Here is a 57,671-nt window from a genome sequence, read left to right as displayed (position 1 = left end):
TACGGTGGTTATATTACGAGAGGGATAATTAATAGACATAAAGATCGTATTGGTGGAGCCGCACTGATTTGTCCATTAATTATTCCTGAACACAAAAGAAGAATACTTCCCGAGCATTTTGTTGTTCATAGTGATCGCGAGTTTATGGACACCTTAAGTGAAGAGCAAATAAGTGATTTTAGCGCCAATCAAGTCGTTCTCGATGAATATAATTGGAAAAGGTATTCTGAAGAGATCGTGGCAGGTTGTAAGATCGCTGACTACGATTTTCTTAGCAAGATTCAAAGGAACTATGGATTTTCCACCAATATAGATGAATTAGTTTTCGATAAACCAACAGTATTTACTCTTGGGCGACAAGATGCAGTCGTTGGCTACATAGACGCTTTCAGAATTTTAGACAATTATCCTAGAGCAACCTTTGCCATTCTAGATCGAGCAGGTCATAATCTTCAGATTGAACAGGCTTTATTATTTGAGTCACTTATGCGTGAGTGGCTTGAAAGAGTAACAGAGTTTGGATTTTAGTTGAATATTAATCCATTGAACTAACGGACAGTGGAAATATCGTAAGCTCTGGCCTTGATACGATCACGGACGGACAGAAAGAGGTTAATCTATAGGAGGAATGAAAAATGAAATTTAACAAGGTTGTTCTGTGGATAAATGAATTCGAAGATATGAAGGTATTTTACTCCAAATTGAATTATTTAATTGCCGATGACAAAGATGATAATGAATTTACGGTTTATGTGGGCTACACGCAAGTAGTCTTCAAAAAGGCGGATGATCGATTCTTAGTGCAGTATGGTAAGCCTTATTATCATATAGCCATCAATATTCCAGAAAATAAATTTGCAGAGGCGAAAAAAAAGGTATCTTCTCAAATCAGTCTTATTGAAGAGAATCAAGAAGATGAAGTGTTTTTTGATTTCTGGAATTCTCATTCGTTCTATTTTGAGGACCCGTCAGGAAATATCGTAGAATTCATTGCGAGGCATAATCTGAAAAACCAAACGGATTATCCATTTTCGATGAAGGACTTGATCGGGGTGAGTGAGATCGGTATCGTTTCGAAAAACGTTCCAAATGCAGTGAAAAAGTTAAATGAACTGGGGATACCGAACTTTGGAGAGTCATCTGAAAACTTCGCTCCCATAGGGGATGAGCATGGTCTATTCATCATTGTGCATAAAGGAAGAGAGTGGTTTTTTTCAAACGGAAAAGAGGCCGTATCTTATCCAGTAGAGGTATGGATCGAAAACATCGGACACATCACTTTCACATCAGGCGAAGATTTCGTTATTCATGATTGATTTTTCGAATAGTCCATCCGAATTAGATTTGATTAGAGCGTGAGGACGATAATGAGAGATGAGACCATGTTCTATTCCTTGGGGAAGATAATGGTGATGTGATAGGCTTGTATATAAGAGGCATGAATCCATTAATCTCAGCAAATAGTATTTACGATTTGGATGGTTTTAATTTATTTGCAAGTTATGAAGGATTGGTTGAATCTAAGGAAAACATTAAACTCAGAATAGAGTATATAGGTTTGTTTTTTAGTACTCAATACAACGAATTATTGGGTTTCTACTTGGCGAATAACGATGCATCTAGTTCTGTATTTATATTATTTTTACAAGATGAAATTTTTGTGGAAAAGGATTGTAGTAAATATGAGGCTAGTAGGGTACTTGAAAAAAGGTTTTCGACTGAAGGTTTTATAACATACGAAAAAAAAGGTAAGACTGACTGGGAAAAAATAAACTTCTAACCAGAAAAAAATTAAGTATATGAGCCTAAGCTTCGCTCTACTCAAAAATAATATTTTAAAGTTCTACACAATTGTCAGCTAACATAGAGTTACTTCCAAGTATGAAAGACACGCTTATTAATTCAAAGGTGTTGTCATCAAAGGAAGTAAGTATTTTAGAAGAGCTAGATAGATTAATCCATATGTAAGACTGTCGACAAAGTCTCTCGACACGCTGAGCACCGGAGAAATCTCCGGTGCTTTTTATTATCCAGTAGCGGTAATAGTACTCCTTTCTACATAGCCCAGCATTCCTCTACTTACCATAAGGCTGGGATAAAGCAGCAGTTGTATGTTGACTACAAGAGGAATATAATTTAGATATATAATATTTAGATGGCTAAATAAATTATCTAAATATTTAGGATTTGAGCAGATTGATAATGATTAAAAGGTAAAAGGAGATATCAACATGAATAGACTGGCAGGTAAAGTTGCTATTATCACAGGCGGAGGATCAGGGATAGGAGAACGGATGGTTGACCTCTTTATTGAGGAGGGAGCTGTAGTTATTGCTGCAGACATCAATGATCAAGCTCTTGAACGGGCTAGTAAGAAAACGAATGTGTATGGAATGAAACTGGATGTTTCTTCTGACGAGGATTGGAAGGTTCTTTCCGCAGAAGTGAACATTAAATTCGGTAAAATTGACATTCTGGTTAACAATGCAGGAATAACTTCTGAAAAAGGATATCAGGATATCGACCTAAATGATTGGCATAAATTGATGACGATTAACGGGTATGGTCCGTTTGCAGGTATTAAGCATATAGCTCCGTATATGGCTGCCCAAAAGAGCGGCAGTATTATTAATATTTCTTCTTACACCGCTCAAATCGGTCAGGGATTTAACCATTATTCCGCTTCAAAAGGTGCTGTACGTGCTTTGTCGAAGGCTGCGGCAACAACGTTCGGCCGGGCTGGAGTCCGTGTTAATACGCTTTTTCCTGGCATTATTGAGACACCAATGACTGAAGCGCTCAGCACATCCAAAGAAATGCTTACCCACTTAATTCAAGCGACTCCATTGCAGCGACTTGGTAGACCTGAAGATGTAGCCAACGCTGCTCTATTTTTGGCTTCGGACGAGTCTTCATATATTACGGGATCGGAGCTTGTAATTGACGGTGGTTTTTCTGCCCAATAACATTAGGCTTCACTTTACTGGAAATGGATATCTGACCTTCTTTCAGTAAAGAATGACTTTTATACAAGCCCCCTATACAATATAGGGGGCTATGATTTCATTTGAGAAAGCAGGTTAAAGAGTATTAATGAAAGAACAAGATATATTTACGTTGATTCATGCTATGGACCAGGTTACCAACAATCTATTAATTAAATGGAATAAAATGTTTAATGAGAATCTAGGGATATCACATATCCTTGTTCTTTCGTATTTAAATAGTCACGGAAAGTGCCGCCCTTCTGATCTGGCCAGGTTATTGGGGCTAACTCCTCCGACATTAACCCACCTATCTGGAAAGCTTGTAAAAAAAGAATTGGCTGTACGAGTAGCGGATGAGGAGGACCGACGGATTGTGTACCTGCAAATAACTGACGCTGGAGCCGAAATGCTAAATAAAGCGCAGGAAGAAGGACGACAGCTTAGAAGAGAACTATTTGAAAACCTAACCGAAGAAGAAAGAGAGTCTTTATTGTCTGTTTATGAAAAATTAAATAAGGTAATGAGTGAGGATTGATACAGGTAATCATAAAGAAGCCGCCATGTTGGCGGCTTCTTTTATTGATAATTGGAATTGCTCCGATTTTAAGAAGCAGAGACCGTACTGCGCTTATTCTTAGCGTTGGCGCGGTCGCGGCGACTCAGCAGAAATCCCACCAGGGATGCTGTGGATTGCTGGAAAATCATTCCGAGCACCACAGGCAGCGCTACGGGAGCCGGGAAGTAGGTGATGGCAAGCACAGCCCCTGCGCTAATATTGCGCATGCCGCCGTTGAAGACAAGCGCCGTACGGTCTGCATTATTCCAGCGCATCAGCCCTGATATAAGATAACCAATCGCATATCCAGTAGAGGCAAGGATAATGATGGAGAGGCATACGCCGACAAGCTTGAGATTAAAATCGACCAGATAAGGTGCGATGACAGATCCGTTAATCATGACGACAAGAGCCATAGCCAGCTTAGAGAACGGGCCCAGCCGAGGTCCCCACACCTGCGTAATTTTCCCTTTAGTCCATTCGTTCAACACCATGCCGATTAATGAAGGAACGACAATCATCCAGAACAGACTCTGCATCATCGCCCAGGTGTCGAGCTGCACATTCGCTCCGATCAGCAGAGACATGATGCCAGGTACGGCGAATGGGGCCAAAATGGTATCAATCAGAATGATCGCCAAGGTCAGCGCTGTATTGCCTTTGTAGATATTGACCCACACAAAGCTGGAAATGCCGGTAGGGATAGCTGCACCAAGAATCAGCCCAGTAATCGTATGAAGATCATTACTGAAAGCCAGATGTCCGAGCATCATGGCGAGAAGCGGCATGGCGAGGTGAAGAATAAACAGACAGGCGATCAGCGGGCCAGGATGCTTGATCACATGGATAAAATCCTTGAACCCCATGCCGATGCTGCCCGCGAAGGTCATGAAGGCAAACAGCCAGGGAGAAAGCTCAGTATATTGGGACAACGGAGTACCGATCAGGACGCCGATGAGGATGCTGATGGGGGTGATTAACGGCATAGCTGCATTTAATCTTCGATTCAACGTTACGAGCATACAAAACTTCCTTTTTTGAACTTAAGTATAGACCTTGCCTTTTGATCCGTAAATGATCGATGTAGGGGAGCTCATCTATGGATCAACCCTTCAAATTATTTCGGTACTCCTTAGGAGAGCAACCCATTATTTTTTTGAATAGTCTGGAGAAGTAATAAGGGTCCCTAAAACCGAGTTGTATGCTGATTTCTTTAATAGAAGCATTCGTTAAATCTAAAAGCTGACTGGCTCTCTGTATTTTCATTCTTAGATAGTAATCGACAGGAGAGTAGCCGGTGGATTGCTTGAATATCAGGTTTAAATGCTGCTTGGATACTTGAACATGCCGGCTAAGCTCATCAAGCGACACGGTGGATTCCAAGTGTTCACCCATATAACGTGTAGCCTTATCGACATGGCACTGGTACGTGCTGTCTTCCTTGCGAAATGCAACGGATACAACAAAACTCAGCCGATAACAGATAGTCTGCGATACTTGTACCAAATGTATCATGGAGTAGGATTTGTTCAGTAAAAGATCGTAACACTGATGAAATAGCTCCAGCAGTTTGGTTTCATCCCTGGCAGCCATCGAAATGTACATTTTAAACGGCTCAAACAATGCCATAAAATCATCCATTTGATCCCCTTTAAGATGAAACCAGTAAATTGTCCATGGATCTTCATCGTCAGCCCCATAAGCATGCGGCATGTCCCTGGGAATGTAAGCAAAGCTTCGCTCTTTCAGGACAATGGTTAGGTTATCCTTGGTTCGTATCCAGCCTTTTCCGCTCGCACAGTAAATAAATATATGAGAGTCACAGCCGTCTGTTCTTTCGCGAAAATGATGGCGGGCATGGCTGAAGCAGCCTATATGCGTAAGATATACATTTTTTGTAAGCGGATTCGCTTTTAATTTATTCAGCATATAGGGGGGAAGGACATATACCTTTTTGCGCTCAAAATCATCAGCTTTCTTATTCATAATCTATATATCTCCCAGCCGTAAGCGGCTCAAATGATGAAATACGTATATAGTCCATCATAAACAGTGGATTGTCAATTGTCTGTAATATCGATTACTTGTAAGATTTTGTATAAGAGTGCTATGAGGGAGTGACGAATGGAGCATGAAGGGAACTGGACAGATTGAACAGGCTGTAGAAGCGTTGCGTAAGGCTTGTGGATTATGGAACGTAGAACCCTGTGGACTGGGGCTGAGAGGAGAGACCACATGAGTAATCTGATGAGAAATGTACCGCGTAAATTGACGATCACGATGTGGGACTTCTCTTGGTATACCATGACCCAGGAGGGTGAGCCCTACAGCGATCTGGAAGCTCGATTTCAAGAAGCGGTCGAAAGAGGCTACAATACGATCCGAATATGCGCTATGCCCTTTATGTTGTTTACGGCGGATGGCAAACGCAACGGGCCCTTGGAGTTTGCGAGCCTTGGGAAAGTGGGCCAGCGTACGCGCTGGTATAACTGTCGCGGTGGCGCAGTGCTGGACGGGCATGCTCATTTGCTTGAGCTGTTTAGACAAGCCAAGGCTCATAACTGTTACATTATATTATCCTCTTGGGAATATCAGCAGAGTCCGAGCTTCCTGGCTCATGCTGAGCTTAGAGATGAATTAGCTGCGATCCCTCCTAAGGAAAGATTCATGGCTATTGCCAAATCAATGGATCAGTTGATTCGTTTTGTTACAGCAGAAGGCTATAAGGACCAGATTATCTATACAGAGCTGCATAACGAAGTGGAATTTGGGCAGTTAACTGCTGTCGGAACGTCTGAGGGCATAGCGGAAACGAACGTACCGGCACTTATTGAAGCGATGCAGCCCTACGTGGAAGAAGCGATTGAATATCTTCGCCAAAGCCATCCAGATATGATGATGACAGCCAGCTATACGTTAAATGAAGCCTACCCCAAAGTTTATGTGGCGCGCAATTTGCAGGTGGCCCATTTTCATCTTTATATAAAAGGGGTGCTGAATGAGCTTATGGAAGCAGCAGGGCTTGATGATGAGCTGGTGCCGTTTCCCAATCCATTCGTCCAATCTCTATTGAGGGAAGATGCCCCTGCATTTGCGGAATGGGTTCTGCCTCCAGAGCAGAATTGGCGGATGGAAGGCAACCCCGTTGGCATGAGGCTTATTTATTTGCACGACTGGGTAGATCCGGATCAATGGGATTTATTTTTGTACGATCGGTATGGAGATCATAAAATGGCTATGTTGCAGAAGGCCGACTCTCGATTGGAAGAGATTCATGAATGGAACCGCCATTCCGGTATTCCAATTGTCATAGGAGAAGGTTATGTGGGCTATACGCCGCTGTATGCCCAATTTGAAGAAGGTCCTGTCGGTAAATATATAGCTGAATATGTGTTGCGAAAAGGAATGGCACTGGGGTTCTGGGGAATGACCCTCTGCTCCAACTGTGCTCCGCATCACCCGTTTTGGAATGATATAGCCTGGCAGCGCAAGTGGAACCAATTTATCCTAAATTCAGATTAGAGTTTCCTTCTTAGACAACCTGTTGCCTTTGAGATAGCTGATATCATTCAATATGAACGAGTGAGGGGAGTGAACTTTATGAGAAATTATCGCATTGCAGTCCAAGATGATCACAAGCAAATTGTGAAAGGACATCTCAAACTTGGCGGCACCAATCCAAAGGGAGAACAAATCGGATTCACCAACTATTTTATGGAAAAGGATGGAGAGCCTTTTTTCGGGATTTGTGGTGAATTTCATTATGCACGCTATGATCAACGCTATTGGGAAGACGAAATTATTAAAATAAAAATGGGTGGCGTCAATATTATTGCTACTTATGTTTTTTGGAATCTACATGAAGAAGTTGAAGGTATTTTTAATTGGAGTGGGAACAAAAACCTTCGCCATTTCATTGAGTTGTGCGGCAAACATCAGCTATATATCATTATTCGGATTGGGCCCTTCAATCATGGCGAAATCCGTAACGGCGGTATACCGGATTGGTTATTCGGCCGTCCATTTGAGATTCGTTCTAATGATGAGGGCTATCTGTTTTATACAAGAAGAATATATAACGAAATCGGTATTCAGGTTAAAGGGCTGTTATATAAGGATGGAGGACCAATCATCGGCACCCAAATCGAAAACGAGCATCATCATTCCTCTGCTCAATGGGGATTGACTGTAGGAATTAATGATATGTGGTTAAACTCGGGGAGTGACGGTAATTCACATATGTTAAAGCTTAAAGAAATAGCTCTGGAGGCAGGGATTGATACTCCTATCTATACATGCACAGGCTGGGGAGGAGCGACAACGCCTGTTCCTGATATGCTGCCATTATGGGGCGCATATGCCTATTGGCCATGGATCTATTACGAAGAGGGACGTTTGGAGGGAAAGGACGAGCATCCTGCGACACCGGAATACATTTTCCGAGACAAGCATAATAACCAGATTCCGAAGAGCTACAATTTTGAGCCCTTATACGCCCCGGAGGACTATCCGTACGCTTGTTGTGAAATGGGTGGCGGTATGGTGCAGTTTTATAAATATCGGTTTGCATTTCCTTATCGTAGTGTTCCAGCGATGACTATCATGAAGGTTGCAGAAGGCTGTAACCTGATCGGATACTACATGTATCATGGGGGCTCCAATCCTCGGGGAAAGGTTAACCTGTTCACAAACGATCTGGCTACGCCTAAAATATCCTATGATTTCAATGCCCTGATCGGAGAATTCGGTCAGATCAGGGAGTCATACCGAAGAACGAAGCTGCAGCATTATTTTCTTTCAACGTTCCAACAGCAGTTCTCTCTGACGAAGACTATTTTACCAGAGGACACGTCCCAAATGGACTCTTATGATGTGGATACCCTACGATATGCGGTTCGCTCCCGTGCGGGGTCCGGGTACCTGTTTCTAAATAATTTCCAGGACCATGTTGAAAATCATGACCTGTGCGATTTTAATGTAAGCATTGAGCTGCCTGAGGAAACGATTGTAATCCCTAGTCAAGGTGAACTGACGTTAGGACGTGACAGCTTCGCTATCTTGCCATTTAACCTCAATTTGGATGGAATAAAGCTCAAATATGCAACAGCACAGCTGATAACAAGGATAGAAGAGGATGGAGAAGTATATTATTTTTTCTGTGTACCGGACGGGATGAAAGGAACGTATGCATTGGAGTCAAAAGATATCCTCAGTGCCACGATCGACAAAGGTTCGATAGAACAATGGGATGGGAATACGATCATTCAGGCTGCTGAAGAGGAAGAGAGTCTCATCCGCTTGATATCGGAAAGTGGACTAGAAGTCGCCATCTACACGATGACTGATGAACAGAGCTTGGAGTTTTGGAAGGTCAACCTGCAAGGTCGGGACAGAGTTATCTTGACGAGTGCTAATTTACTTGTATCTGGAGATGAGATCAGACTGGAATCAACAGATCAGGAGACTGTAACACTGAGTGTATTCCCGGATTTTGACCACTCCCTTACATCCATATCGGGGGGAGAGTTGCTTGAGACCGCAGCAAGTGAGTTATTTACAACATATTGTTTAAGGGTCCCCAAGAAAGAAATACAATTCAATCTGAAAAGGGTAAACCATGATAAACTCGTTCTTGATTTCGAAATAAATGCCTTTGACGGGATTAAAGAGGCTCTGTTGCGTATCGATTATACAGGGGACATCGGCTATGCATTTATTGATGGTAAACTGATTCACGATAATTTCTGCAACCATACAACCTGGGAAATAGGTTTAAAGTCATTTGAACATCGGCTTATCGAGCGAGGGATGTACGTATACGTTGCTCCAATTCGAAAGGGCAAGGTTCTAAACAGCAATACAACCATGGCTGGCTGGAAAGAGACTACGGAGGAACGAATCGTGGATATTGGTGCAGTCAGTATCGTGCCTGTGTATGAAATTAAAATCACCCTGTAAATTAGGGAGTACAAGAGCAGAGGCGCTCAGCGAATACTTTAGTACAAAGTATTAAAAATGAATAGCTCATGGTTTGATTCTCTCTTCTAAAATGGCGCAAGAATGCACCCTTTTGTACGAATCAATCCATGAGCCTTTTTATATTCTTATTGTCTTTTTAGAAGATACCCGCTTTTCTCGATGTTTCTTTGATCCCGTTGGCTCCCTCTACCACGGTGCGGCCCCAATCGGTCAGATTGCCGTTAGGTCCTGTCACAAGATCAAGGTAGGAAAGGTTGGAGCTATTGCCATACCAGGACCAGGCTAACCAGCCTACGCCTTTAGATTGGCCGTATCTCATGATTTCTGTCTCGTCGACGTCTGCTCCCTGATGGTAACCGCCAAATTCACCAATAATCAATGGAAGTCCTTGGTTCAGAACGTTATCAATATTGGTTCGAACCGTTTGAACATCTTTACCAGCGAACTCATACATATGGATGGAGAATACCGTATTCTTCAAAGCATCAGCTGCAAATACAGATTTACCGAAGTCATTGATAGATTGAGGATATTGTCCCCAGCCCGCACAATCGACGATGAGCGTATTTTTGATACCTGCGTTTCTCAGCTTGGGAATCGCTTGCTTATACCCATCTGCCCAACCTCCTCCATTCCAAGAGCCATACCATTCATTCGCAATGTTCACGATAACCCGATCTTCCTTGCCGATCAGGGCATCTTTTATACTAATCCAGTAATTCACAGCCGCATCCAAAGATGCATAGTCGTCTTTACCTGTAGCGTCATGAACCTCAAGTACAGGAATCATTTTATAACTTGTGACTAGGGAGATAATATTTTTTACGGAATTTATGTCATCTTTGGTGTATTGGGTTCCGTTGGAAAGGACAATTCGGACTGTATTAGCACCTGTCTTGGCAATAGCCGGGATGGCAGTATTAAGATCGTTCTTATACCAAGTGTGAGCATGATTAACGCCTCTCATAACAAACGGTTTGCCTGTAGAATCGTACAATTTGGTACCGCTTACATAAAATCCTGAAGCAGCTTGCGCCTTGGAGATGAATCCCCCCAAACCAATCATGATAAGCAGACCAGCGAGTCCAGACAATAAAGCTTTTCTTAACAATGCCTTCACTTTTATTCCTCCCTAAAATATATTATTCAACTTTCTGCTAGATAGAGGTGGAGTAGGTATGCAAGTATGTAAATAGCAGTAAGCTAAACACATTATGAAGCGCTTTCATTTTTGTTAATAGTTATTTTTCGTTATTCTATCATTTGCGATTATGTTATTCAATTGATTTTTTTAATTTATTTTTGTTTTTTGGAGTGCATCTGTATGAACTTCTTGTTTGAGTGGGATTTTTAAAGGTTTTATTATGATTATACTGTCTGTTATGATCTGTTTATTTGGTTTATTTGTTAGCGTATTAGTTATGTAACATAAAATAAAGAATAACTAGTTTTTTTATATTATATTTTTTCATATAAAAAACTAACAATATGTTTGGTTGGTTATCAGGAGTCATGTGAGGTATCGATGGTATAGCCCATGTCCAGCTTCACCCCAGTATTAAATTGTTGTATGATATTCTCGTAATATTTTTAATAGAATGGATAGGGGCAGATGATGAGAAAACCAATCATAGCAGTCGATATGGACGATACGATCTGTCATCTCGTCAAACGGGCTATATACCATAACAATAGTGAATTTCCCACTCATCCGCTTCGATATGAAGACATGTTAGATTGGAATACCGATCATCTACGTCATCCCAAAAGCACACATGATGTATTTTATGGACGACCGGGTTTGTTTGAGGAACTTGAACTGTATGACGAGTATGTCGTAGAAGAAATGGAGAAGCTTTGCAATGCTTTTGATGTCATTATTGTGACAGCGGCAGAACCGAAAACCGTCGTGGAGAAATGGAATTGGCTTCAAAGGCATATGCCATTCATTCCGATCGAGAACTTTTTCCCATGTAAACGAAAGAATCTGATTAACTATGATCTCCTGATTGATGATGGTCCCCATAATTTAGTGCCTGCACTGGAGGAGGGGAAGAAAGTGCTTTGCATTCCTCATCCATGGAATTTGAGAGCAAGAGAGCAATATGAGTTCCCAGTCATGGCATCTTGGCAAGGAGCAAAAGAACGAATTGATTCCCTTTTGGGAGTTCTGAAATAAAAAAATAGATGCATTCGTAAAACAGCTAGTTCTCTTGGAACTGGCTGTTTTTGATAGAAATAATAAATCCCATAATAGAATAAAATGGTACAATGGACACATATTTTTTATGGGGAGGGATACGTGTATGACCATGACTATGGGGCAGATGGTGATTCATCTGACAAAGGGAATAGACACACCCAATACAAGCGTAGATTTGCTTGACCCAGAGCTTAGAGATATTGAGATTCAAGGGATTGTAACCGCTTTCTGTGCGTCGCAATATGTGATAGAGCAAGCTATTTCTCTTGGCGCGAATTTTATCATTACGCATGAAGGTATTTATTATAGCCATCACGAAATGCGGGAATGTTTACTTCATGACCCCGTCTATTTGCACAAATCTCGCCTGGTCGCTAACTCTGGCGTAGGGATTTATCGTTTTCATGACACCATACATCGTTATCAACCGGATGGAGTGATGGTTGGACTTCTTCAGGCGCTTGATTGGCACCCTTACGTTGTGAAGCATCAGCCTTCTTCTGCCATTTTGACTATTCCGGCTATGCAAGTGAAAGAAATCGCTGAATATATAAAGGCCAAACTTCATATTCGTTATGTACGAGTAGCTGGCGAGGTATCCATGCCATGTGAGCGAGTGGGAATCTTAGTCGGATATCGGGGAGGTGGTGAACTGGCCATACCCTTATTTCTACATGAACATGTGGACCTGATTATTGCTGGTGAAGGGCCCGAATGGGAAACACCAGAATATGTGAAAGACGCTGTTTATCAGGGGAGAAATAAAGCGCTGATCATGCTGGGACATGCTGAAAGCGAAGCGCCTGGTATGAAGTATCTTGCGGATACACTTTCCACCCAATTTCCAATGCTCCCCGTCTACTTTGTTGAGGACCGCCCCGTGTTTCAAATATTGTAAGCAAAAACATATCTATAACATGCCTATGATGATGATCATCCCGCACTGTTGTTTATATCCGTTCATTTACATTATGAAATGGAGGCAAGATAATGGGAAGCAGAGTGATTATGCCATTCAGAACAGATTGGAAATTCATAGAGGGAAACTACACAGGTGCTGAGAAGACAGATTATAACGATGAGCATTGGCGGAACCTTCATCTTCCTCATGATTGGAGTATTGAAAAATCCTTTGATCCAGATATGCCGTATGGCGGCAATCAAGCTTATTTGCCGAGGTGGTCTGTCGGATGGTACAGAAAGCATTTTAATGTGAAGCCCTCCTCTCCAAAACAGCGTGTATACATACAATTCGACGGTGTTCACAGTAACAGCGAAGTTTGGCTCAATGGGCATTTTGTGGGGAAACGTCCCTATGGATATGTTAGCTTTCAGTATGATTTGACTCCATATATTCGGTGGGATGAGGAAAACGTGATCGCTGTCAAAGTGGATAATACGCTTCTTCCACCTGACAGATGGTATTCAGGTGCCGGGATTTATCGTAATGTCTGGCTGATTTATACGGATTATCTTCATATCACCGAATGGGGGACTACTATTACCACGCCTGCAATTTCGCCAGATGAAGCCAAGGTGAGTGCCAGAATTCAGGTCAGCAACCATCATGAGCATGCCGTAGAGTGTACGATTATGACTGAAATACTGGATTCACAGGGAAAAGTAAAAGGAAAAATTGAAAAAAGATTAACTCTTGCAGGCTTAGCATCAGAAGAAATGGAGCAGGAAATACGAGTTTTACAGCCGGAATTATGGTCACCGGACCATCCAGTGCTTTATGAAGCCCAAACGACGATCTATTGCGACCATACAGAGGTGGATCGTTATCGTACCCCTTTTGGCATAAGAGAAGTGATCCTTGATTCTCAAATGGGATTATTGCTGAATGGAAGCAGCTTGAAGCTAAAGGGAGTGTGCATTCACCATGATTTAGGCTGTCTGGGGGCGGCTTACCATGATACAGCCATGAAGAGAAGGCTGGAGAAGCTGAAGGAAATGGGCTGTAACTCGATCCGTTTTGCTCACAACCCTATGGCGCCCGAATTATTAGATTTATGTGATCAGATGGGCTTCCTGGTAGTTGATGAGGCTTTTGATAAATGGAAGTCTCTTTCCTATGAGCATGTATTTGATGAATGGTGGGCCAAGGATCTGGAGGCTCTGCTTGTTAGAGACAGGAATCATCCTAGTGTTTTTATGTGGAGCGTTGGGAATGAAGTGGAGAACCAAGGGCAACCGTCCATGCTACACATGTTGGAGCAGCTCGTTGCCTTTTGCCATGAAAAAGACCCCACCCGGCCTGTTACCTGCGCGCTTGAACCGCACAATACACCGATTAGCTTGCGTGATGGACCGATTGAGGCCAAGGTGGAGCATACCAAGCTGCTGGCCCAACGAGTGGATGTACTGGGACTGAACTATCAGGAGCAGTGGTATGAGCACTATAGGGCGGCCATGCCGGATACGCTTATCCTTGGAACAGAGACGTTCCCATACTATCGAGGTCAAGGTAACCGTGTTAAAGGTTATTTGCCCCTTAATCCCTGGTTTGATGTCGCTAATCATGATTATGTGATCGGTCAATTTGTTTGGAGTGGAATAGATTATTTGGGAGAAACGAGCTACCCCTCTAAAGGGTGGTCCTCCGGATTGATCGACACGTGTGGGTTCCGCAAACCCGTATCTTATCTCCACCAAAGTCTATGGTCTGATCAGCCAGTTGTGCACATAGCCGTATTTCACGATCATATGAAATCGGAATATAATCCGACATGGACAATGCACTGGAAATCACCGGCTATGGAAGATCACTGGACATTTCCCGAATACGTAGGGAAACTAATACGGTTGGTTACCTTCACCAATTGTGAGCGCGTAGAATTAATCGTGAACGAGGAATCATACGGTGAGAGGAAGTTGTCCGATTACCCTAATCATTTAATTCTATGGGAGTTGCCCTATACACCAGGCAAAATCCGGGCGATAGGTCGCAACGGGAGTCAGCAGGTTTGTGAGCATGAACTGATCACCGCTGGGCTTCCTCATGCACTAAAATTGGAGGCTGATCAGACGATTCTACCTGCTGACGGGCATGAGATCTCCCATGTGGAAGTAACCGTTATAGATCAACAGGGAATTGTTGTACCCAACCAGGATGTTGATTTGAGCTTTGAGCTGCATGGTGATGGCCGTATCCTTGGAATAGACAATGGCGATCTCACCAGTGATGAACCCTACCAGGGGAAAGGGAGACGAACACACAGAGGAAGGTGTCTTGTGATTGTACAATCCAGGGATGGGGCTGGTGAGCTGTTACTGCAAGCATCAGCAGGTGGTGCGTTACAGGGAGAAATTAGATTAAAAATGGAAGAAGAAGACTGACATGTCAGGTTGAATCGATGGGGTATAAGTTAGACATACGTATTATTGTTACCTTGACCAGCTTCTTTGGCTGGTCTTTTTGTTTTTAAATCAGATGGTAAAATAGGCGACCGCCGTGTTGAATTAGTCAACCCTCCCATAAGCTGGTGTCATACTTGGAAATATGCGACCAAAGTACGGCCATTTCTAAAGCGTTTAAAAAATTCATTTATTAGTATGGGGGAGTGATCGATGGACTTTCACCGGAATATACGAATGTTGAATGCTGCAAATCGGCGACTACAGAGGGCAAGACGCTTTTTAAAACTGGAAAGATTGGAACATGCAGAGTATGACATTTTAGCTGCTAAGGTTATTCTCAGTGGTACGTTAAATTGCTTAAATAGCTGTAAGAAAACCAAAAATCCTCGGAAATTACCGGGGAAGAGAAAAAATGAGTAAGCGAAGAAGAACGCAGAAAAGTTGCATAAGAAAAGTGAATTTAGCTTTGAGGGAACTGAAAGAAGCTAAACGCAACATGAAACGGAGAAAGATAATACTTGCCAAGAAAGAAGTTGCAAGATCCTTACTTCAACTTGGTAAATCATTAAGATGCATCGATAGGCTTGAAACCTTAAAAATAATGGACTCATTGAAATTCGGACATTTAGCTGGTTATGCTGGTGACGTTTGGTATCCACAACCTGCCGCTGCTGATCATCCTTGGAGAACAATGCCCAAACAAGCAATGACAATCCATTACACTGGTATGACTTTGGAAGCTTAACACCGTATTGAGATTGGAACAAAAGCTATTTTAGATAATTTCTTTGAAGGAAAAGCATAAAAACAAGAGGATTTAATTGTAGAGGGTGGAGAAATCGTCAGTCCAAGCTACAAACTCAAGTAAGCTGCAACAATCAAACTGCCATTTACGGCAGGCCGGCTTCCCGATCGATGAGCAGGAAAAGTAAGTCAGGGGAAGAATGGCAAACTGGCTCATGCTACTCACGCCGATAATAAAGGTGGGGCTATTTTACGTATAGCCTAAGAAATGGGCTTGGTCAAAAAAAAAGGAGCGCCTCGGTATGATGGGTTTGTCGACGGGTAAATCCCTAACATCATCAAGGAGGCGCTTTTACTATGAAGTTTAAATAAACGGATGGACAATACGAACTCCTGAAGGATGGGGAATTCAGTTCGCAACCAATCATTTGTGACACTTTGTTCTTACCACCGGATTTCATGAGGTTTAGCTGCGGCAGACGGTGTCCGTGTGGTCTCAATTCTGAGGGGCATCTCCACTCGCCGGTATGTTCGAGGATATTAACTTCCTGCGTCGTTCTTACGCCCTATTTCTTGCCTAGGGACAATCCAAAACAGCTGATATGCCCCTCACTGTTAAAGCTTCAACACGCTGGGTCAACGAGGGCGTATCTTTAGCCGGTTATTTGCTCCCAAAAGGGGGATAAATTGACCGATATAACCTCAATGACTTCTTCAAACATCGTTTCTACTGAGCGATCCTGAGGGTTCCGACTCCACTGCAAAGCCGATCCGAATATACCCCAACTGATAACGAGCGCCATAGCTTCCAATTTTTCTTGAGAAAAGCCCTGTGTGTCCACTTCATTTATCCGTTTAAGCAGGAGTCGATGAAGACCCTGATGCATGGTATTTTCAAACATCGCTTCAAACTGCTTGTCTCCCGGCGTACTACACTGTTGAAACCGCAAAAGAAAATTGAATATGGTTTGAATAAGGATTCGCAAATTGTCCGCATTGCATCTTGTTTCTTCCGGCAGTCTATTCCTTATAGTCATTTGGAACTTTTCCATCATCCAATATTCAAGAAAATCATATTTATCCTGAAAATGCGCATAAAACGTTGTTCGATTTACGGTTGCTTGATTCGTGATCTCGTGCACAGAAATGGAATAGATGTTTCTCTTTTTCTCAACCAAATCGTTAAAAGCCTGCACGAACAACTGACGAGTTCTTTTAACACGCGGATCCTCGGGATTTACCGACATTTTACCCCCCTCTTTCTTCTAAACTCAAATAACAGACAAAAGGACAAGAATGTTGGGAACACAACAAAAACAGCTTTTTGCAGGTTGTTTGGACAACCCAATCCTTTTATCTTTTAAAATAAACACCTTGATCTGTTTGTGTGTGCTTCCCGATTTTTTTGAACATGCATTTATACGATTATGATTGCACAAACAAAATCGTATAACAAGAAAATCTCTATCTGATTTGCAAACGAAAGGATGAGTGTAGAAATGATTGTTGTTACAGGAGCGAATGGAAAATTAGGTCGGAATGTTGTAGATGAACTTCTCAAGCGTGTTCCTGCCGGTGGTATTGGTGTAAGTGTCCGTGATGTGAACACGGCACAGGATCTAAAAGAACGGGGAGTTCGTGTTCGGCAAGGAAATTTTGATGATTCCGAAAGTCTTCTTCATGCCTTTGAGGGAGCATCACAAGTTCTTATTATCTCGTCCCACTCCTTGGGGGAAGTTGCTATTCGTCAGCACCATACCGCAATCGACTCTGCAAAGAAAGCTGGTGTTAGTCGACTGCTGTATACTAGCCAAATGTTTTCATCTGCAACATCGCATTTCCCCCCCTATGAACGTTCATGCTGCTACAGAAGGGATGCTAAAATCTTCAGGAATGGCTTTCACGTCGCTGCGAAATGGCTTTTATGCCTCATCAGCGATAATGTGGATGGGTGATGCCTTGAAAACAGGGGAATTGATTGCTCCGGAAGATGGTCCTGTTGCCTGGACCGCCCATTCCGACCTGGCTGAAGCAACAGCGGTAATCCTAACAGAGCAGAGATATGATGGTATAACTCCTCACCTTACGGCTTCTGAAGCGATTGACATGGATAAAATCGCATCTATTGCTTCCAAGGTCTTGGATCGACCGATTCGGCGAATTGTCGTGTCGGATGACGAATATCGGAACCACTTGATGTCCCGAGGACTGCCGGAAGCGATGGTTGGCATACTTACGGGTATGTTTCAGGCAAGTCGACAGGGAGATTTCTCGCAAACCAATCCTGCTTTGGAAAACCTGATTGGTAGATCCCCAGTGAGTTTTACGGATTTTCTTAAAGACACGATTTCTCAATAACGCTTTACACTGACTGTTTTGGAACATCGGAAGAGTGGTGCCACTATGAATGACCCGAGGGGTTGTTTGACGTTTACTTTATAAACACCTCGCTGCTATACCGTTACCAGTTCAATCCTCCTTCAAATCGCTTTCTGTTTTGGAAAAACCCGGGGCTAATAAAGACTATGGTTACGCCTTCCCGAGAGGGGATTCGTCCAGATACATGTATTATAACAATGTTGGTACTACGATAGTGGAAATTAAAGATGGAGTAGCTAAGGCAGTTTGGCAATTTACATCAGGGAATGGTGTGGATGATATTGTATCCAGTGCTATAGATATTATCCAACCTATTCCTAATGAGACGAGAAAACAATAGCTACTACTGATTCAGTTTATTAAGGACGTCCTTAGCAAGGGACGTTCTTTATTTATGTTTGCCTAACTATGGAACGGATTAGGGCGACATGGGAGAAAGAGAAAGAGCTTCTAATAATGAAGCTCTAAAAACGGAAGCTACCTCCCACAGCTTAGCATACCGCCAAGTTTTTTTGATATTAATGCTGGATACGAATAGAATAACTTGTTATAATGCTACTTATTAAAAGATTTATAAAAAGTATCGATAAGGAGCTAATCGATGATAGGAGAACCCTCCATGAATCCTAGGGTAGTTCGTAATATTTTATTTGTTTTATTCGCCTTACCGGGTGTAGCTTTTGCTTCCTGGGTGTCCCGCACGCCTGTCATACGAGATATTTTGCATGCCTCGACTGCCGAAATGGGGATCATTATTTTTGGATTAGCCGCGGGTTCTTTATTGGGCCTCCTTAGTGCGGGCAATGTTATTTCTCGTATAGGTGGACGGTCAGTCATTCTGGGAAGTGCGCTTTTGATTGTGATTGGTTTTCTTATTGTAGGATTGGGAGCTGCGTTGTCGTTTACGAGCATTGTATTTGTTGGCTTGATCATCTTTGGCAGCGGCTATGGCACAGCTGAAGTAGCTCTTAATGTCGAAGGTTCTGCGGTAGAAAATCAGTTGAATAAAACGCTTTTGCCCGCCTTTCACGGTTCGTTTAGTATGGGGACACTTGCAGGAGCTATTATCGGTTCTGGAGCAGCGGCGGTACACGTACCTGTAGTGGTTCATTTTGGGGCTATAGCCGCCATGATTGCCGCAGTAACGTTCTATTTGTACCGTTATTTGCCCCGTGATACAGGTAAAGAACAGGATGTTTCTTCCCAAAAGAGTGGATCTAACATCAAGGCTCAGCTTGCTGTCTGGAAAGAACGACGAATCCTGCTGATTGGCATCATTGTGCTCGGGATGGCCTTTGCCGAAGGGGCTGCGAATGACTGGCTGCCGCTAACGATGGTAGATGGTTATGGCGTAGACTCCTTAACAAGCTCCTATATGTACGGGCTATTCGTGGCAGCGATGACCATTGGACGCTTCACAGGTGGATTTATACTGGATAAATTCGGCCGCGTTCCTGTGCTGAAAGGAAGTGCTGTTCTGGCTGCTGTGGGTATTATTTTAGTGATTTGGGGACAGCATTATCTCTTGGCTGGATTGGGTATCTTGTTATGGGGACTTGGAGCTTCACTTGGCTTTCCTGTAGGCTTATCAGCTGCTGGAGATGATCCTCGCGGTGCAGCTATCCGGGTAGGGGCCGTAGCCACTATCGGTTATCTTGCCTTTTTAGTGGGGCCTCCGGGATTAGGGCTCTTAGGTGAACATGTGGGCCTCCTGCATGCCTTAATTGTTGTGCTCATTGGCGTTATTATTGCTGGTTTGATATCGGGTGCTGCCCGGCCCGTGGGGATGAGAAAAAAGAAATGAAATTAAAATATAAAGGAGATTGTCGCATGTCTATGAAAACGGAAAAACAAAAGATGCTGGATGGGGAGCTGTATGTAGCAGCTGATCCTCAATTAACGAGTGAAAGAGAGTATGCGAGAAGATGTGTACGTCTCTTTAATCAGACGACTGAGGCGGATAGTGAGTACCGTGAAAAGTTACTTAAGGAGCTTTTCGGTTCCACTGGTGAAAATATAAGCATGGAACCCAACATACGCTGTGACTACGGATATAACATCCATGTTGGGGAAAATTTCTATGCCAACTTTGACTGTACTATTTTGGATGTTTGCGAGGTGCGCATTGGAGATAATTGCTTTTTAGCTCCGGGAGTCCATATCTACACAGCGACTCACCCCATTGATCCATTTGAACGAATTGCGGGTCCAGAGTATGGAAGGCCTGTAACGATTGGCAACAATGTATGGATTGGCGGCAGGGCGATTATTAATCCCGGTGTTACGATAGGGAATAACGTCGTAGTGGCATCAGGAGCGGTAGTAACCAAGGATGTGCCAGATAATATGATCGTAGCTGGGAATCCGGCACGGATAATTAAGCAAATTGCCGTTTCCTAAATAACATACAAGCTAACTGATTTATACCGAAGATCCTATTAAAAGAGTCCTTGTTTAATAGGATCTTTTAAATTTAAGGACTTTCACAGGTATGCTCTTCAAGGATTTGAACTATACAGAGTAATAAATGATCATATTCATCCTTACCAGTGTTTCTCCTAAATTATAGTATATGTGTGGACGGTCTGCCTTAAAGCGGATCGAATCCCCAGCTTTCACTGTGTACGTTTCTTCGCTGACTTTTACCACCATTTCACCCTCAAAGACGGTAATAAATTCTTCAGTACCCTCACGGTGTGGGGCAGAACTCAGTTCCCCGCCTGTTTCAATCTCTACGGTATAGACCTCAAAATTTCGGTTTCCTTCATAGGGGAAAAACGGATACAAACGATAGTGATTGCTTTCTTCAAGCACTTGTACTTTGCTTTTAGGAACGACTACGGCATCGGCAGGCGGTTCGCTTATCAGGGCAGTGAATGATATTTTCAAGCCGTTCGCAATTTTCCACACCGTTGTAATCGAGGGATTCGATTCTCCCCGTTCAATCTGGCCGAGCATCGTTTTACTGATCCCAGTGAGTTCAGCTAATTTGTCTAAGCTTAATTTTCTTTCATTCCTTAAATGCTTTAAATTTTTACTTAAAATCAAATTAATATGCTCCATCATTTTTTCGCTCCCTATTGTGCTATATAAAGAACATAATGTACAATCATGAAGTACAAATGTGCGCTTTAACGTACATTTTATTCAATTATAACACACTGGAGTTGATTATTGCATGCCGTTTATTCCATTTTTGTCGTATGCACTTGTTACCAGCTTTACGCCAGGGCCCAACAATATTATGTCATTAGACAGTGCCAGGCGGTTAGGTTTGAAGAGAGCATTTCCATTCTTACTGGGGGTAACAGCAGGATGCTTTGGTATTATGCTGTTAGCCTGCTATTTTAATCTTGCGTTGTATCATTTCTTGCCTCGGGTCAAGGTCTGGATGAATGTTCTCGGTAGTCTATACATGCTTTATCTGGCAGTAAAAATAGCGAAAAGCAAATCTACTACGAAGGACAATGACCCCAATGAAGGGTATTCCTTCAAATCAGGATTGCTGCTGCAATTTATCAATTTAAAAATCATTTTGTACGGTATTACGGTCATTTCAACGTTTGTAATGCCTTATGATGTGTCATATATGACACTGTTTATGATATCGTTACTCCTGACCTGCATTGGTTTTGCAGCGGTTATGTGCTGGGCGGTTTTCGGCGCCATGTTTCAACGTTTCTTGAATAAGTATGAGCGCTCCTTCAATATCATAATGGCCTTATTGCTCCTGTATAGTGCGCTATCCATCTGGATATAAATGAATACCGTATTTCTCATAGAAAAAGAGAGGTTCCTGACTTATAGGCAGGAGCCTTTTTCGTGTGAGCTGAGTTCATTCAAAGGGACATGAAATACAACCGGAAAATATGGGTAAGTTTTCTGATCACCCCGTTCTAAAACGGGTATTACCTTAATAAATAAAGTATATTGACAACTTGTATATACATGATTTAATCTTGTATATACAAGAAGTTGAAAGCGTTATACTAAAATCTTTTACGCTACTTCATTTCGCAAGAAAGGAATGAGCATGGATGGAAGCAATGAACAAGGCTTTAATTCCTCAAGATCAGGACTGGTGGCGCAAATCGGTCGTTTATCAGGTCTATCCCAAAAGTTTTAACGATACGACGGGCAAAGGAACCGGTGATATAAAAGGACTGACACAAAAGCTGGATTATCTGCAAGGACTGGGTGTCGATATTATCTGGTTGCAGCCTGTATATGTCTCGCCACAGCGTGATAACGGGTACGATGTAGCTGATTATTGCCGGATTAATCCTGACTATGGAACAATGCAGGATTTTGAAGAATTAAGCCAGGAAATTCGGGCACGTGGGATGCACTTGATGATCGACATCGTGGTTAATCATTCTTCTACAGAACATGTCTGGTTTCAGAAGGCACGGCTTTCTAAGGATAGTGAATATAGGGACTATTATATCTGGCGTGACCCAGCACCTGATGGAGGGCCTCCAAATAACTGGATTTCTAAGTTTGGTGGACCAGCTTGGCAATATGACGAGGTCACAAACCAATATTTCCTAACCCTGTTTGATAAGACTCAGGCGGATTTAAACTGGGCAAATCCCAAAGTCCGTCAGGAAGTTGTTGATGTGCTGGAATTTTGGGCAGAGAAGGGAGTTAGTGGCTTCCGGCTCGATGTCATTAATTTGATATCCAAAGATCAGCAATTCTCAGACGACGATGGAAGCACGGCTCCTGGTGACGGGCGTAAGTATTATACGGATGGTCCGCATGTGCATGAATACCTTCATGAATTACATGAGAAAGTATTTTCAGGGTATAACAGCGTCACGGTAGGGGAGATGTCCTCCACCTCACTGGATCACTGCATCCGTTATTCCAATCCAGACAGAAAAGAGTTATCCATGACCTTTAATTTCCATCATTTGAAGGTGGATTATCCAAACGGGCAAAAGTGGGAACTCATGCCTTATGATTTTGAAAAGCTGAAAAAGCTATTCTCGGATTGGCAAATTGGCATGCAACAGGGTGGCGGCTGGAGTGCATTGTTTTTTAACAATCATGATCAGCCAAGAGCGATCTCTCGCTTTTTGGATGATAGCGAATACCGTGTAGAAAGTGCCAAGCTACTGGCTACCACGCTACATGGACTTCAGGGAACACCTTATATATTCCAAGGTGAAGAGATTGGTATGGCTAATCCGCAGTGGTCAAATATTGAAGAATTTCGGGATGTTGAATCTCTGAATATGTATCGTATCTTACAGGAGCAGGGCAAAAGTGCAGAAGAAGCTTTGGATATCATTCGAGAGCGGTCCCGTGATAATTCAAGAACACCGATGCAGTGGGATAACACTCGCAATGCGGGATTCACTACAGGCACGCCTTGGATAAAAGTAGATGAACGATATCCACAGATCAACGTTCAGTCTCAGTTGGAGGACCCGAATTCGATCTACAATCATTATCGTGAGCTGATTCGTCTGCGTAAGACGGTACAGGTCATTACCGATGGGACTTATCAACGCTTGGATGAAGCTCATCCTCAGGTCTATGCCTATCAGCGCAGCAATGAGCAAGAGACTTTGGTCGTCATCTCTAATTTTAGCGGACAGGATGTACAATTCCGTATACCGGATTCATTTTATTCATCTATAGAAAATAAAGGGCTGGATGCGGCTGAGCTTTTAAGCGGTAATACCCAGCATACTCCGAAGCTAAATCAGGTGGTCTCTTTGACTCCGTACGCTTCCTATATGTGGATTGTTCGTTAACCTTAGTGAATCGTATGAAAAATATCTAGTAGTCCCCCGGCAGTACATTCATTTTAAGCCGGGGTGGCTGCTTTAAAAATGAGCAAACGTCGAGGGAGTGGACTAGATGGCGATTGAAAGAGCACAGGTGGAAGACATTATAAAAGCCGTTGGTGGTAAAGACAACATAGAGGCCTCTACGCATTGCGTAACTCGTCTGCGATTTGCCCTGTATGATGATAAGCTGGTCGATAAAGAAGCACTCGAACAAAATGATCTGGTCAAAGGTCAATTTTCTTCACAAGGACAGTATCAGGTCGTGATTGGTCCAGGTCTGGTAGATAAGGTATATGATGAAATGATCTCCATTACAGGAGGCAGCCGGGCTTCTAAGGACGATGTTAAAAATGCGGCTAGTAAAAAACAAAATCCGATTCAGCGTGCCATTAAGACACTGGCAGATATTTTTATTCCCATTTTGCCCGCGATCGTCACTGCAGGTTTACTGCTTGGTATAAATAATATTTTGACAGGTAAAGGAATCTTTTTCGAAGGAATGTCTCTGGTTCAGGTCTATCCTCAATGGACTGACTTTGCAGCAATTATTAATACCATTGCCAGCACCGCATTTACATTTCTACCTGCCTTGATTGGATGGTCGGCTGTTGTCCGGTTTGGCGGTAGTCCTTTACTCGGGATTGTACTGGGCTTGATTCTGGTTCATCCGGATCTGCTAAGTGCATACAGTTATGCGGATGCCGTTACCAAAGGAACCGTTCCGGTGTGGGATTTGTTTGGTTGGCAAGTGAACAAGATCGGTTATCAAGGACAGGTTTTACCCGTTTTAGTATCCGCTTACGTGCTCGCACAGATTGAGAAATTCCTCAATAAAAAGATAGCGGATTCATTTAAGCTGTTGCTCGTAGCACCGATTACCCTATTAATCACAGGATTTCTTGCTTTTACAGTGATCGGTCCAGTTACTTTTATGATTGGTAATGCAATTACGTCTGGTCTTGTATACGTTTTCGATTTGGCTCCTGCGCTGGGTGGCCTGATTTATGGAGGCTTTTACTCCTTGCTCGTGATCACGGGAATGCATCATACTTTCCTGGCGGTGGACGTGCAATTAATTGGTACGCAGGGTGGCACGTTCTTATGGCCGATGCTGGCGCTGTCCAATATCGCTCAGGGTGCCGGAGCATTGGCAATGATGCTGGTATTAAAGGAGCAAAAGGGAAAAGGATTAGCGTTTACCTCTTCCGTGTCTGCATTTCTCGGTGTAACCGAACCTGCCATTTTCGGGGTGAATATCCGGTATAAATATCCGTTTGTATTCGCAATGGTCGGTTCCGGTATCGCAGGTATCCTGCTTACTGTAAATCATGTAATGGCTTCTTCCATTGGTGTAGGAGGGATTCCAGGCTTCTTGTCTATTTTCCCAAACAACTGGGGAGTATTCTTCGTCGGGATGGCAATTGTATTGATTGTGCCGTTCGCTTTAACCCTCTTGTATGGGAAAGTGCTAAATAAGCGCCGTCAGACACCAGCTACGACACCAGCTAACGACTCCGCACAAACAGATTCGGATCGCCACCATTCTGCACTGAATGTGCTGGAAGTAAAGACTCCGATACTGGGGCATGTTGTGCCATTGGAGCAGGTTCCTGATCCGGCTTTTGCCGAACGGCAGATGGGCCAAGGCATTGCAGTGGAACCGCAGGATGGCCGAATTCTAGCCCCTTTCAGTGGGAAGGTCATTCACATCATGGTGAAAAGCAAGCATGCCTTGATTTTGGAGCATCCGACAGGTGTACAGATTCTGGTACATGTAGGAATCAACACGGTGTCATTAAAGGGAGAAGGATTCACCATGCATGTGGAGACAGGCCAAACCGTGGAGCAGGGCCAGCTTCTGATGGAATTTGACCGTGAGCTGATCCAGAAATCGGGTTACCCTATTATTACACCGATTATTGTCCCTGACGGGCAGAATATCATTGAATCAATTGAAGAATTGCCAGGCGAGGCGAACGATCTGCAATATGTCTTAATGAGAATCCATTTGAATTCTTCATCGGATAATACGAATTAAGTCAGATTCATCCTGCTAGCCTTTTTTAGTAACTTGGTCAGTGAAAGAATGCTACAATAAACGTGGTGATGAAATTGACTAAGAATATATTTTTGCAAATTTATCAAGAATACTCGGGACGAATTCAGACAGGCGCATTGGCTCCAGGCTCGAAAATGCCCTCTGAAAATGAACTGGCCCGGGAGTATAGCACTTCTCGTGAGACCGTGCGTAAGGCACTTCACTTGCTTGCACAAAATGGGTATATCCATAAAATAAAGGCCAAAGGATCTTTTGTTCTGGATATCGGACGGATGGATTTTCCGATCGGGGGATTGGTCAGTTTTAAAGAAATGTCTGAGCGGATTGGGCGTAAATCACAAACCATTGTTCATGAAAATCAGTTGATTCCCGTTCCAGATGATATAGCTGCTCATCTTGAGATTGACAAAGACAAGTATTGGGTCTGGAAAGTCATTCGTGCACGTGAAATTGAAGGTGAATGCGTCATACTGGATAAAGACTACTTTCGCTCAGACATTGTACCTGTGCTTACCGAGGACATTAGCCGGGAATCCATCTACGAATATCTGGAGGGAGAACTCCATCTTCCAATCAGTTATGCCAAAAAGGTCGTTTCTGTAGAAGATGCAGATGAAGAAGACCGCAGGCTGATGGATCTCCTGAACTACACTCATGTGGTTGTAGTACGTAACTATGTTTATCTGGAAGACACCACATTGTTCCAGTACACGGAATCAAGACATCGGCTGGATAAATTTCAATTCGTCGATTTTGCCAGACGTTCGCACGGTGAAGAAAGAAATCTGACTTTTTAAGCTGACCTCTTCGAGTTGATCCAATGACGATTGATTAAATCAGAATAGTTCACTATGTTAAAACCCCCTCTTCATAAGAAGAGGGGTTCCTTTTTGACTTTCAGGGCAAATTTTCGAGTGGGTTTCTGACTATTCAGCAGAGGAACCTAAATCCGTAATGGTAAGTTTAATATCAAAGGTTACAGGGATTTTGCTGAATTTATAATCCCAATCTTCTTTTACTTTTTTCCACACCTGCGGTTTTTCAATTTTTAGATGATCACCAAACCCGGCAACATCGACTTTATATTCGGCTTGTAATTTGTGCAGAAGAGACTTAATCCTTTGCGTCACTTGCTTTTCAAACTCTTGTTCAGCTTCTTTTATGTTTCGCGTCTTGGTCGGGTCTATCTTCTCATCCCAGTTTTCGATTAAGCGTCCTTCGGATTCAATTTTTACGTGAAACGAGATATCCTCGCCCTTGGCCACTTTAGTGGTGATTTTGCTTTTTACTGATTTGATTTCATAGGTTATGGCTTCATTCCGCTTGTCATACGTTTTGACAGCTCCGCCCTCAACATCACCCTTAATCCATCCAATACTCTCCACGTCTTGTTGTCCCAAAGCACCGATCCAGTGACCGGTATCTCCTTTGATAATGCCAGCACCTGAAAATTCTAATTCACCCTCAGACTCACTTATATTTTGTAATATATAGCTTTTTTTAGAGTGTATTAACCCATCCAATTCAGACAGATTAACTCCTCTCATCACTTTGCTGGTTCTAAAATGGTTCCGAAGCATATTTAAAATGTGAATGGATGGAATTTCTCCCTTGTATTTGGTAACTAAGGTGTTGGCTGCCCGTTCCTTACTTAAAAAAACCTCACAGCTCGGACGAATATCATTATCACGAAGCACAAAATCCATTAATTGCTGAATCGTCTGTTGTTTTGCTAATTCGGTAGAAACCACCATGACTTTTAGATGGTGACCTATAATAGGGCGATCCAAACGGAGGGAGAGTTGCCGAAAGATTTCAAGCAAAGAATCTCCTGTGCTGGTTATGTTGTTATAGTTTGGTTCTTGTCCCCCTCCTCCGCCTTTCTGGTTTGGGCCTCCAGCTGATTTTTTTGGGACGATTTGTATGCTGGCCGAAATTTTGTTTTTCTTAAAGTACCGGCTGCCTTTCTTCTCCAGCTCCTGCTCCAATGGACTTAGCTCCCCCCGATCGAGAGCCAATCCTGTATATATGCTAAGCTCCTCTATTTCTTTGCTGCTCCAGCAGCCGACTTGAGTGACCATAAGAATGGAGGCAAGCAGTACAGATAGGATGGACCGTCTATACATTTTGCTTCATTCCCTTCCTCCTGATCATCAATACGATGGAGAGAAATACCGGTATCATCAAAAATAATATGATCCCCATGTATCCGATCGCGTCGCCGAGACTAAACACTTCCATCATACGAATAGGGGTCATGGTGGAGATAAAGATTAACGGAATCAAGCCAAAAATCGCATAACGATATTTAACACCAAACACCTGTGAGACACCTAAGGATGCGTTGAAGAAAAAACTGCAGAAATTACAAAACATTTGCATCACCCAGATCACCAGCAAGGGAAACTCCAGACGTTCAAAAAGAAATCCGGGAATCTCAAAACTGCGCATCAAATTAATGGTAGGCCAAGTACTGGTCACAGTAGAATCGACCGATAGTCCGCCGATCACCATAAATACGGTCAAAAAATACAAAACTAAAGGGATACAGATACCCGCTGCCATGGCCTTAAATGCTTTTTCGGGGTGCTGCATAAAGGCGACCAGCGTCATGACGACTTCACATCCAGCGAAGACAAGAATCGTCGATTTTAGCCCCTTGATGACGGGGAAAATCCCATCACTCAATACGGGACGAAGATGATCAATTTGAAAGATTCTTAAGCTGAAAACAAAACAGAGAAGCAGAAAGAAGAGACTGATCGGAAGTACAATTTGATACAGCCTGGCGATGGAATTAATGCCTCCAAAAATCAAATAGCTCCCTATCCAGATGAATGGAATCACAATCGCCCAGATAGGTGTGCCTTCAAGTAGGAAAAAAATGGTTACCTCAGCTAACACACGGATCTCAAATCCGGCTATGATTATAAAGTATATAATCAATAGCACGCTTAAAAATCCTCCCGGAACAGTGCCCACAATTCTCCTGGAGTATTGATATATGGTGTTTCCGGGAAACTGTTGACTTAATTTCACCATGACCCAGATGACGAGTATGACAATACCTCCACCGATGAGGACGGAAAGCCATGCATCTGGAGTCTGTACCTGTTCAGTTACACCTCTCGGCAGTGTCAAGATCCCTGCGCCCAATACGGTATTAGTCAGGAATACAGCCGCCTGTTTAGTTGTGATCTTATCATCAGAGCGTCTAAACACAGTAGCTCCTCCTTCATATTGGGCATCATGATCGTCGTTTGCGTTGCTGTGTTTTCATCATTACAGGTCTTCGCTTCATTAGAGATAGAGGGGCCCGGATGTACACATCCTTCCAATCGCTTAGGCGCATGGGAGAAAAGGGAGTTACATAGGGTACACCAAAGCTGTTCAACTTCGTCAGATGGATACAAATTAGCAGAAAGAACAATATGGTTCCAAACATGCCCAGCATTGCTGCAAAGAACATTCCGGCGAAACGCAAGAGACGCAAGGTAATACCTGCACTGTATGTCGGTATCGAAAACGAAGAAATAGCAGTAACAGCAACTACAATCACCAAGAATGGGCTTACGATGCCCGCATTAACAGCAGCATCACCGATGACCAAGCCTCCCACAATGCCCATCGCAGGTCCAATGGGCTTGGGCAAGCGAATACCGGCTTCCCGTAAAATTTCGATAGAGATTTCCAAAATCAGAACCTCTATGACCGATGGGAAGGGGACGCCTTGACGGGTTCCGATAATGCTAATGATCAGTTTGGTCGGAATCAAACCGGGATGGAACGATATAAAAGAGATGTACAAAGCAGGACCCATAAGCGCTATAAACGCCCCGCTAAACCGCAGCAGACGTAAAAGTGTTCCTGGAATCCACCGCTCATAATAGTCCTCGGGAGATTGAAGCAGCATACTGAAGGTCACCGGGACAATAAGTGCAAAGGGGGTGCCATCCAGTAAGATCGCAATTCTTCCCTCCAATAAAGCATTAATAACACGGTCGGGACGCTCTGTGTTATGAGCCTGCTGGAATGGACTTAAATAATTGTCTTCGATGAGTTGTTCCACATAACCGGATTCCGGTAAAAAATCCATGTCTATTTTTGAAATCCTGCGCTTCACTTCTTCAAGGAGATCCGGATTCACAATATCTTTTATATACGCGATAACCAGGTCCTTTTTGATTCTGCTTCCCACTTGAAATTTCTTCATTTCCAGACTTTTATTTAAGCCCTGGCGTCGAAGCATCGAAGTGTTTTCACTCAATACTTCCGTGAAACCGATTCTGGGTCCCCGGAGCAACGATTCAGAGGTTGGTTCATTGACGGAGCGTATAGCGCCGTTAGGCGAGCCCACCAGCAGTGCTTCTTTCATTCCTTCAATTAATAAGACGGTATGGCCTAAAAGGATGAACTCATATAGTTCCTCCATACTGGTAACTTCACTAATTTGCGTAATTGGCATCAGGCTTTCCTTTATAAAAGAGTTACTCAACCCCTCCGGCTGTTTCTGTTGATCCTGGCCCTGCCCGTCCTCAAACATCAAAACCTCTAAAACCTGCTTGCTCATAAGCTTTTCATCCTGCATACCTTCTATGAAGACTAACACGGACCGAGTATGAAATTTCTTCATCACAAACTCACGAAAATGCACATCACTATTTTGGCCTATAGCTTCACGAATTGCCTGTAAGTCGGAATCATAATTCCCGGTTACTTTAGGGCTTGGTTCATGTTTTTGATCAACATCTTCTTCGTGATGTTTGCCAGAGAGCGGACGACCGGAAGAATGTTTAGTTTTGGCTCCCTTACTGCCGACAAACGAAAAAAGCGAGTGGTTTATATAATAAATTCCTAAAGGAATAATCAACGCGAGACCAGCTTGAAAGAGTGTACTCCAGCTAGGAAAATACGAAATGATTTTGGACCACATGCGGATTACCTCCAAACCATTCAATTCATTGTCTCATTAGATATAAGTTGTTCATAAAGTATTCCTTAAAAAGGTTGTATTTACACATGAATTGAAAAGATTCATTTGATTCACTGTATCATTACCGGCTCTTACCATTATCCCTTGAAGTGAAATGGGGAAATCCCTAATAATTCATAATTACAACTCCATTGTGATCCGAATCACATATAGACCTATCTGCTGTATTAGAATAAGAAGCATAAACAGAATTTCATAGGAACGTAGGAGATGTCGTCGGATAGGGAATATCGTCGAATGAATGGAGGAACCGGTATATGATAAACAGTAAACAAAAGCTTGTGGTTATAGGGAACGGGATGGCTGGTATCAATACGGTCGAACAAATTTTAAAATTAACAGATAAGTACGAAATTACAGTTCTGGGGAGTGAACCGCATCCGAACTATAACAGGATCATGCTCTCTTATGTGCTGGAAGGTAGTAAAACAATAGATGATATCATACTGAACGATTTGCAATGGTATGCGGATCAAGGGATTACTTTATATACAGGAAAAATGGTTAAAAGCATCGACGGTGAGCACAAGAAAATTCACACCGAAGACGGACTGGAAATTGATTATGATGTGGCTTTGGTAGCCACTGGTTCACAATCGTTTATTCTGCCTATTCCGGGCAAAGAGTTACCAGGCGTTATTGGTTTCCGAGATATTGCCGATTGCTCGGCAATGCTTGAGGCGGCGAAAACCTATAAAAAGGCAGCTGTCATTGGCGGAGGTCTGTTAGGGCTGGAGGCAGCTAAAGGCTTGGTCAATCTCGGGATGGATGTTACGGTCGTTCATCTAATGGAAGATTTGATGGAACGTCAGTTGGACCGGGAAGGCTCTGCGATGTTGAAAGCAGAACTGGAACGTCAGGGAATCAAGTTTGCTATGCAAATGCAAACTGCGGAAGTGTACGGTCAAGATCGGGTACAAGGACTGCGCTTCTCGGATGGAAGCGAGCTGGAGGCAGATTTGGTTGTAATGGCCGTCGGAATTAAGCCTAATATCCAGGTAGCTATAGAAAGTGGTATGGAAACGAAGCGCGGGATTGTGGTCGATGATTTCATGAGAACCTCCATGCCGGATGTATACGCTGTAGGGGAATGTGTTGAGCACCGTGGAATTTGCTACGGTCTGGTAGCTCCGCTGTTTGAACAGGGAAGTGTGATTGCCAAGCATTTGGCAGGCGTGGATACGGAAGGCTATGCAGGATCGGTAGTTTCCACCAAGCTTAAAATTTCAGGGGTAGATGTTTTCTCAGCTGGCGAATTCATAACTCAGCCTGAGCATACGGCGATTGTAGCGAAGGATGAGTGGAAGCGAACATACAAAAAGATACTGCTTCGTGATAATAAAATTGTTGGTACTGTACTGTTCGGCGATGTGAGTGAATCTGCTAGTCTGCAAAAATATGTGCGTCAGCAAACGGAAATGACAGATGAGATCTATGGACAGATCATGGGTACTGGATGTGGCAATCACGGGGCTAAAACGTCATCCGTTGAAACCATGGCGGACGATGAAATTGTCTGCGGCTGTAACGGTGTGACTAAAAAGGCAATTGTGGAAGCTATCAATGAAAATGGACTAACCACCGTTGATGAAATTAAGGCATGTACCGGAGCTACGCGTTCCTGCGGAGGATGTAAGCCCGTTGTTGAGCAAATTTTGCAATATGTTCTTGGAGACAGCTTCAAAACATCAGCCAAGCAAGGAATATGTGGTTGCACAACCTTGAGCCGGGACGAGATTGTTGAAGCAATCAAAACTAAAGGGCTGACCACTACGCGTGAAGTGATGAATGTACTCGGTTGGCATAATGATGAAGGATGCTCCAAATGCCGTCCGGCGCTGAATTATTACTTGGGTATGATTAACCCTGATACCTATGAAAATGAGGGAGATTCCCGGTTTGTAAATGAGCGATTGCACGCGAACATTCAAAAGGATGGAACGTTTACAGTGGTGCCAAGAATGTACGGCGGGGTAACGACTCCAGAAGATTTGAAGAAAATAGCTGATGTATCGCTTAAATACAACGTTAAAGTAGTTAAAGTAACTGGGGGACAACGGCTGGATTTGATTGGTGTCCGTAAAGAAGATCTGCCTAAAGTGTGGGAAGAACTCGATATGCCTTCGGGATATGCGTACGCGAAGTCGCTTCGTACGGTGAAAACCTGTGTTGGATCGCAATTTTGCCGTTTTGGTACACAGGACTCGATGGGCATGGGCGAAGTGCTGGAACGGAAATTCGAACGATTGGATTTCCCGGCAAAATTCAAATTAGCGGTTAATGGTTGTCCACGCAACTGTGCGGAATCATGTACGAAAGATATCGGAATCGTAGGCAACGATGGGGGCTGGGAGATCTTTATCGGTGGAAACGGCGGTATTAAAGCACGGTTGGCTGATTCACTCTGTAAAGTAAAAACCGACGCTGAACTGATTGATATTGTAGGAGCCGTGATGCAATTCTACCGGGAAACAGGGCAATACCTGGAACGTACCTCCGAGTGGGTGGAACGGATCGGTCTGGAAGAGATTCAGAAGGCTGTCGTTAACGATACAGCTAATCGACAAGCTTTAATAGAACGCATTGAATTTGCATTACAACAGCTCGAAGACCCATGGAAAAAGATCATCCATGATGAGGATACACGCAAAAATCTATTTGAGGCTGTTACTCCGTCTATTGTGTAAAATTGCATCTAAAATGCCTGAGGAAGGAAGCGAGCAAGCAAATGATCAAGAATGCCGAATGGCTTGTTGTCGGTCATAGTAAGGATTTTCCGATCAGAATAGGACGCACTATCCACGTCAAAGGTGCTGAAATTGCTGTTTTCCGCACTTCGGAGAATAAGCTGTATGCTGTTGAAAATAGTAATCCTCACCCCAAAGGTGGTCCTCTTACAGAGGCAATAGTATCTGGTCATTATATTTATGATCCTTTGTATGACTGGAAAATTGATTTGCAAACAGGCCTCGTTCAAGAGCCTGACCATGGACAAATTAAAACGTTCGCCGTCTGTGAAGAGGGAGAAGTAGTGAAAATATCGCTTGAAACGGTTTAATTCACTTGAGGGAATGCATAAAAAGGGCTCGACAGGAACAATCCTGCGGGGCCCTTTTTGTTTTGGATCAGGTAATAGTGACACCTGCACTTGCGTAACCCACCACGGTATTGACGAGGGAGGCACCTGTTGCAGTGGCAGAGAAAACCATAAGCAGACGGGTTTGCGCGGTTACGGGGATAGCCAATCCAGTAGCAATCCCACTAGAAGTCGTTCCTAAAGCAATATTGCCAGTCAGTGGAGGGGTCAATGTAACGGCAGCTCCGGGAACAGATATAAAGGTGTTATTAGGTGTTGGGGAACTGAACAACTGGGCAGTGATGCTTATAGATGAACCGACGAGGTTTAGTGCAACCGTATTGCTGAAATAGCCGGCAATGGATGTGATCACACCATCCCGTGGAACGGAGAAAGCAAAGTTAATAAGTGGTCCTACAAGTGTACCTGTGAGGTCAATGGTTCCACTTACGAGGCTTATCCCTGTTGCCGAGCTTCCAAAGCCGATTAAACTTGTAGTTCCCACAAGCCCGCCGGCAACGGTCGTCAAAATTGCCGGTCCACCCGAAGCAAACGGGATGATTGCTCCCGAACCGGTGGCTCCAGTAACGCCTGTGGCTCCGGTAGCTCCGTCAGCACCTGTTGCCCCCGTGGCGCCAGCAGGCCCGGCCGCACCAATCGCGCCCGGCAAGCCGTCAGCGCCAGTCGGTCCTGTGGGCCCAGCAGGCCCGGCAGGCCCCACAGGTCCAGCGGGTCCCGGTGGCCCGACCAAGCCATCTGCGCCCGTAGCGCCTGTGGCGCCTGTCACACCCCCGGCAGGTCCAGCAGGTCCCTCAGGTCCAGCGGCTCCGACAGGCCCGGCAGGTCCGGCAGGTCCAGCTGCCCCGACAGGCCCGGGGAGCCCGGGAGGACCTTGTGGGCCCGGTACACCTGCGGGACCAGGTGCACCACCCGGCCCGACAGGTCCCGGTGGCCCCTGTGGGCCGGGATTCCCTGACAAATACGGTTTACTTAATGCGTTGCTAACCGTCGTTCCGGCAGTTCTGATGGCACGGATTAAACCGTCTTTTAGCGTTGGATTGAGGGATTCCTGTAGAACGATGGACAATAGGGCATCCAGCAGTTGCTGTAATGTAGTCCCTACGCTGATCGGGGAGAAAGGCTTGGCTTCTAGTGCTACAATAGCAAGCTCCAATGCCGCCAGTAAATCTGCCTTACCTCCGCCCCTAAGTCTCAAGCTTTTCGTCAGAACCAGCAATTGTCTTAAAATCTGTTGTAATAAAGATACATTAGCCGCAGAAGGGTTGGCGAATAGAAGGGGGACGATCGAGGTTAATTCATTAATAAGCTTGAGAAGCGCTTCGATATTTCTATTTTCTCTTATGGGTTTGCAGTCCTCGTCTTTTTTTGAAGATCCACTGAACCTGAACGATCTTTTATGTTTCATGCTCAAATATCTCCTCCTCATTCATCCTGCTGTAGAGGTGACAGATGGTTAATCGCCCCATTTTACAGATATTCATAATATATTTATGGAAGTAAAAAGGGTGAATGCACAAGCAAAGCTTTATAAAATATCGATAACAAAAACGCGGTTCCCAAATAGCTTGGGACCGCGCTTTCGCGTGTAGTCTATTAGATTTATACGTGTTCAACAGCTTTATTTGAAAATACGTATCAGCAATTCAGCCATCTCGCCTCTGCTAATGGCGGCTTTCGGTTTAAGCGTTCCATTAGGATAACCACTGATCCACCCCGAACCTATGGCATTCTCGAATGCTGCGGAAGCCCAGGAAGCAATCTGCTGATTATCCTTGTAGGATTGCAATCCTGTAGGGCTGGAAGCAGACGTCTGATTCTGCATCGCATGTGACAGGATCACCATCGCCTGTTCACGGGTAAGGCTCTCCTCAGGTCCGAACGTCTGGGTGGTTAACCCTTGAATCCATCCTTGACGGTATGCAGCTTCCACGGCTGATCCAGCCCAGTGTCCCTTCATATCTGTAAATGAGGTAGACGGGCTCTCGTCTCCAGTAGTTCCTAAAGCTCTAATCAATACGGCTACAAATTCTGCACGACTTACCGCACGTTCAGGGCGCATGTTGCCGTCTTTATAGCCCTGCATCCAGCCTTTGGCTGCAAGAGATTGTAGTGACTTCGCTGCCCAGTGATCTTGTAGGTCTGGCCATACCTGTGCTTGCGCTTGCGAATCTGATGAAAGGATGGGGTCATTTTGTACATGGGCCTGATCCATCTGAGACGCATCCGTAGAGACGGCAACGGCAAAGGTGCCTAACCGAGGTGTATTCACGCTCACACCCGACAAAATTCCTTGTGAATTCATTACAGCAGTGCCTTTTAGAACCTCGTGCTCACCATTTTCATACCTCACAAGAACGGAGAATTGGGGGTTCAGATTCTGCAATTCATTTGAGGATTCGCTATCCAGCGGCAGAACGATGGACGCAGTCCCTGTCACGGTACCTTTAATTTCTACAGCCTGCCCGATCAGCTTTAGATTGGATTGCTGCTCAGCCCAGGCGCGGAATTGCTGATCTGCCTGCTGGAATGAGATGGTGACGTCCTGCTGACCTGAGGCGCCCATGCTGGCTAGCGTGTCACTCGATAGCATCAGTGTTCCATATCGGGAGATCACCGAAGCTCCAATCCGATCCCATTTATTCAGTACAGAATGAGTCAGGAGAACACGACTCAATTGCTTCTCCTGCTCCAAGCGAATATTAGCGTATGTCTTGCCTTCGCGAAGTGCTTGTTGGATCTGTTCATCCAGAAATGCCGCCGAAGGAACATAGAGGGAGACCGTTTTTCCTTGTTCGGAAAATTCTAAATGTTGTTCGGCAGTAGATAGATCCTGATCCTCATTTTTATCTTTATTAGACTTGCCAGTATCCACACTCACTTTAGCGGGGACGGGGACTTTTATGGCCTGTGTTAAAGCATGAGAACCATCGCTTACCTTCATCACATCCAGCATGACATTTACAACGGAAGGAGTATCTGCTTTAAAAATAGTTCCGTCCGTACGCACGATGTCTGGCTGACTGCTACTGCTAATGGTCACACGGAAGCCATCAGGTACAGCAGGCAACCTAAGCAGTGTATCACTTGTTGTAGGGGCAGGTATGCTTGTGATGGAATCCGCAACACGCTGTGCGGTTAAGCCTTGCGGATACACTAGCCCAGAAGGAGCGCTTTTCATGCCGTTTGCGCTCTGCAATACATAATAGCTGGTTCCCTCGGATACAGGTGAAAATATATATTTTCCCTCACTCGAAGCGATTCCTTCCGCTATAAGCTCCTGCTGAGCGTTGTATAGCTCAAGCCGGGCGCCCGGTAAAGCACCTGTAACAAACACAGAGGCGATATCCTCATTGCCTGCTGTGGCTGCAACAGCACGGGGCAGCACGTTGATACGGCGTTCTGCTGGCTCTGCCGTCCAGCTTCCATTATCGCTATAAGCATAGTTTAATACGTATTCGCCAGGTACGTTTGTATCGACATTGCCGATACCTGAAAGTTCGGGAACCAGAATATTGCCATATACGCTGTCCAGTACACTGGCTCCCGGATCAGTGAAGGTGTCGCCAGTTTCCAGCACAATTGGATTATTGCCGTTCAATCGTACATAAGGTGTATTCGGCAATGCTTTCAGCACGGTAATCGTGAATGTTCTTTGGACAGAAGCTATACCTTTAGAAATCATAGCAATTAACTGTACATTCTTATCACCGTCAATATATTTAGGCCGATTTACCTGACCGCTGTCACTGAGGATATCCGGTTGATCTGAGGACCAGTCGATTCGGGTGTCGAATGCCCCTGTACGAGGCAGGGCGATAGAATCCTTAATCCCTTGCGGGTAATCCAGATTTAGTGTATTTGCCGCCAAATTCACTGCTTCATCAGCACTTACAGGTAATGCGGGTACGAGCAGGCTGAAGGTTTTTCGAAGCTCCACTCCGCCTCTTGACACAACCGCTTCAAGCGTGATGTTCTGATCGCCCTGTACGTAGGTCGGGAAGGTTACATGTCCAGTATGATCCAGGAACTGCGGCTGGCTCGACGACCATGATACCTGAACACCATTCAAAGCATCTTTGGGCAAATATACGTCTCCGGTTACGGTCGTGATTGGCAGTTCAAGTGCTTTATATGCTGCATTCACGGCTTCCGTATCGCTCATCGGCAGACGGAGTACGTGTGCAGCAAAATCCTTTGTTTTCGTTAAGCCTGCAAGTTGCAGGGTAGCTGTTAGGGTAACATCCGTATCTCCACTACTATAGGAAGGTCTGGTGAGTGTTCCATCTGCTGCAATGACAAGAGGTTTGGACGAGGACCATTCGATCTGCACTCCACCATAACCGGATAAAGGGAGTGATACATTTTCTTGTACCGCAGACAAATCACCCAGCGATAGGGCATCTGCTGCTTGATTTAATGTATCTTGAGCAGTCATCTTCGAAACGGTAACTTCAAAAGTTTGGGTATCCGAGGCGGTTCCTTTTGTAATCGTTGCTGTCAGTTTTATCTTTTGATCATCCAAATCGTACCGCGGGCGTATTACAGTTCCTTCGTTCGTAATGACGGCAGGAGTATCCGAGCTCCAGCTCACCGTCGTATCATTCAACCCCGTGAGTGGCAGTGTCAGCTTTTGGGATACTGAATCCACTGTGTCTCCAGGGGAGAAGCCTAAAGCAAGGGCGGCTTTGGCCTGTGCAACTTTTTCGGCATCGGTCAGAATATTCACTTTAACCTCTGTGGGAGTGCTCTCCCCCTTAGCATTCACAGCCTGAACCGTGTAGACTGCTTCACCTGGCGGTAATGCTGAAGTGTCTATGAACTGGGTTAAGTCGCCTGTATAGAGCGTTATGTTATCTCGTACGACTCTGTAGGAAGTTGCATAAGGAACGGCATCCCAGCTTAGCTCCACCGTATTTCCATTTTTAGTACCTGTAAAATGACCCGGAGCCTGCGGTACGGGTAATTGCTCCCCATAGGCTGCGAACTCCATGATGGAAGCCCATTGATTATTTCTGGCATTTCCTTGATCAATATATAACCGCAGATATCGAGCAGTAACAGGAGTAATGCTTTTTTGAAAATTAGAACTCCCATTATTCTGCACGGTATCCACAGTCTCCCAATTACTGCCGTTGCTGCTCGTCTGCAATCGGAAACTATACGGATCACGTTGATCGTTCCACCCGGAATGGACACCCATACCTGTAACCACGTATCGATCTACAATATACCAGTCTCTCAGATCTACCTGGATCCATTTTTCGCCATTGCTCGCCTGATACCAGCGACTTGTTGGTTCAATTGACCCATCCACAGCCTTGGAGGAATCGTAGGGCTGGGTGTAACCGCTGGATGTAGTTGGCTTGTTATACACTACATTTTCCCAACCGGCAGCATGGGCTTCATTCGTCGCTATGAGCAGGAACGCACCGCCGATCAACGGCATGAGTGGAACCAGCACACGGTAGGGGATTAACTTGTTGCGTGTGAAGTTGTTGCCTTCGAGCACGCTATCACCTCTTCTTCATTAAATAACACACCATTGAACGTACTCATATTACGGGCGGGACGGGTATTGCCCCTCGGTAGCGATGTAGTAGTTTACATTCGGCAACGGGGAAGCTCCGCGCAAGTCAGGCAATGCAAATGTACGCACTCCATCACCTCCAAAATTAGTGCCTAGCAGGCTGAATAATATTGAATTCTGAGAAATGTCTAAAAGCTGACCCTCGCATTTTAGCCAGCCCTTAGGAGCGTACATATACGGGTATATCGTAATTTCCCCGATATAAGGCTCGGGCGATGCTTGAGCCTGTTTGGGGTTGATTGCCGTTCCTCCTAACAAAATGACCGCCAGCAGACTCAATACGGCGGTTTTTTTCCAAAAGTGATTCTTCATACCTACAACTCCTTTTAGATTCGAATAATGGATCACGAATTCAACAAATTTGTGACATTAGTCATAGAATGAATAGATATTATCATGGATTTCCACTTTTGCAATACAGTTCATCTATCAAATTCCCCTTTTTATTCCTTTTATGAGTAAAGAAATTTGTTCCATCTGCCTCATCTTTCATGCATCTTTTTTCTAATCCAGGTAAATCTATATACAAATCGGGTGGAATTCAAGGAGGAATGAACGTGTGGAAGGTAATCATAAAACACATGCCCCATTGGACTGTGTGGATTGAGGCCTTATTTTTGTTCATTGTGCCTTTGCTTATCTTCTTGGCGGTACAGCAAATCAAAAATCTGGATGGCCGGGAAAGCAGACGCAGGGAGCGATTGAAGTTGCTGGAGGAACAGGATCGCTCGAAACATGCAGATCAGAACGCCCTTACAGATGAGAAGAAAGGGGAAGACTTTACCGCAGACTATCAGACCAATGTGGATAAAATGAGGCAAGCAGCCGCGGATATGGCGGACGTGAATGAACGCCCTATTTTTTTAGAAAATCTGGATGCTGCATGTACCCTTTTTTTTGTGGACGGCTTAACGGACAAGGTGGGTATGGATCAGAATATTTTAAAGCCGCTGATGGATTGGGGGAGATCCGAGCAAAAGGAGGAGGAGCTTCCACAAGGAGAAGCGCTGTCCAATATGATTATTCGCCAGATCATGCTTGTGTCGGAGACAGAATGCACATATGATGTACAGTTTGCTTTGCGAAAGGTGTTGTTTGGTTCAGTAATCCTCATCGTTGAAGGTATACGGGGCGCTTTTGTGCTGGGTACACCCAAGGGGAATAATCGAGGAGTTGAAGAGCCTATATCAGAGTCGGTGCTGCGAGGACCGCGAATCGGTTTTACGGAGACACTCAGCGATAACACGGCAATGCTCCGCAGACATGGGGAAAGTACGGAACTGGCGATGTCATCTTTTAAAGTCGGCAAAAGAGTGGAAAAGCAGCTAATGGTAGTATATTTCAGAGATATCGCTGATTCTGAGCTTGTAGATGAGGTAAAGCGGCGGATTAAGACCATTGATATGGATGAGGTGCTGGAGTCGGGCTATGTAGAACAGCTTATAGAGGATAACTTTCTTAGCCCGTTTGTGCATATTCAGAACACAGAGAGACCGGATCGGGTCATGGCCGCATTGCTGGAGGGACGTGTGGCAATTCTGCTGGATGGCACGCCCTTTGCGCTCATTGTGCCCGTCACGTACGGGATGATGTTCCAGTCTCCTGAAGATTATTATGAACGATGGATACCAGGGTCGCTGATTCGATTTCTTCGTTTCATGGCAACTTCGTTATCTTTGTTCACCCCGGCGCTTTATATTTCCTTTATCTCGTTTCATCCCGGACTGATTCCGACCAAGCTGGTCATTTCCATTATTAGTGCAAGACAGGGTGTTCCCTTTTCCACGCTCGTCGAAGCGCTGATTATGGAGATTGCCATCGAGATTTTGCGGGAAGCAGGAATTCGGCTGCCCAAACCCATTGGTCCGGCAATGGGGATTGTCGGCGGTCTGATTATTGGACAGGCAGCTGTCAATGCCGGGATTGTAAGTCCAATTCTGGTCATTGTGGTGGCTATTACAGCCATCTCTTCTTTTACTACGCCTGTATACAGTGCCGGCATTTCCATGCGTGTCCTCCGTTTTGCAGTCATGTTCGCGGCAGCCACCTTCGGTTTGTATGGAGTCATCATGTGTTTTCTGGTGATCAGTATTCATTTGGCTAAGTTGCAGAGCTTTGGTATTCCGTTCCTTAGTCTGATGGCTCCCCGTTCGTTGAGGGACTGGAAAGATTACCTCCTGCGGGCACCGTTTCAATTTATGAAAAACAGACCCATTCTATTAAAGCATAAAGACCCGAAGCGACGAGGATGAGTTCAATAAAGGAGGGATCAGAATGGCTCGCGGAAAAAAAATGGATCATATTACAACATTGCAAACGACAGCAATTGTCGTTAGCTTTATGCTGGCTGCCGGGTTGCTTACCCTTCCCAGAGTAGCGGTTGAAGTTGCAAAAACACCGGATGTGTGGATATCTGTCATTTTAGCAGGGGCTGCAACCTTTCTGCTCGGATGGATCATTATAAAACTAAGCCGACGATTTCCGGACAGTACATTTTACCAGTACGTTCAACAAATAACAGGCAAGGCCATTGGAAAAGGAATTGGCGCGGTGATCGTCATTTATTTTGTTTGTATTGCTGCATACGAAATCCGGTCCGTGGAGGAGGTAACAGCGTTTTTCCTGCTTGAAGGAACCCCGGCATGGGCCATTTCAGCCCCTTTTATGTGGGCCTCCTTATACTTGTGTATGGGGGGGATAGGCGTATTAGGAAGAATATGTCAGATTATATTTCCGATTACAGCAGCGATCTTTTTATTGATATGTTTGCTGGGAATAAATGTTTTTGAATTGAATAACTTGCGTCCTGTCTTATCGGAAGGTGTAATGCCAGTACTTAGAACGGTTAAGACGACTGCCTTGACGTTAACGGGAATTGAGTGTCTGCTTATCGTTCTTTGTCGTATGGAAAAACCGGAGAAGGCCCCCAAGGCAATCGGATTGGCGATTGGAATCGCGGTCAGTTTTTATACAGCCACCTTGATCCTGTGCATTGGAGCCTTCTCAGTGGAAGGAGTCGTGGCCAGAACCTGGCCCTTTCTGGATTTGGCTCGCAGCTTTGAAGTGGAATATCTCGTACTTGAAAGGTTTGAATCCTTATTATTGTCCATCTGGATTATGCAAATTTTCAACACTTTCAGTATCGGTTTATATTGCGCTTCAATTGGGGTTTCGCAGATTTTGAATGTCTCTTATGCCAAGGTTCTATTTATCTTGCTCCCGTTCATTTACCTCATATCCCAAATACCCAGAAACCTCAATGAGTTGTTTTCTTTTGGAACAGTCCTCGGGAATGCAGCTTTCTTGTTGTTCTCCCTGCTTCCTCTGCCGTTGTTGCTTATTTCTCGCTGGAGGGGAGTAGGGTCGTGAAGAGCGTTCGATTTGGAATATTCGGCATGGCAGTTATCCTGATATGCAGTACAATTTCAGGCTGTTGGAGCAGCTCTCCGGTGGAGGATTTGAACCTGGAGACAGGTGTTGCTATGGATGTAGCAGAGCTATCTCCGCAAGAAGAGCAAATCAAACAAAAAGGAGGAGATTATCCGAGAAAAGAGTTAATTACGGGAACCTTTCAATTTATCATTCCCGAGCAAAGCGGCGGCTCCGATAAGTCGTCTTCACAAAAGAAAAAATTTTTTAATATTCAGGAAACGGGGGATTCGATCTTTGAGATCATAAGAGAAATTTCATTACGGACCAATCGCCCTCCTATCGGATTTCATTTAAAAACCGTTATTATTAGTTCCAGTCTGCTTCGCAAGATTCCGCTGTATGAGCTGCTTGACTTTTTTTTGGGCGATAACGATATTCGGCCTAGCGTCCAATTGCTGATTAGTACGGATAAGGCGAGAGATGCGCTTCAGGAGATTATCCCAGGGCAAATTCCGGCTTATGTCTTAAAGGATATCTTTGTAAGCCGCAAACGAAATTCGCGGCTGGCAAAGCCGGTTGCATTGGCCAAAGTGATCGGACCGATGAGGGCCAAAAGCAGTTTTATTCTGCCTAATATCATTACGGGGGAGAAGGGACTCAAGCTGGCAGGCGCTGGAATCATCAAGGGAAAGACACAAACATACGGTGGTTTTCTTAATGAATCTGAGGTCGAAGGGCTCATGTGGATGAGAGGAGAACTGAGTGGGGGGACTTTGAAGGGGATTGATCCCAAAACCAAAAAAAATATGGTATATGAAATCAAAAACGTGAAAAGCAGCATTAAGGCCATCGTACAAGGGGAGGACATATCTTTTCGCGTACGAATGACTTCAGAGGGACGGCTTTCGGAAAATTTTAGTCTGAATGAAGATTTGGGCAGTAACCGGCTGCTTGGCAAACAAGAGAGTGTTTTTCAGGAGAAAGTCAACTCATTGGCAGAACAAAGCGTAGCTAAAATGCGCGAATTACGTGCTGATGTTGGAGGCTTCGGAGAAGCCCTGCGGATTCAGCATCCTCAAGTATGGCGCAAGGTCAAAGCGGATTGGGATAATACCTTCAGCACGATTCCAGTAAAGGTTAGCACGGATATTCATATTGAAGACTATGGAGCTTCCAAAATACGGGCTGATTAATAGGATAACGAAAGCAGCCATTTCGCAGGCAGGGGGAAATCCTGCTTTGCTGAAATGGCTTTTTGTAACAGCTATTCTTCAAACAGGGATAGCGTTTCTTTCAGCCACGTAATATAGCTCTCTTCCCGATTAATGGCACGACTCAGCACCAAATAATGACCGAATTGACCAGAGCCGGGTACTTGATGATTCTCGTCCAGCCGTTGGAGGGATTTTCTACTTTCGTACAGGTATTCCAGTTTTTCTTCACGTTTGGCTATCTGATCCTCGAACAAGCGCTTGCTTTCTTCCTTGGGGATGGCTGCTGAGAAATACAGCATGAGCATAAACTCATCCTTTTCCGTTTCCGGCAGCTCTTTGGGGCTTAGTAGCCATTCCGTCAGCTCCTGGGTTCCTTTGGCGGTAATACAGTACAGCTTTTTTTCCAGCTTGGCTCCTGTAATGGAGGTGCGATATTCAATAAGTCCCTCGTCAGTCAACCTTTTGAGCTCGGGATAAATCTGACTGTGCTTGGCACTCCAAAATTGCCCGATTTCCTGCTTGAATTGGCTCGTAATATCGTAGCCGCTCATTTCCTCTTTGTGAACCAGACCCAAAATAGCATACTTTAATGTGCGTTTCAACGTAGTACTCCTCGCCATGGGTATTTGACAATAGTATATCACAGCGTTACAATTTAAATGTAACTAAAAACATGTTTATATTTACATGTTTGAGTGAACTGTTTATTGTTTTGGTGTCCTGTTCAATTCACAAACTCATAATAAGGAAAGAAGGATGCAAGATGGACAAGTTTATCGGTAGTCACATGATTTACACCTATGAGAATGGCTGGGAGTACGAAATATATATTAAAAATGAGGATACGATTGATTATCGCATTCATAGTGGTATGGTAGGCGGACGCTGGGTACGTGATCAGAAGGTCAATGTGGTGAAGCTGGTAGAGAATGTGTATAAAGTATCATGGACCGAACCGACAGGCACAGATGTTTCTTTGAACTTTATGCCTGAGGAAAAACGGATGCATGGTATTATTTTCTTCCCTAAATGGGTTCATGAGCATCCGGAAATCACGGTGTGCTACCAAAATGATTTTATTCCACTGATGGAAGAATCGCGTGAAAAATATGAAACCTATCCGAAGTATGTGGTTCCTGAATTTGCGGATATTACCTTTATCGAAAATGCAGGTGTGAACAACGAAAAATTGATTTCCCAAGCACCTTATGCTGGAATGACAGACGACATTCGTGCAGGGAAGCTGAAAATGTAATCGAACATTGCTGATGAACGTAAAAAAGCCTAGACTGTGATGAACAGTCCAGGCCTTTTTACGTTTATTGGAGAATGAATTGATCATGAGGGATCACACGGTTGTGACATCCTGAACCGCTTCTTCCTCTTTCCAGATCACGTTCTCACGATAGTTAGATCCCCAATCGTACATCGCTTTCAGTACCGGAATTAAGCTTTCCCCGTGCTCCGTGAGCGAATATTCCACATGTGGAGGAACGACGGGATAGACTTTACGTAGAATGAGTTGATCTTCTTCCAGCTCGCGCAATTGGTTAGTTAGCATTTTTTGCGTAATATGGGGAATCAGCTTCTTCAATTCACCGAACCGCTTGGTGCCTTCCATACCCAGATGCCACAAAATAATCAGCTTCCATTTGCCACCGATGACCGCGAGAGTCAATTCTTTATCACAATTAATCAGCTTCAAATCAATCCGGTCTTTTACAGTTGTGATGTTCATCGACCTCCTGTCCGTAGTTATTCCAAGTATACTATGTATAACGACAGTTTCGCAAAAGGAGATACATCCATTTTGGAAACTAAGCATACGTTTGGATTATGGATCGATTGAAATCACAATCTGATGATGTGCGCCAGGCTGGAAGCTTCCAGAAATCTACGATGGTTAAGCAGAAATAACAATGGTGTTAAAGGACTCAGGTTTCAGCTCCAAACGGTGTGTTGTTTCTTCGGCAGACAGATTCAGCACACGAGATTCCTTGAACGGGTTAGCGATAACCAGAACTCTTTGTCCGTCTGTATTTTGAAAAGCAACCGCATTTCCAGCCCATGAACCTCGAATTCCAATGCGTCTAGCCCCTGGTAATACAAAATGGGAAAAGTGCTTCATCACGTAATATTCCGGGTTCAGAAGAGGTTTTCGATCCGCTGGATCAACGGTGATCATCGAATTTTGCTCCCAGCCCCATGTGCTCTTGCCTTTCGGCTCCAGAATCATATTCCAGTAAATATAAGCGTTCACCCCATTGGTGAAGTAGTGCTGATACAGGTTATACACATATTTGGCGTAGTCCCAGGAGTTTTCTCCGTTCCCGCATTCATTTTCGGTTTGCATGTAACGCAGCTCAGGATAGCTGGCCACGGTGCGCTGAATGGCATGTTTGCCTGCCCACTGGTAGCCTACCCCTTTAATATATTTGTAAGCCTCGGGGTCACTTAACACGGTGTGGGCATATTCATCAAATCCGGTCGACGTCTTCTTCATTAATTCCTCCCACGGATCAGGGGCGTTAATAGTACCCAGCCAAATTTCTGTATCCAATCCGTGCTCCTCAAAAGCAGGACCCAAATAGTCACGAATAAATTCACGCAGCTGCTCCCCGGTCCATACACAGGAAGGAAATTTCTGATCGGCAATGACTTCGTTTTGAACATGAACCTGATGAATGGTAATGCCTGCCTCGCGGTATGCCTGAACAAACTTGACAAAATACAATGCGTACGCTTTCAAAACATCCTTTTCCCAGCGCAGCGTTCCGTAATTGTAGGCTTTGGGTGATTTCATCCATGTCGGCGGGCTCCAGGGTGAGGCGAACAGCTTCAAGTCCGGATTGAATTGTAACGCTTCACGAATAAAAGGTATGAGATATTGATGATCCCGCTCAATGGAAAAGTGCTTCATCTCTATGTCGCCATCCGTTTCATTGTGACTGTACCATTCCAGCGCGTAGTCACTCGCTCCAATAGGAAGACGGCATATTGTGAATTTGTGCTCGCCCTCCGGGTGAAAGAGAGCATGAAGCACCTGAGCTCGTTTTTCGCTGTCCAAATGATTCAGGGCCACATAACCCAATTCATTAAAACAGCCGCCAAAGCCTTCTACAAGCTGATATGTTTCTCCCGTAAGGGTTAGGTTGGCACTCTCTTGGGTTTCGGTCAATTGACGAGCTTGGGATTGCCAAGCACCTGCTTGGGAAGTGGAAAACCACTGAATGGTTGGATTGCTCATATGTTACCCTCCTGTTCAGGCTTTTTGTTTCTCTACATATTATAGGGTAGGATCATAGGGGAAGAGATGGCCTGAACCAAGACAAATTTGCCCTAATCCAAGGTAAAATTTGCGGATGAGAAGTTTTTGTAGATTAAGAAGTGTTAAGAACACATAAAGTACACATCTCTTTGATAAGCTATGGTCCTAGAATGACCGAAAGAGGGAAGTCGATTGAATAAAAGAGTTCTTCTCGTGGAGGATGAAATACGTATTCGTGAAGTCATTGCGGATTATTTTAAACAAAATATTTGGGAAGTCTATGAAGCAGGTAATGGAAAAGATGCGCTCCTCTGGTTTGAGTCGGTTGAGCCGGACCTGATCATACTCGATATTATGATGCCTGAGCTGGATGGTTGGGAAGTATGCCGTCAGGTACGCAGCCGTTCCGGGGTGCCGATTATTTTGCTAACGGCCAAATCCGGGGATGATGATAAAATATTGGGCTTTGAGCTGGGGGCAGATGACTACGTGACCAAGCCTTTCAGCCCCAAGGTGCTGATTGCCCGCGCGAACGCGCTGATGAAACGGGTGGAGGGACATGTGCAGCCGGAGTCGCATATTTTGCGGTTCGGCAATGCTATGCTCAACACGATGGCTCATCGGCTTGAGGTGGAGCAGGCAGAAGTTGAGCTGACGCCAAAGGAGTATGAGCTGCTGCGGCTGCTTATACATAATAAAGGCATCGTTGTTTCACGGGATGCCATACTGAACCGGGTATGGGGTATCGATTTTGCAGGGGATACACGAGTTGTTGATACGCATATCAAAAAGCTGAGAAGTAAGCTGGGACGTGAATCACGCCATATCCGCACGGTGTTTGGTACAGGCTACAGGTTTGAGGAGGAAGAATGAACAAACGGGGAGTTACCTTTAAGTTGTTCATTATGACGGTTGTATTTTTCCTGTGTTTTTACGGCATGGTGATTTTAAGTCAGTTGCTGTTTTTTGAAGATTTTTACCAGAAGCAGAAGATTGGGCGTGTGGAAAGCCGCTTGCAAAGCTTCGCTCAAAGTTATGTCCAGGAGGCCTGGGGATCGGGCAGGGTTTCGCGTGAGGCAGCCCGTTTTATGCTTCAGAATAAAAACCAGTTGGCGATTGTAACGCTGGACGGCAAGGTAAAGCTGGATGATGCGTTTCATATCAATCTCAGAAAAGCAGATGGTAAAATCGTTAAAATATCGCTGTCCTTGTTTATGAATGAGTACGGAGATGAGCTGAGAGCTGCCCGGATTCAGCCTGGTGATCAAGTTACTGTTGAAGGTGATGTGCTGGGAACCGACGGCATCTCTTCTGCCAATCTAATTTATCCAACAGGCATACAGAAGCTTGGTTTCAAAAAAATAGGATCGACCTCGGAAGAGACAGGCGCAGATGACAGTGTAAGGTTGTCCGGTACGGTGACAGAGATTGTACTGCCGGATCTGAAAACCTGGAGTCAGCGACAAGGTTTACTGTTTAGTGCGCTGGAGGAATGGTTTCCTTTATCCCAGGATCATTTGAAGAGGCTTAGAAACTTTGAGGTGTTGGAGGAAGAGTGGACGGAACCTTGGACAGGGGTACGCAATGCAGTTATCGTCTATCCTGTTCGTCAGAGCACAGGCGAGATTGGTCTCCTGTTCACTGTGACATCGTTGCAGGAAATCAGTGAGACGAATGAGGCTTTACGCTGGTTTTATCTGTATCTGGGGATCGGCGGATTTGCACTCATTTTGATTTTGTCCCTGTTCTATTCCCGAATGGTAACCCGTCCGCTTATTACTTTGAATAATGCCGCCAAGCGGATGGCCAAGCTCGATTTTACAGCCCATACGCCAATTCGGCAAAATGATGAGCTGGGCAGTCTGTCCTACAGTATGTATACCCTGTCCCAGAACCTGGACACAGCTTTACGCGAGCTTCAGGAGGCCAATCGGCAATTGGTCGAGGACATGGAACAGAAGCAGCGGATGGAGGCTGTGCAACAAGACTTTTTTGCCAATGCTTCTCATGAACTGAAAACCCCGCTAAGTATCATCAAAGGATTTGCGGAAGGACTACAAGATGGGGTTAGCGCCGGGAAGCAGGATCATTATATGAAAGTCATTGTAGAGGAAGCGGACAAAATGGAGCGATTGGTCAAGGATATGCTGGACCTTGCCAAATTGGAATCCGGAACCCTCAAGCTTCGCAAGGCGACCTTTATCTTGAGTGAGCTGGTGGAGGAGGTCGTGGATAAGCTCTTCCACCTGTTGAAGGAGAAGAAGCTGGAAGTGGTCATTATTCCTGCCAATGAGCTGCCGATTCATGCCGATATAGCATGGATGGAACAGGTGATTATCAACTTTGTTGTCAACGCCATACGGCATGCCGAGGAAGGAAGCTCCATCACGATTCGTATCGAAGGCTCTGGGGAAGTCAATACGTTTTCCATTGAAAATAAGGGCGAGACTATCCCGGACGATCAGCTAGAGCTGATCTGGAATCGTTTCTACCGGGCTGAGCTGTCCCGTAGCCGCCAGACAGGTGGGACAGGACTCGGGCTGTCGATTGTTAAACGGATTCTGGATTTACATGAATTCCGCTATAAGGTGGAGAATACCAAGGACGGCGTCCGTTTTGTCGTTATATTCGGAGGCTAAGCTATGGCAAAGGAGTTAACGAAATGAAATGGAATTGGTTGCCCTCGCTTTGCACGCTTGCAAATCTGGGGGCCGGGGTCCTATCCCTGTATTTTACGATTCATGAGCAATATATGACCGCCTTTACCCTCGTAGTGGTGGCTGCCTTATGGGATGTACTGGATGGTTTGCTGGCCAGGCTGCTGCATTGCTCCAGTGATTTTGGCAAGCAGCTTGATTCGCTGGCGGATGTGGTCTCATTTGGAGTTGCTCCTGCCTTTCTAATCTTGCTGTACAGGCTCGGTGATACTCATTGGATAGGACCGCTTGTAGCTGTGTTGTTTGTGATATGCGGTGCGGTGAGGTTGGCGAGATTCAACCTGATGGCTTTTAGCAAAGGCTTTGTGGGTATGCCCATAACGGCTGCGGGTGTGATTTTGTCATTTGTGTTTTTATGGAGTGAGCATTTGAAGCCGGAATTGTTGCTGGCACTCATGGTCGTGCTGTCATTCCTGATGGTTAGCCGTATTCCCTTCCCGTCCTTCAAAAAATAATCGGTCAGGAGGTGGCGTTCCTATGGAATGGGCCATCAGCATGATTACACAATACGGATATATTGCTATTTTTGCACTTCTTGCCCTTGGAATTATTGGGCTACCCGTTCCTGATGAAATTATTATGGTGTTTGTCGGCTATCTATCCTCTATCATGGTACTGAATTATTCCGTATCTATATTAGTGAGTTTCATTGGAGCAATGACCGGGATGATGATCAGTTACACGCTAGGCAAAAAGCTGGGGCAGCCGCTCGTAGATAAGCACGGCAAGTGGGTAGGACTGACACCGAAGCGGTTTGCACGGGTAAAGGGCTGGTTTGCGCGTTTCGGATTGTGGACCATTTTGTTCGGTTACTTTATTCCAGGAGTCAGACATGCAACAAGCTATTTGTCAGGGCTGAGTGCGATGCCTGTCCGAAAATATATGCTGGTGGCCAGCGCCGGTTCTCTCGTATGGACGCTGATCTTTATCTCCATTGGTTATATTGCCGGGGCGAATATACTTTTATTAAGATAACCGCAAAAGTAATGTAGCATTTTTCACGTATTGCGCCGATAATATATAAAAGAACCTGTACAACCAGTGAGGGGATCTGTATTGAATGCATTAATGAAGTATATTAAAAAGTTACCAGGTTTTCTGCAAATGATCTTGAATATCTCGCTGTTTTTAGTCGGATTGGTTCTAAGCTTCTTACTTCTAAAAGAAACATGGTCCATATTTTCATATGTGTTCTTGTATACAGAAGCCGACAAAAATTACTATGAATTCACGGAAGAGCTGCTTGTATTTTTCTTGTATTTTGAATTCATTGCATTAATCGTTAAGTACTTTAAAACCAATTTTCATTTTCCATTACGTTATTTCATCTATATTGGGATTACAGCCGTCATCAGGCTCATTATTGTGGACCATGACGATGCTCAAAATACATTCTGGTGGTCCATTGCTATCCTAGTCATGGTAGGTTCTCTATTGATTGCTAACAGTAAATTGTTAAAGAGAGAAAGTTAATGCATGAGAAGATGGCAAAGGTGACAGTCAAGTAGGAGAGAGGGAATAAAGACGAATGGTAAGAAACTGGATGAATCATGCAGGCGTCAGGCGGGGAGCTGTCCTTGCGATAATCGTTTTACTGCTCTTCATGTTAAGAAGCATGATGAATATTATTTTGTTAACACTGCTGCTTACGATCCTGATTGGCAGTATATATAACGGTGTGAACAAGCTGATCAAGCGGTTCGCCAACGTGCCGCCTATGATCGTGCTTCTGCTGGTATATGGGTTGCTGATCTTGATTATCGTGTGGGGAGTGTACCGAATGGTGCCGCTAATCAGCGTACAGGTCAAGCAGGTATATCTGATGATTCAGCAAGCGTATATGTATCCGGACCGTAACCAATGGAACGAAACGATTATTGAATTTATGGACACGCTCAATGTTCAGCGGTTATTTGAGCCTGGCTGGAATGCGGTAATGAAAATCAGCCAACTGGGAACACAACTGCTGGTATCGATTATTTTAAGCTTGTTCTTCCTGATGGAAAAGTCTTATATTACACGCTTTACAGCTACATTTGTGGATAGTAAGCTGGGTTGGTTCTTCAAGGAAGTGGGCCATTTTGGACGCATGTTTCTGGGAACATTCGGGAAGGTGCTGGAAGCTCAACTATTGATTTCACTCATCAACTGTATATTGACGACGACGGCTCTTTGGATTATGGGTTTCCCCAATCTGCTCGGCCTCGCGCTCATTATATTCTTGTTGGGATTGGTGCCAGTGGCGGGTGTATTCATTTCCCTGATCCCGCTCGGTCTGATTGCGTTTAGTGTGGGGGGAATCAATTATGTGATTTATTTGGTTATTCTGATCGTGGTGATTCATGCGATTGAAGCCTATTTCCTGAACCCGAAGCTGATGTCATCCAAAACCAATTTACCGATCTTCTTCACCTTTGTTGTATTGATTTTCTCTGAGCACCTGATTGGGGTGTGGGGTTTGATTGTAGGTATCCCGTTGTTTGTTTTCTTCCTTGACCTGATCGGGGTACAACGCAAACAAGAGAAGGATACCTAATATAGCACTACACGAAACGAATATAATAATGACCATGGATGCTTGATCACAAATGCCTGCGATGCCGCAGGCATTTTTTTGATTTTCCTGGCGTTGACTGTAGTACACTGAGTATCAAGATTAGATCAAGTTAAAAGAAACGAGATGATATGGATGGAACAGAAGATTAAGATATTGGCTATATCGGGGAGTCTTCGTCAAAAGTCTTCCAATACCGCACTTATGAAGGCTACTATAGGACTGGCTTCTGAAAATGTAACATTCACGGTATATGATGGTTTGGGGAACCTGCCCCATTTTAATCCTGACTTGGATGTAGAGGAGGGACCAGCTTCCGTAAGAGAACTGCGGGAGCAATTGAAACAAGCTGATGGAGTGCTGATCTGTACGCCGGAATATGGGAATGGTGTGCCAGGTGCTTTAAAAAATGCCTTGGATTGGCTCGTATCTTCAGGTGAATTTGTAAATAAGCCCACAGCAGTCATTAGCGCCTCACCGTCCCCTATGGGCGGTAACCTGGCTCACGCTTCGCTGCTGCTCACATTGCAAATGATCAATGCAGAGATTGTGGAAAATGGAAAGGTCATTATTCCACATATCACATTAAAGCTGAACCAAGAAGGCATCATTACAAACGCTGAAACTAGACAGGAACTGGAAGCATTACTTCAGGGGCTTGAGCAAGCATGCAAAGGACAGGTATAGAAAAATCCAAAGCAGATCCTTCATCATAGAAGGATCTGCTTTTTCGGATTGCCACCTACTTCGTATTCAACGGCAGGCATTCATCAGTTATCTAAATGTTAGTTGTGTCCAACAAACGCTCATAGACCTTTAATCGGGCATTCACCGTTTCAAGTATCGGATATGACATATTACGATTAGAAGCCAATGCCAGAAGTGCACCGTGCAGATGACTTGCTTCAATCGGTAGATTTTTCTGCATATCGCGTTGCATGGATGACATCATCTTCGGCCTTAAGGATTCCATCGTTTTTAGCGTATGAGCCTCCATTTCTGAATGAATAGCAAAGTCCACCTAGCAATTTTTCAGCTATAAGAAAAAAACATTTCGGCCACGACCTTTTTGATACCGGCAGCATTGCGGGTAAACGTACCTAAAAGCGATACTCATATCGCTACTTCGGAAGCATAAGCTCTAATAAGACGCCGTCAGGCGCTTCTTATTGCAGACCCAAGCATTAATGCGGCGCAAGAGCAAGATAATAGCGCATATCCTTATTCTCACAAGTTATTTTAAGATAAAAAGAACGGGTATCTAATTATAGGGAGATGAGGGAACGGAAATGATTAATGTAACGAAACTACTTACTGGTATGAAGGGAGAAGGCGATGACCTTCGTTATACCATTAAGCCGGGACACAAACCGCATGGCGTTTCCGCGGGCAGAGGGCCTGTCGTCGTATGGAATTCGACACGGGCTTGCAACTTAACCTGTAAACATTGTTATGCGAATGCCTGTCCTGCCCATGATCCCGATGAAATGTCGACGGAGGAAGCTAAGGGGTTTATTGATAATCTGGCCACCTTCCAGGTGCCGGTACTGCTTTTTTCCGGTGGAGAGCCTCTGATCCGTAAAGATATTTATGAGCTGATTTCTTATGCGTCAAGCAAAGGGCTTCGGCCGGTAGTATCGACCAATGGCACATTGATTACCATGGACAGAGCGAAGATGCTAAAAGAAGCAGGGGTTAAATATGTCGGTGTAAGCCTGGATGGGCTGGAAGAGCGCCATGATGAATTTCGCGGGCGAAAAGGAGCCTTTAAGCAGGCGCTCCAGGGTATCCGAAACTGCTTGGCCATTGGTCAGAAGGTAGGGGTCCGGTTCACGATCAGCAGACATACATATGAAGACTTGGATGGAGTCCTTGATTTGATCGAGCGAGAAAATATTCCTCGGGCCTGCTTCTACCATCTCGTCTATTCCGGCCGCGGGAGCGCTCTGCAGCAAGAGGATGTTACCCATGAACAATCCCGGCATGCTCTTGACCGGATTATGGCTAAAGCGATGGACCTGCATGGCAAAGGCAAACCGGTGGAATTGCTCACCGTTGATAATCATGCGGATGGCGTTTACTTATACCAGCGGATGATGGAGCACGACCCGGAGCGCGCGGCTGAGTTGCTTGGCTTGCTTCAGAGAAACGGCGGCAACCGTTCCGGAATAGCCATCGGCTGCGTGGATTGGCACGGCAACGTCTATCCCGATCAGTTCACGAGAGATATCGAAATCGGCAATATCCGCAAGCAGAAATTCAGCGAGATTTGGCGTGATGCCGCTCATCCGCTAATGGCCGGCCTGCGCGACCGTAAACCGCTGCTAAAGGGACGCTGTAGAGAATGCAATTGGCTGGATATCTGTAACGGGAATTTCCGGGCCCGGGCTTCGGTAAGCGGTGATTTCTGGGCGGAGGACCCATCCTGTTATTTAAGTGACCGTGAAATTGGAATCGTATAACACTGGAAAGGATGGCTGAATACACATGCTCGTTTCCTGGAATGTGACCAAGAAATGCAATTTATACTGCGAACACTGCTATCGCGACTCGGGGCCGACATCGTCTGTAGAGGACCAGCTAACCACGGAGGAAGGCATCCGGCTCATTGATCAAATCAAGCAGGCCGGATTCAAGCTTCTCATATTCAGTGGTGGCGAGCCCTTAATCCGTGAAGATCTCTGCGAATTGATCGCGTATGCCTCGTCTATCGGCCTTCGTCCCGCACTTGGCAGCAACGGCACGCTCCTGACCGCCGCCAAAGCTGCGGAGCTGAAAAAAGCGGGTCTGGGAGGCATTGCGATCAGCATAGACAGCGCCACGCCTGAGTATCACAACCGGTTCAGGAATGCGCCGGAAGGCTGGCAGCAAGCATTGGAGGGCATCCGTTATGCTCAGAAAGCCGGTCTGAGAGTGCAGATTAACATGACGCTGACCGAGGGCAATATGGATGATTTCGGGCAGGTTGCCCAGCTTGCCGAGGAGCTTCATGTATCCTCTCTGCACCCGTTCTTTCTCGTCCCGACCGGACGGGCCGTCCATATCGAAGAAGACGGGCTGAAGCGGGAACGGTATTACTCGGTTCTGCGCAGTGTTCTGTCCAAACAGAAATCAACATCCCTTGAAATCAAACCGACATGCGCTCCCCAGTTCATGCCGCTTGCCAAGAGCATGGGGCTGGAAATGCGGTACACGCGCGGTTGTCTGGCCGGGATCTCCTATTGTTCGGTGCTGCCGAGTGGCGAGGTCCATATTTGTCCGTACCTGCCGGTCAAGGTGGGGAATGTTCGCGAGCAGCCTTTTGATGAAATATGGCGGGATAATCCGGTGTTTCGAGATTTAAGGGACTTCAAGAAATATGAAGGAGAATGCGGCTCCTGTCCCGATGTGGGGATTTGTGGCGGCTGCCGGGCGAGATCGTACTATTACAGCGGCGGCAATTTCATGGCCGAAGAGCCGTGGTGTTACAAAAGATCGGCGGCGCTGTAAGCTGGGGAGGTGGGAACAGTGGACCTGGATTCGAACGACCGGAAGCTGCTGAATCGGCTGCAAATCGGGCTTCCTCTGGTCAGACGCCCTTGGAATGCCATTGCGGAGGAACTGGAATTGCGCCAGGAAGATGTGCTTCAAAGGCTTGAAAGGCTGAAGAAAGAGGGATTCATCCGGCGGATCGGCGGGGTGTTTAATCCGGCGGGACTGGGATTTAGAGGCTGTCTGTATGCGATGGCAGTCAGGGAGGAGCTTTTTTATCAGACCGCTGCTGTCGTCAACAGGTATAGAGGCGTAACCCATAACTACCGCCGGCGCAGCAGGCTCAATATGTGGTTCACGCTGACTTCCCGGACCGAGGAAGAACGGGGGGCTATTCTTGAAACGATCCGTGAAGCGGCGGGCGGGCCGCTGTTATATGAGTTTCCCTCCGAGCAATTATTTAAACTAAAGGTCTTCTTGAATATGGAAGAAACGGCTGGTGCATCAGCTATTACACCCAGCCCGAACTTGAATGGAGTCGCAACTTCCAAACAGGAACCATGCAAAATAGAAATAACGGATTTGCAGCTGATCCGCGAACTGCAGGGAGATCTTCCGTTGTCAACTGAACCGTATACCGATATTGCCAATAAGACAGGTTGCAGCTTGGAAGAGGTGTTTCTGCGCTTGCAGGCGCTGCAGGCAGGAGGAGCACTCAAACGAATCGGAGCCGTTCTAAAGCATAGGGAAGCGGGATTTTCAGCAAACGGCCTGTTCATCTGCGTACTTCCTGAGGAGCAAATACCTGAGGCAGGAAAAAGGCTGGCCGGTTATTCGGAAGTCAGCCACTGCTACAAGCGCCGGGCGCATCCCGATTGGCCGTATAATTTATACGCCATGATTCATGGACCCGATGAAGCGTCTGTTCGGAAAGTTGCGGAGCAATTTGTTCGGCGGGAAGACATCAAGGATTACGATATTCTGTTCAGCACGGAAGAACTGAAGAAAACGAGCTTTTCGATCTAAAGCGCTTCTTATATTCACACGGATGCCGTCTCTTCAAGGACAGCGTCCGTTTTTCGTGTTGACAGGATAACGCTCTTTGACTATATTGAGTTTATTCGTAATGCTTACAATTTTACACAGATCGGAAGTACCTAGCGTGCAGTCTCAAAGCATCGGCAAAGGCCCCGCTAACCTTAATGAATTGACCCCAAAAAGTTAGACACAGACAGACTTAGGCTGCTACAGAGGACTGAATGCGGTATTCTACCGGCGACAGTCCTCTGAGCTTTTGTTTGGTTCTTCGATAGTTGTAGTAGTGAAT

The 57,671-nt window shown here is 44.8% G+C and carries 51 protein-coding genes and 1 pseudogene (1 of these 52 running past the window's edge); 36 read left to right on the top strand and 16 right to left on the bottom strand.

Annotated features, from left to right (window positions below; translation table 11 throughout):
• The 5 genes and pseudogenes from ACQQ6X_RS24290 to ACQQ6X_RS24270 all read left to right on the top strand — a co-directional run.
• Nucleotides 1–528, top strand: the 3' portion of a protein-coding gene (locus tag ACQQ6X_RS24290) for an alpha/beta fold hydrolase (protein ID WP_305167417.1). The gene continues 291 nt to the left of window position 1, outside the view; 528 of the gene's 819 nt are visible here — the last part of the coding sequence; the start codon falls outside the window, past its left edge; the stop codon is at nt 526–528.
• Between the two features lie 107 nt (nt 529–635).
• Complete coding sequence (locus tag ACQQ6X_RS24285) at nt 636–1,316, top strand: VOC family protein (protein ID WP_305167416.1); 681 nt, start codon at nt 636–638, stop codon at nt 1,314–1,316.
• Between the two features lie 32 nt (nt 1,317–1,348).
• A pseudogene (locus ACQQ6X_RS24280) lies at nt 1,349–1,780 on the top strand (hypothetical protein); the annotation flags it as partial.
• Between the two features lie 451 nt (nt 1,781–2,231).
• On the top strand, nt 2,232–2,966 hold the full coding sequence (locus tag ACQQ6X_RS24275) for an SDR family NAD(P)-dependent oxidoreductase (RefSeq protein ID WP_305167414.1): 735 nt from the start codon (nt 2,232–2,234) through the stop codon (nt 2,964–2,966).
• A gap of 127 nt (nt 2,967–3,093) precedes the next feature.
• On the top strand, nt 3,094–3,522 hold the full coding sequence (locus tag ACQQ6X_RS24270; protein ID WP_305167413.1) for a MarR family winged helix-turn-helix transcriptional regulator: 429 nt from the start codon (nt 3,094–3,096) through the stop codon (nt 3,520–3,522).
• A 68-nt stretch (nt 3,523–3,590) separates the two neighbouring features.
• Here ACQQ6X_RS24270 and ACQQ6X_RS24265 read toward each other — a convergent pair whose 3' ends face one another.
• Both ACQQ6X_RS24265 and ACQQ6X_RS24260 read right to left on the bottom strand, forming a co-directional pair.
• Entirely contained in the window at nt 3,591–4,565 is a 975-nt protein-coding gene (locus ACQQ6X_RS24265) for a bile acid:sodium symporter family protein (RefSeq protein WP_305167412.1), read from the bottom strand.
• An 82-nt stretch (nt 4,566–4,647) separates the two neighbouring features.
• The gene (locus tag ACQQ6X_RS24260; protein ID WP_305167411.1) at nt 4,648–5,529 is read right to left on the bottom strand and encodes an AraC family transcriptional regulator; all 882 of its coding nucleotides are present in this window, start codon (nt 5,527–5,529) and stop codon (nt 4,648–4,650) included.
• A gap of 249 nt (nt 5,530–5,778) precedes the next feature.
• Here ACQQ6X_RS24260 and ACQQ6X_RS24255 point away from each other — a divergent pair, with 249 nt between their 5' ends.
• The gene (locus tag ACQQ6X_RS24255; RefSeq protein ID WP_305167410.1) at nt 5,779–7,065 is read left to right on the top strand and encodes a cellulase-like family protein; all 1,287 of its coding nucleotides are present in this window, start codon (nt 5,779–5,781) and stop codon (nt 7,063–7,065) included.
• A gap of 78 nt (nt 7,066–7,143) precedes the next feature.
• Nucleotides 7,144–9,501, top strand: a complete 2,358-nt coding sequence (locus tag ACQQ6X_RS24250) for a beta-galactosidase (RefSeq protein ID WP_305167409.1) — start codon at nt 7,144–7,146, stop codon at nt 9,499–9,501.
• Nucleotides 9,502–9,658: 157 nt separating this feature from the next.
• Here the strand turns inward: ACQQ6X_RS24250 and ACQQ6X_RS24245 are convergent, their stop codons facing one another.
• On the bottom strand, nt 9,659–10,642 hold the full coding sequence (locus ACQQ6X_RS24245; protein ID WP_305167408.1) for a glycoside hydrolase family 5 protein: 984 nt from the start codon (nt 10,640–10,642) through the stop codon (nt 9,659–9,661).
• Nucleotides 10,643–11,137: 495 nt separating this feature from the next.
• Here ACQQ6X_RS24245 and ACQQ6X_RS24240 point away from each other — a divergent pair, with 495 nt between their 5' ends.
• The 4 genes from ACQQ6X_RS24240 (at nt 11,138) to ACQQ6X_RS24225 (ending at nt 15,833) form a co-directional block, all read left to right on the top strand.
• The gene (locus ACQQ6X_RS24240; RefSeq protein ID WP_064796644.1) at nt 11,138–11,701 is read left to right on the top strand and encodes a 5' nucleotidase, NT5C type; all 564 of its coding nucleotides are present in this window, start codon (nt 11,138–11,140) and stop codon (nt 11,699–11,701) included.
• Between the two features lie 127 nt (nt 11,702–11,828).
• Nucleotides 11,829–12,623, top strand: a complete 795-nt coding sequence (locus ACQQ6X_RS24235) for a Nif3-like dinuclear metal center hexameric protein (protein WP_305167407.1) — start codon at nt 11,829–11,831, stop codon at nt 12,621–12,623.
• 92 nt (nt 12,624–12,715) lie between these two features.
• Nucleotides 12,716–15,067, top strand: a complete 2,352-nt coding sequence (locus ACQQ6X_RS24230; protein ID WP_305167406.1) for a glycoside hydrolase family 2 TIM barrel-domain containing protein — start codon at nt 12,716–12,718, stop codon at nt 15,065–15,067.
• A gap of 433 nt (nt 15,068–15,500) precedes the next feature.
• Complete coding sequence (locus ACQQ6X_RS24225) at nt 15,501–15,833, top strand: NAD(P)-dependent oxidoreductase (RefSeq protein ID WP_305167405.1); 333 nt, start codon at nt 15,501–15,503, stop codon at nt 15,831–15,833.
• A gap of 652 nt (nt 15,834–16,485) precedes the next feature.
• On the opposite strand, the gene ACQQ6X_RS24220 is transcribed toward ACQQ6X_RS24225, so the two are convergent.
• Nucleotides 16,486–17,079 carry a TetR/AcrR family transcriptional regulator gene (locus tag ACQQ6X_RS24220; RefSeq protein ID WP_305167404.1) on the bottom strand — a complete coding sequence of 198 codons (594 nt, stop codon included), beginning with the start codon at nt 17,077–17,079 and terminating at the stop codon, nt 16,486–16,488.
• A gap of 252 nt (nt 17,080–17,331) precedes the next feature.
• Between ACQQ6X_RS24220 and ACQQ6X_RS24215 the strand changes: the two genes are divergently transcribed.
• The 5 genes from ACQQ6X_RS24215 to ACQQ6X_RS24195 all read left to right on the top strand — a co-directional run bounded on the left by ACQQ6X_RS24215 (nt 17,332) and on the right by ACQQ6X_RS24195 (nt 20,611).
• Nucleotides 17,332–17,787, top strand: coding sequence for an NAD(P)H-binding protein (locus tag ACQQ6X_RS24215; RefSeq protein ID WP_305167403.1), 456 nt, complete (start codon nt 17,332–17,334; stop codon nt 17,785–17,787).
• Nucleotides 17,774–18,190: a hypothetical protein gene (locus tag ACQQ6X_RS24210; RefSeq protein ID WP_430493507.1), complete on the top strand. Its 417-nt coding sequence runs from the start codon at nt 17,774–17,776 to the stop codon at nt 18,188–18,190. The genes ACQQ6X_RS24215 and ACQQ6X_RS24210 overlap by 14 nt, the downstream gene beginning before the upstream one ends.
• 205 nt (nt 18,191–18,395) lie before the next feature.
• Nucleotides 18,396–18,551, top strand: a complete 156-nt coding sequence (locus tag ACQQ6X_RS24205) for a hypothetical protein (RefSeq protein WP_430493506.1) — start codon at nt 18,396–18,398, stop codon at nt 18,549–18,551.
• A gap of 279 nt (nt 18,552–18,830) precedes the next feature.
• A complete protein-coding gene (locus tag ACQQ6X_RS24200; RefSeq protein WP_305167401.1) occupies nt 18,831–20,015 on the top strand; it encodes an MFS transporter in 1,185 nt (394 codons plus the stop codon).
• 26 nt (nt 20,016–20,041) lie between these two features.
• Nucleotides 20,042–20,611, top strand: coding sequence for a sugar O-acetyltransferase (locus ACQQ6X_RS24195; protein ID WP_305167400.1), 570 nt, complete (start codon nt 20,042–20,044; stop codon nt 20,609–20,611).
• A gap of 111 nt (nt 20,612–20,722) precedes the next feature.
• On the opposite strand, the gene ACQQ6X_RS24190 is transcribed toward ACQQ6X_RS24195, so the two are convergent.
• Complete coding sequence (locus ACQQ6X_RS24190; RefSeq protein WP_305167399.1) at nt 20,723–21,277, bottom strand: helix-turn-helix domain-containing protein; 555 nt, start codon at nt 21,275–21,277, stop codon at nt 20,723–20,725.
• A 112-nt stretch (nt 21,278–21,389) separates the two neighbouring features.
• Between ACQQ6X_RS24190 and ACQQ6X_RS24185 the strand changes: the two genes are divergently transcribed.
• The 4 genes from ACQQ6X_RS24185 to treR all read left to right on the top strand — a co-directional run bounded on the left by ACQQ6X_RS24185 (nt 21,390) and on the right by treR (nt 26,868).
• Nucleotides 21,390–21,971, top strand: coding sequence for a LysE family transporter (locus tag ACQQ6X_RS24185; RefSeq protein ID WP_305167398.1), 582 nt, complete (start codon nt 21,390–21,392; stop codon nt 21,969–21,971).
• Between the two features lie 277 nt (nt 21,972–22,248).
• Nucleotides 22,249–23,976, top strand: a complete 1,728-nt coding sequence (gene treC, locus ACQQ6X_RS24180) for an alpha,alpha-phosphotrehalase (RefSeq protein WP_305167397.1) — start codon at nt 22,249–22,251, stop codon at nt 23,974–23,976.
• A gap of 106 nt (nt 23,977–24,082) precedes the next feature.
• Nucleotides 24,083–26,050, top strand: coding sequence for a PTS system trehalose-specific EIIBC component (gene treP, locus ACQQ6X_RS24175; RefSeq protein ID WP_305167396.1), 1,968 nt, complete (start codon nt 24,083–24,085; stop codon nt 26,048–26,050).
• A 74-nt stretch (nt 26,051–26,124) separates the two neighbouring features.
• Nucleotides 26,125–26,868: a trehalose operon repressor gene (gene treR, locus ACQQ6X_RS24170; protein ID WP_305167395.1), complete on the top strand. Its 744-nt coding sequence runs from the start codon at nt 26,125–26,127 to the stop codon at nt 26,866–26,868.
• Nucleotides 26,869–26,997: 129 nt separating this feature from the next.
• Here the strand turns inward: treR and ACQQ6X_RS24165 are convergent, their stop codons facing one another.
• Genes ACQQ6X_RS24165 through ACQQ6X_RS24155 form a run of 3 tightly spaced genes read right to left on the bottom strand, consistent with a single transcriptional unit; the run spans nt 26,998 to nt 31,004 of the window.
• Nucleotides 26,998–28,197 (bottom strand): Ger(x)C family spore germination protein, encoded by a 1,200-nt coding sequence (locus tag ACQQ6X_RS24165; protein ID WP_305167394.1) that lies wholly within the window; start codon nt 28,195–28,197, stop codon nt 26,998–27,000.
• A complete protein-coding gene (locus tag ACQQ6X_RS24160; RefSeq protein WP_305167393.1) occupies nt 28,190–29,293 on the bottom strand; it encodes a GerAB/ArcD/ProY family transporter in 1,104 nt (367 codons plus the stop codon). Before ACQQ6X_RS24160 ends, ACQQ6X_RS24165 begins: the two co-directional genes overlap by 8 nt.
• 25 nt (nt 29,294–29,318) lie before the next feature.
• Nucleotides 29,319–31,004 (bottom strand): spore germination protein, encoded by a 1,686-nt coding sequence (locus tag ACQQ6X_RS24155; RefSeq protein ID WP_305167392.1) that lies wholly within the window; start codon nt 31,002–31,004, stop codon nt 29,319–29,321.
• A 317-nt stretch (nt 31,005–31,321) separates the two neighbouring features.
• Here ACQQ6X_RS24155 and nirB point away from each other — a divergent pair, with 317 nt between their 5' ends.
• Complete coding sequence (gene nirB, locus ACQQ6X_RS24150; RefSeq protein ID WP_305167391.1) at nt 31,322–33,751, top strand: nitrite reductase large subunit NirB; 2,430 nt, start codon at nt 31,322–31,324, stop codon at nt 33,749–33,751.
• Between the two features lie 41 nt (nt 33,752–33,792).
• On the top strand, nt 33,793–34,122 hold the full coding sequence (gene nirD / locus ACQQ6X_RS24145; protein WP_013369303.1) for a nitrite reductase small subunit NirD: 330 nt from the start codon (nt 33,793–33,795) through the stop codon (nt 34,120–34,122).
• Nucleotides 34,123–34,189: 67 nt separating this feature from the next.
• On the opposite strand, the gene ACQQ6X_RS24140 is transcribed toward nirD, so the two are convergent.
• The 3 genes from ACQQ6X_RS24140 to ACQQ6X_RS24130 form a co-directional block, all read right to left on the bottom strand.
• Entirely contained in the window at nt 34,190–35,566 is a 1,377-nt protein-coding gene (locus ACQQ6X_RS24140) for an exosporium glycoprotein BclB-related protein (RefSeq protein ID WP_305167390.1), read from the bottom strand.
• Between the two features lie 213 nt (nt 35,567–35,779).
• Nucleotides 35,780–39,670 (bottom strand): immunoglobulin-like domain-containing protein, encoded by a 3,891-nt coding sequence (locus ACQQ6X_RS24135; protein ID WP_305167389.1) that lies wholly within the window; start codon nt 39,668–39,670, stop codon nt 35,780–35,782.
• Between the two features lie 48 nt (nt 39,671–39,718).
• Complete coding sequence (locus tag ACQQ6X_RS24130; protein WP_305167388.1) at nt 39,719–40,060, bottom strand: phage tail protein; 342 nt, start codon at nt 40,058–40,060, stop codon at nt 39,719–39,721.
• A 239-nt stretch (nt 40,061–40,299) separates the two neighbouring features.
• Between ACQQ6X_RS24130 and ACQQ6X_RS24125 the strand changes: the two genes are divergently transcribed.
• Genes ACQQ6X_RS24125 through ACQQ6X_RS24115 form a run of 3 tightly spaced genes read left to right on the top strand, consistent with a single transcriptional unit; the run spans nt 40,300 to nt 44,313 of the window.
• Nucleotides 40,300–42,000, top strand: coding sequence for a spore germination protein (locus tag ACQQ6X_RS24125; protein ID WP_430493505.1), 1,701 nt, complete (start codon nt 40,300–40,302; stop codon nt 41,998–42,000).
• 22 nt (nt 42,001–42,022) lie between these two features.
• On the top strand, nt 42,023–43,117 hold the full coding sequence (locus ACQQ6X_RS24120; protein WP_305167386.1) for a GerAB/ArcD/ProY family transporter: 1,095 nt from the start codon (nt 42,023–42,025) through the stop codon (nt 43,115–43,117).
• Complete coding sequence (locus ACQQ6X_RS24115) at nt 43,114–44,313, top strand: Ger(x)C family spore germination protein (protein WP_305167385.1); 1,200 nt, start codon at nt 43,114–43,116, stop codon at nt 44,311–44,313. The genes ACQQ6X_RS24120 and ACQQ6X_RS24115 overlap by 4 nt, the downstream gene beginning before the upstream one ends.
• Before the next feature lie 71 nt (nt 44,314–44,384).
• On the opposite strand, the gene ACQQ6X_RS24110 is transcribed toward ACQQ6X_RS24115, so the two are convergent.
• The gene (locus tag ACQQ6X_RS24110) at nt 44,385–44,936 is read right to left on the bottom strand and encodes a PadR family transcriptional regulator (RefSeq protein WP_305167384.1); all 552 of its coding nucleotides are present in this window, start codon (nt 44,934–44,936) and stop codon (nt 44,385–44,387) included.
• Nucleotides 44,937–45,097: 161 nt separating this feature from the next.
• On the opposite strand from ACQQ6X_RS24110, the gene ACQQ6X_RS24105 reads away from it, so the two are divergent.
• Nucleotides 45,098–45,589: a phenolic acid decarboxylase gene (locus tag ACQQ6X_RS24105; RefSeq protein WP_149035324.1), complete on the top strand. Its 492-nt coding sequence runs from the start codon at nt 45,098–45,100 to the stop codon at nt 45,587–45,589.
• A 93-nt stretch (nt 45,590–45,682) separates the two neighbouring features.
• Here the strand turns inward: ACQQ6X_RS24105 and ACQQ6X_RS24100 are convergent, their stop codons facing one another.
• Together ACQQ6X_RS24100 and ACQQ6X_RS24095 are read right to left on the bottom strand one after the other, a co-directional pair.
• Nucleotides 45,683–46,072, bottom strand: coding sequence for a winged helix-turn-helix transcriptional regulator (locus ACQQ6X_RS24100; protein WP_063211390.1), 390 nt, complete (start codon nt 46,070–46,072; stop codon nt 45,683–45,685).
• A gap of 165 nt (nt 46,073–46,237) precedes the next feature.
• Nucleotides 46,238–47,581 carry a glycoside hydrolase family 30 protein gene (locus ACQQ6X_RS24095; RefSeq protein WP_305167383.1) on the bottom strand — a complete coding sequence of 448 codons (1,344 nt, stop codon included), beginning with the start codon at nt 47,579–47,581 and terminating at the stop codon, nt 46,238–46,240.
• Between the two features lie 213 nt (nt 47,582–47,794).
• Between ACQQ6X_RS24095 and ACQQ6X_RS24090 the strand changes: the two genes are divergently transcribed.
• The 7 genes from ACQQ6X_RS24090 to ACQQ6X_RS24060 all read left to right on the top strand — a co-directional run bounded on the left by ACQQ6X_RS24090 (nt 47,795) and on the right by ACQQ6X_RS24060 (nt 53,560).
• Entirely contained in the window at nt 47,795–48,475 is a 681-nt protein-coding gene (locus tag ACQQ6X_RS24090) for a response regulator transcription factor (protein ID WP_305167382.1), read from the top strand.
• Complete coding sequence (locus ACQQ6X_RS24085; RefSeq protein WP_305167381.1) at nt 48,472–50,241, top strand: sensor histidine kinase; 1,770 nt, start codon at nt 48,472–48,474, stop codon at nt 50,239–50,241. Before ACQQ6X_RS24090 ends, ACQQ6X_RS24085 begins: the two co-directional genes overlap by 4 nt.
• A gap of 23 nt (nt 50,242–50,264) precedes the next feature.
• Nucleotides 50,265–50,774, top strand: coding sequence for a CDP-diacylglycerol--serine O-phosphatidyltransferase (pssA, locus tag ACQQ6X_RS24080; protein ID WP_305167380.1), 510 nt, complete (start codon nt 50,265–50,267; stop codon nt 50,772–50,774).
• Nucleotides 50,775–50,796: 22 nt separating this feature from the next.
• Nucleotides 50,797–51,294: a DedA family protein gene (locus ACQQ6X_RS24075; RefSeq protein WP_305167379.1), complete on the top strand. Its 498-nt coding sequence runs from the start codon at nt 50,797–50,799 to the stop codon at nt 51,292–51,294.
• Nucleotides 51,295–51,375: 81 nt separating this feature from the next.
• Nucleotides 51,376–51,792: a phosphate-starvation-inducible protein PsiE gene (gene psiE / locus ACQQ6X_RS24070; protein WP_149035329.1), complete on the top strand. Its 417-nt coding sequence runs from the start codon at nt 51,376–51,378 to the stop codon at nt 51,790–51,792.
• A 55-nt stretch (nt 51,793–51,847) separates the two neighbouring features.
• Nucleotides 51,848–52,855 (top strand): AI-2E family transporter, encoded by a 1,008-nt coding sequence (locus ACQQ6X_RS24065; RefSeq protein ID WP_149035330.1) that lies wholly within the window; start codon nt 51,848–51,850, stop codon nt 52,853–52,855.
• 144 nt (nt 52,856–52,999) lie between these two features.
• Nucleotides 53,000–53,560 carry an NADPH-dependent FMN reductase gene (locus ACQQ6X_RS24060; protein WP_305167378.1) on the top strand — a complete coding sequence of 187 codons (561 nt, stop codon included), beginning with the start codon at nt 53,000–53,002 and terminating at the stop codon, nt 53,558–53,560.
• Between the two features lie 91 nt (nt 53,561–53,651).
• Here the strand turns inward: ACQQ6X_RS24060 and ACQQ6X_RS24055 are convergent, their stop codons facing one another.
• The gene (locus ACQQ6X_RS24055; protein WP_305167516.1) at nt 53,652–53,870 is read right to left on the bottom strand and encodes a ketopantoate reductase C-terminal domain-containing protein; all 219 of its coding nucleotides are present in this window, start codon (nt 53,868–53,870) and stop codon (nt 53,652–53,654) included.
• A 292-nt stretch (nt 53,871–54,162) separates the two neighbouring features.
• Here ACQQ6X_RS24055 and ACQQ6X_RS24050 point away from each other — a divergent pair, with 292 nt between their 5' ends.
• Genes ACQQ6X_RS24050 through ACQQ6X_RS24040 form a run of 3 tightly spaced genes read left to right on the top strand, consistent with a single transcriptional unit; the run spans nt 54,163 to nt 57,370 of the window.
• Entirely contained in the window at nt 54,163–55,335 is a 1,173-nt protein-coding gene (locus ACQQ6X_RS24050) for a radical SAM/SPASM domain-containing protein (protein WP_305167377.1), read from the top strand.
• 25 nt (nt 55,336–55,360) lie between these two features.
• Nucleotides 55,361–56,362, top strand: coding sequence for a radical SAM/SPASM domain-containing protein (locus ACQQ6X_RS24045; protein WP_305167376.1), 1,002 nt, complete (start codon nt 55,361–55,363; stop codon nt 56,360–56,362).
• Between the two features lie 18 nt (nt 56,363–56,380).
• Nucleotides 56,381–57,370 (top strand): AsnC family transcriptional regulator, encoded by a 990-nt coding sequence (locus ACQQ6X_RS24040; protein WP_305167375.1) that lies wholly within the window; start codon nt 56,381–56,383, stop codon nt 57,368–57,370.
• A gap of 211 nt (nt 57,371–57,581) precedes the next feature.
• On the opposite strand, the gene ACQQ6X_RS24035 is transcribed toward ACQQ6X_RS24040, so the two are convergent.
• Nucleotides 57,582–57,671 (bottom strand): IS3 family transposase (locus ACQQ6X_RS24035; RefSeq protein WP_305167515.1); only part of this gene is annotated, 90 nt, incomplete at its 5' end.

The organism is Paenibacillus ottowii (genome assembly GCF_050516475.1).
Lineage (GTDB): Bacteria > Bacillota > Bacilli > Paenibacillales > Paenibacillaceae > Paenibacillus > Paenibacillus ottowii.
This window is presented reverse-complemented; position numbering and strand designations above follow the sequence as displayed.

Bases quoted from the DNA above. Each gene is read 5' to 3' on its own strand.
- ACQQ6X_RS24285 (WP_305167416.1), top strand. From the start codon at position 636: ATGAAATTTAACAAGGTTGTTCTGTGGATAAATGAATTCGAAGATATG.
- ACQQ6X_RS24275 (WP_305167414.1), top strand. From the start codon at position 2,232: ATGAATAGACTGGCAGGTAAAGTTGCTATTATCACAGGCGGAGGATCA.
- ACQQ6X_RS24270 (WP_305167413.1), top strand. From the start codon at position 3,094: ATGAAAGAACAAGATATATTTACGTTGATTCATGCTATGGACCAGGTT.
- ACQQ6X_RS24265 (WP_305167412.1), bottom strand. From the start codon at position 4,565: ATGCTCGTAACGTTGAATCGAAGATTAAATGCAGCTATGCCGTTAATC.
- ACQQ6X_RS24260 (WP_305167411.1), bottom strand. From the start codon at position 5,529: ATGAATAAGAAAGCTGATGATTTTGAGCGCAAAAAGGTATATGTCCTT.
- ACQQ6X_RS24255 (WP_305167410.1), top strand. From the start codon at position 5,779: ATGAGTAATCTGATGAGAAATGTACCGCGTAAATTGACGATCACGATG.
- ACQQ6X_RS24250 (WP_305167409.1), top strand. From the start codon at position 7,144: ATGAGAAATTATCGCATTGCAGTCCAAGATGATCACAAGCAAATTGTG.
- ACQQ6X_RS24240 (WP_064796644.1), top strand. From the start codon at position 11,138: ATGAGAAAACCAATCATAGCAGTCGATATGGACGATACGATCTGTCAT.
- ACQQ6X_RS24235 (WP_305167407.1), top strand. From the start codon at position 11,829: ATGACCATGACTATGGGGCAGATGGTGATTCATCTGACAAAGGGAATA.
- ACQQ6X_RS24230 (WP_305167406.1), top strand. From the start codon at position 12,716: ATGGGAAGCAGAGTGATTATGCCATTCAGAACAGATTGGAAATTCATA.
- ACQQ6X_RS24225 (WP_305167405.1), top strand. From the start codon at position 15,501: ATGAGTAAGCGAAGAAGAACGCAGAAAAGTTGCATAAGAAAAGTGAAT.
- ACQQ6X_RS24220 (WP_305167404.1), bottom strand. From the start codon at position 17,079: ATGTCGGTAAATCCCGAGGATCCGCGTGTTAAAAGAACTCGTCAGTTG.
- ACQQ6X_RS24215 (WP_305167403.1), top strand. From the start codon at position 17,332: ATGATTGTTGTTACAGGAGCGAATGGAAAATTAGGTCGGAATGTTGTA.
- ACQQ6X_RS24210 (WP_430493507.1), top strand. From the start codon at position 17,774: ATGTGGATGGGTGATGCCTTGAAAACAGGGGAATTGATTGCTCCGGAA.
- ACQQ6X_RS24205 (WP_430493506.1), top strand. From the start codon at position 18,396: ATGTATTATAACAATGTTGGTACTACGATAGTGGAAATTAAAGATGGA.
- ACQQ6X_RS24200 (WP_305167401.1), top strand. From the start codon at position 18,831: ATGAATCCTAGGGTAGTTCGTAATATTTTATTTGTTTTATTCGCCTTA.
- ACQQ6X_RS24195 (WP_305167400.1), top strand. From the start codon at position 20,042: ATGTCTATGAAAACGGAAAAACAAAAGATGCTGGATGGGGAGCTGTAT.
- ACQQ6X_RS24190 (WP_305167399.1), bottom strand. From the start codon at position 21,277: ATGATGGAGCATATTAATTTGATTTTAAGTAAAAATTTAAAGCATTTA.
- ACQQ6X_RS24185 (WP_305167398.1), top strand. From the start codon at position 21,390: ATGCCGTTTATTCCATTTTTGTCGTATGCACTTGTTACCAGCTTTACG.
- treC (WP_305167397.1), top strand. From the start codon at position 22,249: ATGGAAGCAATGAACAAGGCTTTAATTCCTCAAGATCAGGACTGGTGG.
- treP (WP_305167396.1), top strand. From the start codon at position 24,083: ATGGCGATTGAAAGAGCACAGGTGGAAGACATTATAAAAGCCGTTGGT.
- ACQQ6X_RS24165 (WP_305167394.1), bottom strand. From the start codon at position 28,197: ATGTATAGACGGTCCATCCTATCTGTACTGCTTGCCTCCATTCTTATG.
- ACQQ6X_RS24155 (WP_305167392.1), bottom strand. From the start codon at position 31,004: ATGTGGTCCAAAATCATTTCGTATTTTCCTAGCTGGAGTACACTCTTT.
- nirB (WP_305167391.1), top strand. From the start codon at position 31,322: ATGATAAACAGTAAACAAAAGCTTGTGGTTATAGGGAACGGGATGGCT.
- nirD (WP_013369303.1), top strand. From the start codon at position 33,793: ATGATCAAGAATGCCGAATGGCTTGTTGTCGGTCATAGTAAGGATTTT.
- ACQQ6X_RS24140 (WP_305167390.1), bottom strand. From the start codon at position 35,566: ATGAAACATAAAAGATCGTTCAGGTTCAGTGGATCTTCAAAAAAAGAC.
- ACQQ6X_RS24130 (WP_305167388.1), bottom strand. From the start codon at position 40,060: ATGAAGAATCACTTTTGGAAAAAAACCGCCGTATTGAGTCTGCTGGCG.
- ACQQ6X_RS24125 (WP_430493505.1), top strand. From the start codon at position 40,300: ATGAACGTGTGGAAGGTAATCATAAAACACATGCCCCATTGGACTGTG.
- ACQQ6X_RS24120 (WP_305167386.1), top strand. From the start codon at position 42,023: ATGGCTCGCGGAAAAAAAATGGATCATATTACAACATTGCAAACGACA.
- ACQQ6X_RS24105 (WP_149035324.1), top strand. From the start codon at position 45,098: ATGGACAAGTTTATCGGTAGTCACATGATTTACACCTATGAGAATGGC.
- ACQQ6X_RS24100 (WP_063211390.1), bottom strand. From the start codon at position 46,072: ATGAACATCACAACTGTAAAAGACCGGATTGATTTGAAGCTGATTAAT.
- ACQQ6X_RS24095 (WP_305167383.1), bottom strand. From the start codon at position 47,581: ATGAGCAATCCAACCATTCAGTGGTTTTCCACTTCCCAAGCAGGTGCT.
- ACQQ6X_RS24085 (WP_305167381.1), top strand. From the start codon at position 48,472: ATGAACAAACGGGGAGTTACCTTTAAGTTGTTCATTATGACGGTTGTA.
- pssA (WP_305167380.1), top strand. From the start codon at position 50,265: ATGAAATGGAATTGGTTGCCCTCGCTTTGCACGCTTGCAAATCTGGGG.
- ACQQ6X_RS24075 (WP_305167379.1), top strand. From the start codon at position 50,797: ATGGAATGGGCCATCAGCATGATTACACAATACGGATATATTGCTATT.
- ACQQ6X_RS24065 (WP_149035330.1), top strand. From the start codon at position 51,848: ATGGTAAGAAACTGGATGAATCATGCAGGCGTCAGGCGGGGAGCTGTC.
- ACQQ6X_RS24060 (WP_305167378.1), top strand. From the start codon at position 53,000: ATGATATGGATGGAACAGAAGATTAAGATATTGGCTATATCGGGGAGT.
- ACQQ6X_RS24055 (WP_305167516.1), bottom strand. From the start codon at position 53,870: ATGGAGGCTCATACGCTAAAAACGATGGAATCCTTAAGGCCGAAGATG.
- ACQQ6X_RS24050 (WP_305167377.1), top strand. From the start codon at position 54,163: ATGATTAATGTAACGAAACTACTTACTGGTATGAAGGGAGAAGGCGAT.
- ACQQ6X_RS24045 (WP_305167376.1), top strand. From the start codon at position 55,361: ATGCTCGTTTCCTGGAATGTGACCAAGAAATGCAATTTATACTGCGAA.